49 protein-coding genes, 7 tRNA genes, 1 other RNA gene and 1 pseudogene (1 of these 58 only partly in view) are annotated in these 48,608 nt (G+C 56.1%); 32 read left to right on the top strand and 26 right to left on the bottom strand.

What is annotated here, in order from left to right; all coding sequences use genetic code 11:
* Nucleotides 1-782 precede the first annotated feature (782 nt).
* Nucleotides 783-1,178, top strand: coding sequence for a helix-turn-helix domain-containing protein (locus tag H8S45_RS01970; protein ID WP_107630582.1), 396 nt, complete (start codon nucleotides 783-785; stop codon nucleotides 1,176-1,178).
* 50 nt (nucleotides 1,179-1,228) lie between these two features.
* Here the strand turns inward: H8S45_RS01970 and H8S45_RS01965 are convergent, their stop codons facing one another.
* The 4 genes from H8S45_RS01965 to uxaC are packed head-to-tail and all read right to left on the bottom strand — an operon-like array spanning nucleotide 1,229 to nucleotide 5,524.
* Nucleotides 1,229-2,530 carry a TRAP transporter large permease gene (locus H8S45_RS01965; protein WP_054326063.1) on the bottom strand — a complete coding sequence of 434 codons (1,302 nt, stop codon included), beginning with the start codon at nucleotides 2,528-2,530 and terminating at the stop codon, nucleotides 1,229-1,231.
* Nucleotides 2,531-2,533: 3 nt separating this feature from the next.
* Nucleotides 2,534-3,025, bottom strand: coding sequence for a TRAP transporter small permease (locus H8S45_RS01960; RefSeq protein WP_054326062.1), 492 nt, complete (start codon nucleotides 3,023-3,025; stop codon nucleotides 2,534-2,536).
* 16 nt (nucleotides 3,026-3,041) lie between these two features.
* Entirely contained in the window at nucleotides 3,042-4,076 is a 1,035-nt protein-coding gene (locus tag H8S45_RS01955) for a TRAP transporter substrate-binding protein (protein ID WP_147573716.1), read from the bottom strand.
* A gap of 44 nt (nucleotides 4,077-4,120) precedes the next feature.
* Nucleotides 4,121-5,524 (bottom strand): glucuronate isomerase, encoded by a 1,404-nt coding sequence (gene uxaC / locus H8S45_RS01950; protein WP_054326061.1) that lies wholly within the window; start codon nucleotides 5,522-5,524, stop codon nucleotides 4,121-4,123.
* Nucleotides 5,525-5,695: 171 nt separating this feature from the next.
* On the opposite strand from uxaC, the gene H8S45_RS01945 reads away from it, so the two are divergent.
* Both H8S45_RS01945 and H8S45_RS01940 read left to right on the top strand, forming a co-directional pair.
* The gene (locus H8S45_RS01945) at nucleotides 5,696-6,553 is read left to right on the top strand and encodes an AraC family transcriptional regulator (RefSeq protein ID WP_242977800.1); all 858 of its coding nucleotides are present in this window, start codon (nucleotides 5,696-5,698) and stop codon (nucleotides 6,551-6,553) included.
* Nucleotides 6,550-7,191 (top strand): manganese efflux pump, encoded by a 642-nt coding sequence (locus tag H8S45_RS01940; protein WP_054326060.1) that lies wholly within the window; start codon nucleotides 6,550-6,552, stop codon nucleotides 7,189-7,191. Before H8S45_RS01945 ends, H8S45_RS01940 begins: the two co-directional genes overlap by 4 nt.
* Nucleotides 7,192-7,276: 85 nt before the next feature.
* On the opposite strand, the gene H8S45_RS01935 is transcribed toward H8S45_RS01940, so the two are convergent.
* The 4 genes from H8S45_RS01935 to H8S45_RS01920 all read right to left on the bottom strand — a co-directional run bounded on the left by H8S45_RS01935 (nucleotide 7,277) and on the right by H8S45_RS01920 (nucleotide 9,877).
* Nucleotides 7,277-8,608, bottom strand: coding sequence for an MATE family efflux transporter (locus tag H8S45_RS01935; RefSeq protein ID WP_054326059.1), 1,332 nt, complete (start codon nucleotides 8,606-8,608; stop codon nucleotides 7,277-7,279).
* Nucleotides 8,609-8,613: 5 nt separating this feature from the next.
* Nucleotides 8,614-9,084 (bottom strand): MarR family winged helix-turn-helix transcriptional regulator, encoded by a 471-nt coding sequence (locus tag H8S45_RS01930; protein ID WP_107630576.1) that lies wholly within the window; start codon nucleotides 9,082-9,084, stop codon nucleotides 8,614-8,616.
* Between the two features lie 163 nt (nucleotides 9,085-9,247).
* Nucleotides 9,248-9,574 (bottom strand): PTS lactose/cellobiose transporter subunit IIA, encoded by a 327-nt coding sequence (locus H8S45_RS01925; protein WP_054326057.1) that lies wholly within the window; start codon nucleotides 9,572-9,574, stop codon nucleotides 9,248-9,250.
* Nucleotides 9,575-9,877 (bottom strand): PTS sugar transporter subunit IIB, encoded by a 303-nt coding sequence (locus H8S45_RS01920; protein WP_054326056.1) that lies wholly within the window; start codon nucleotides 9,875-9,877, stop codon nucleotides 9,575-9,577.
* A gap of 84 nt (nucleotides 9,878-9,961) precedes the next feature.
* On the opposite strand from H8S45_RS01920, the gene H8S45_RS01915 reads away from it, so the two are divergent.
* From H8S45_RS01915 to H8S45_RS01885, 7 genes are all read left to right on the top strand, one after another.
* Entirely contained in the window at nucleotides 9,962-10,681 is a 720-nt protein-coding gene (locus H8S45_RS01915) for a MurR/RpiR family transcriptional regulator (protein ID WP_159068025.1), read from the top strand.
* A 211-nt stretch (nucleotides 10,682-10,892) separates the two neighbouring features.
* Nucleotides 10,893-12,296: a family 4 glycosyl hydrolase gene (locus H8S45_RS01910; protein ID WP_054326054.1), complete on the top strand. Its 1,404-nt coding sequence runs from the start codon at nucleotides 10,893-10,895 to the stop codon at nucleotides 12,294-12,296.
* A gap of 31 nt (nucleotides 12,297-12,327) precedes the next feature.
* Complete coding sequence (locus H8S45_RS01905) at nucleotides 12,328-13,626, top strand: PTS sugar transporter subunit IIC (RefSeq protein WP_107630575.1); 1,299 nt, start codon at nucleotides 12,328-12,330, stop codon at nucleotides 13,624-13,626.
* Nucleotide 13,627: 1 nt separating this feature from the next.
* Nucleotides 13,628-14,413: an HAD family hydrolase gene (locus H8S45_RS01900; RefSeq protein WP_186949468.1), complete on the top strand. Its 786-nt coding sequence runs from the start codon at nucleotides 13,628-13,630 to the stop codon at nucleotides 14,411-14,413.
* Complete coding sequence (locus H8S45_RS01895; RefSeq protein ID WP_054326052.1) at nucleotides 14,410-14,952, top strand: RDD family protein; 543 nt, start codon at nucleotides 14,410-14,412, stop codon at nucleotides 14,950-14,952. The genes H8S45_RS01900 and H8S45_RS01895 overlap by 4 nt, the downstream gene beginning before the upstream one ends.
* Before the next feature lie 126 nt (nucleotides 14,953-15,078).
* The gene (locus H8S45_RS01890) at nucleotides 15,079-16,731 is read left to right on the top strand and encodes a glutamate--tRNA ligase (protein WP_186949466.1); all 1,653 of its coding nucleotides are present in this window, start codon (nucleotides 15,079-15,081) and stop codon (nucleotides 16,729-16,731) included.
* 30 nt (nucleotides 16,732-16,761) lie between these two features.
* Nucleotides 16,762-18,420 (top strand): glutamine--tRNA ligase/YqeY domain fusion protein, encoded by a 1,659-nt coding sequence (locus tag H8S45_RS01885; RefSeq protein WP_054326082.1) that lies wholly within the window; start codon nucleotides 16,762-16,764, stop codon nucleotides 18,418-18,420.
* A 46-nt stretch (nucleotides 18,421-18,466) separates the two neighbouring features.
* Here the strand turns inward: H8S45_RS01885 and H8S45_RS01880 are convergent, their stop codons facing one another.
* From H8S45_RS01880 to H8S45_RS01850, 7 genes are all read right to left on the bottom strand, one after another.
* Nucleotides 18,467-18,844, bottom strand: a complete 378-nt coding sequence (locus H8S45_RS01880) for a hypothetical protein (RefSeq protein WP_054326051.1) — start codon at nucleotides 18,842-18,844, stop codon at nucleotides 18,467-18,469.
* A gap of 13 nt (nucleotides 18,845-18,857) precedes the next feature.
* On the bottom strand, nucleotides 18,858-20,180 hold the full coding sequence (locus H8S45_RS01875) for a replication-associated recombination protein A (RefSeq protein WP_054326050.1): 1,323 nt from the start codon (nucleotides 20,178-20,180) through the stop codon (nucleotides 18,858-18,860).
* A gap of 161 nt (nucleotides 20,181-20,341) precedes the next feature.
* A complete protein-coding gene (locus H8S45_RS01870; protein WP_054326049.1) occupies nucleotides 20,342-21,637 on the bottom strand; it encodes a hypothetical protein in 1,296 nt (431 codons plus the stop codon).
* 25 nt (nucleotides 21,638-21,662) lie between these two features.
* The gene (locus tag H8S45_RS01865) at nucleotides 21,663-22,187 is read right to left on the bottom strand and encodes an RNA polymerase sigma factor (protein WP_054326048.1); all 525 of its coding nucleotides are present in this window, start codon (nucleotides 22,185-22,187) and stop codon (nucleotides 21,663-21,665) included.
* Nucleotides 22,188-22,297: 110 nt separating this feature from the next.
* Nucleotides 22,298-22,957 carry a hypothetical protein gene (locus H8S45_RS01860; RefSeq protein ID WP_147573714.1) on the bottom strand — a complete coding sequence of 220 codons (660 nt, stop codon included), beginning with the start codon at nucleotides 22,955-22,957 and terminating at the stop codon, nucleotides 22,298-22,300.
* A 7-nt stretch (nucleotides 22,958-22,964) separates the two neighbouring features.
* Nucleotides 22,965-23,645, bottom strand: coding sequence for a hypothetical protein (locus H8S45_RS01855; protein WP_054326046.1), 681 nt, complete (start codon nucleotides 23,643-23,645; stop codon nucleotides 22,965-22,967).
* A gap of 95 nt (nucleotides 23,646-23,740) precedes the next feature.
* Nucleotides 23,741-24,982 (bottom strand): 6-phosphofructokinase, encoded by a 1,242-nt coding sequence (locus H8S45_RS01850; RefSeq protein ID WP_054326045.1) that lies wholly within the window; start codon nucleotides 24,980-24,982, stop codon nucleotides 23,741-23,743.
* Between the two features lie 254 nt (nucleotides 24,983-25,236).
* Between H8S45_RS01850 and fba the strand changes: the two genes are divergently transcribed.
* From fba to H8S45_RS01770, 16 genes are all read left to right on the top strand, one after another.
* Nucleotides 25,237-26,205, top strand: coding sequence for a class II fructose-1,6-bisphosphate aldolase (fba, locus tag H8S45_RS01845; RefSeq protein WP_054326044.1), 969 nt, complete (start codon nucleotides 25,237-25,239; stop codon nucleotides 26,203-26,205).
* A 181-nt stretch (nucleotides 26,206-26,386) separates the two neighbouring features.
* The gene (locus H8S45_RS01840) at nucleotides 26,387-26,683 is read left to right on the top strand and encodes a YerC/YecD family TrpR-related protein (protein WP_054326081.1); all 297 of its coding nucleotides are present in this window, start codon (nucleotides 26,387-26,389) and stop codon (nucleotides 26,681-26,683) included.
* The gene (locus H8S45_RS01835) at nucleotides 26,676-27,416 is read left to right on the top strand and encodes a class I SAM-dependent DNA methyltransferase (RefSeq protein WP_147573713.1); all 741 of its coding nucleotides are present in this window, start codon (nucleotides 26,676-26,678) and stop codon (nucleotides 27,414-27,416) included. The genes H8S45_RS01840 and H8S45_RS01835 overlap by 8 nt, the downstream gene beginning before the upstream one ends.
* Nucleotides 27,417-27,422: 6 nt before the next feature.
* Complete coding sequence (hslO, locus tag H8S45_RS01830) at nucleotides 27,423-28,304, top strand: Hsp33 family molecular chaperone HslO (protein ID WP_147573712.1); 882 nt, start codon at nucleotides 27,423-27,425, stop codon at nucleotides 28,302-28,304.
* Nucleotides 28,305-28,388: 84 nt separating this feature from the next.
* Nucleotides 28,389-28,465: transfer RNA gene (locus tag H8S45_RS01825), tRNA-Asp, on the top strand.
* 32 nt (nucleotides 28,466-28,497) lie between these two features.
* Nucleotides 28,498-28,573, top strand: a tRNA-Phe gene (locus H8S45_RS01820).
* A 7-nt stretch (nucleotides 28,574-28,580) separates the two neighbouring features.
* A tRNA-Gly gene (locus H8S45_RS01815) sits at nucleotides 28,581-28,656 on the top strand.
* Between the two features lie 21 nt (nucleotides 28,657-28,677).
* Nucleotides 28,678-28,751: transfer RNA gene (locus tag H8S45_RS01810), tRNA-Cys, on the top strand.
* 146 nt (nucleotides 28,752-28,897) lie between these two features.
* Entirely contained in the window at nucleotides 28,898-29,590 is a 693-nt protein-coding gene (locus tag H8S45_RS01805) for a response regulator transcription factor (RefSeq protein WP_107632109.1), read from the top strand.
* Complete coding sequence (locus H8S45_RS01800) at nucleotides 29,587-31,653, top strand: sensor histidine kinase (RefSeq protein ID WP_147573711.1); 2,067 nt, start codon at nucleotides 29,587-29,589, stop codon at nucleotides 31,651-31,653. The genes H8S45_RS01805 and H8S45_RS01800 overlap by 4 nt, the downstream gene beginning before the upstream one ends.
* 294 nt (nucleotides 31,654-31,947) lie before the next feature.
* Nucleotides 31,948-32,325, top strand: a complete 378-nt coding sequence (locus H8S45_RS01795; protein ID WP_054326038.1) for a GntR family transcriptional regulator — start codon at nucleotides 31,948-31,950, stop codon at nucleotides 32,323-32,325.
* Nucleotides 32,322-33,176 carry an ABC transporter ATP-binding protein gene (locus H8S45_RS01790; RefSeq protein WP_242977799.1) on the top strand — a complete coding sequence of 285 codons (855 nt, stop codon included), beginning with the start codon at nucleotides 32,322-32,324 and terminating at the stop codon, nucleotides 33,174-33,176. The genes H8S45_RS01795 and H8S45_RS01790 overlap by 4 nt, the downstream gene beginning before the upstream one ends.
* Nucleotides 33,173-33,835 carry an ABC-2 transporter permease gene (locus H8S45_RS01785; protein WP_147573710.1) on the top strand — a complete coding sequence of 221 codons (663 nt, stop codon included), beginning with the start codon at nucleotides 33,173-33,175 and terminating at the stop codon, nucleotides 33,833-33,835. The genes H8S45_RS01790 and H8S45_RS01785 overlap by 4 nt, the downstream gene beginning before the upstream one ends.
* A gap of 15 nt (nucleotides 33,836-33,850) precedes the next feature.
* Complete coding sequence (locus H8S45_RS01780; protein ID WP_054326035.1) at nucleotides 33,851-34,513, top strand: ABC-2 transporter permease; 663 nt, start codon at nucleotides 33,851-33,853, stop codon at nucleotides 34,511-34,513.
* Between the two features lie 157 nt (nucleotides 34,514-34,670).
* The gene (locus H8S45_RS01775; protein WP_054326034.1) at nucleotides 34,671-34,892 is read left to right on the top strand and encodes a hypothetical protein; all 222 of its coding nucleotides are present in this window, start codon (nucleotides 34,671-34,673) and stop codon (nucleotides 34,890-34,892) included.
* A 67-nt stretch (nucleotides 34,893-34,959) separates the two neighbouring features.
* On the top strand, nucleotides 34,960-35,412 hold the full coding sequence (locus H8S45_RS01770; RefSeq protein ID WP_054326033.1) for a TspO/MBR family protein: 453 nt from the start codon (nucleotides 34,960-34,962) through the stop codon (nucleotides 35,410-35,412).
* Between the two features lie 48 nt (nucleotides 35,413-35,460).
* Here the strand turns inward: H8S45_RS01770 and rnpB are convergent.
* Nucleotides 35,461-35,801, bottom strand: an RNA gene (rnpB, locus tag H8S45_RS01765) — RNase P RNA component class A.
* A 107-nt stretch (nucleotides 35,802-35,908) separates the two neighbouring features.
* Between rnpB and murD the strand changes: the two genes are divergently transcribed.
* Nucleotides 35,909-37,270, top strand: coding sequence for a UDP-N-acetylmuramoyl-L-alanine--D-glutamate ligase (gene murD / locus H8S45_RS01760; protein WP_054326032.1), 1,362 nt, complete (start codon nucleotides 35,909-35,911; stop codon nucleotides 37,268-37,270).
* A 55-nt stretch (nucleotides 37,271-37,325) separates the two neighbouring features.
* On the opposite strand, the gene H8S45_RS01755 is transcribed toward murD, so the two are convergent.
* Nucleotides 37,326-38,639 (bottom strand): MATE family efflux transporter, encoded by a 1,314-nt coding sequence (locus H8S45_RS01755; RefSeq protein ID WP_054326031.1) that lies wholly within the window; start codon nucleotides 38,637-38,639, stop codon nucleotides 37,326-37,328.
* Nucleotides 38,640-38,794: 155 nt separating this feature from the next.
* Nucleotides 38,795-39,412: a TetR/AcrR family transcriptional regulator gene (locus H8S45_RS01750; protein WP_147573709.1), complete on the bottom strand. Its 618-nt coding sequence runs from the start codon at nucleotides 39,410-39,412 to the stop codon at nucleotides 38,795-38,797.
* Nucleotides 39,413-39,635: 223 nt separating this feature from the next.
* Here H8S45_RS01750 and H8S45_RS01745 point away from each other — a divergent pair.
* From H8S45_RS01745 to H8S45_RS01725, 5 genes and pseudogenes are all read left to right on the top strand, one after another.
* Nucleotides 39,636-39,720: transfer RNA gene (locus H8S45_RS01745), tRNA-Leu, on the top strand.
* 28 nt (nucleotides 39,721-39,748) lie between these two features.
* Nucleotides 39,749-39,834, top strand: a tRNA-Leu gene (locus tag H8S45_RS01740).
* Nucleotides 39,835-40,071: 237 nt separating this feature from the next.
* Nucleotides 40,072-40,359 (top strand): annotated as a pseudogene (locus tag H8S45_RS01735) (sigma-70 family RNA polymerase sigma factor); the annotation flags it as partial.
* 152 nt (nucleotides 40,360-40,511) lie between these two features.
* Nucleotides 40,512-41,720 carry an amidohydrolase gene (locus H8S45_RS01730; protein WP_243182340.1) on the top strand — a complete coding sequence of 403 codons (1,209 nt, stop codon included), beginning with the start codon at nucleotides 40,512-40,514 and terminating at the stop codon, nucleotides 41,718-41,720.
* A gap of 13 nt (nucleotides 41,721-41,733) precedes the next feature.
* Nucleotides 41,734-42,549 (top strand): purine-nucleoside phosphorylase, encoded by an 816-nt coding sequence (locus H8S45_RS01725; protein WP_186949462.1) that lies wholly within the window; start codon nucleotides 41,734-41,736, stop codon nucleotides 42,547-42,549.
* Nucleotides 42,550-42,640: 91 nt separating this feature from the next.
* Here the strand turns inward: H8S45_RS01725 and H8S45_RS01720 are convergent.
* The 8 genes from H8S45_RS01720 to moaA form a co-directional block, all read right to left on the bottom strand.
* A tRNA-Pro gene (locus H8S45_RS01720) sits at nucleotides 42,641-42,717 on the bottom strand.
* A 156-nt stretch (nucleotides 42,718-42,873) separates the two neighbouring features.
* The gene (locus H8S45_RS01715) at nucleotides 42,874-43,842 is read right to left on the bottom strand and encodes an XdhC family protein (protein ID WP_186949460.1); all 969 of its coding nucleotides are present in this window, start codon (nucleotides 43,840-43,842) and stop codon (nucleotides 42,874-42,876) included.
* 18 nt (nucleotides 43,843-43,860) lie between these two features.
* A complete protein-coding gene (locus H8S45_RS01710; protein ID WP_054326027.1) occupies nucleotides 43,861-44,901 on the bottom strand; it encodes a sulfate/molybdate ABC transporter ATP-binding protein in 1,041 nt (346 codons plus the stop codon).
* Nucleotides 44,898-45,569, bottom strand: coding sequence for a molybdate ABC transporter permease subunit (gene modB, locus H8S45_RS01705; protein WP_054326026.1), 672 nt, complete (start codon nucleotides 45,567-45,569; stop codon nucleotides 44,898-44,900). The genes H8S45_RS01710 and modB overlap by 4 nt, the downstream gene beginning before the upstream one ends.
* Before the next feature lie 68 nt (nucleotides 45,570-45,637).
* Complete coding sequence (modA, locus tag H8S45_RS01700; protein ID WP_107630554.1) at nucleotides 45,638-46,477, bottom strand: molybdate ABC transporter substrate-binding protein; 840 nt, start codon at nucleotides 46,475-46,477, stop codon at nucleotides 45,638-45,640.
* Nucleotides 46,478-46,535: 58 nt separating this feature from the next.
* Entirely contained in the window at nucleotides 46,536-47,108 is a 573-nt protein-coding gene (locus H8S45_RS01695) for a GNAT family N-acetyltransferase (protein WP_107630553.1), read from the bottom strand.
* 28 nt (nucleotides 47,109-47,136) lie between these two features.
* Nucleotides 47,137-48,069, bottom strand: a complete 933-nt coding sequence (locus H8S45_RS01690; RefSeq protein WP_054326023.1) for an MOSC domain-containing protein — start codon at nucleotides 48,067-48,069, stop codon at nucleotides 47,137-47,139.
* Nucleotides 48,070-48,072: 3 nt separating this feature from the next.
* Nucleotides 48,073-48,608: the 3' portion of a GTP 3',8-cyclase MoaA gene (gene moaA, locus H8S45_RS01685; protein ID WP_242977797.1), read on the bottom strand. Its footprint extends 445 nt past the window's final position; the window shows 536 of its 981 coding nt (coding positions 446-981); its start codon lies off the right edge, out of view; the stop codon is at nucleotides 48,073-48,075.

Genomic DNA, 48,608 nt, shown 5'->3' with positions numbered 1-48,608 from the left:
CGATGTGATCACCAGCCCATCCACCGCTACCGCCTGTGCATACGGCCCGATCGCCGCCGGCGCCCGTTCCGTATTTATCTCCTTTTTCATCTTTCACCCTCCTCCTTCGTTTTTTCTGAGATTATTTTATTATGAGGAGAATTATTTGTCAAGGTGTTTTATGCAATTTGTATAAATATATAAATTTTTTTTGTTTATTTAGTGATATATTGCACGTAATTGGTGATCTGCGATAAAAAAAATTTGTTTGTTTGCGCAAAACTGTAAAAGGTTGGGCAGCCAAGTGGTGCTTGCAGGAAAGGGAAGGCGTTTACTCTTTCACAGCGCGATGAAAAAAGAGGGAAAAACGGTCGTTAAGATACCGTATAGAAATGCGGCTAACCTGCCAATTTCCTTAAGGTCGCTTGACTTGCTGTTTTATTGATGCTATTTTTGTACCGCTGGGATAAGCGGTGGAGTCTGTCATAGAACCCCTTTGCGGTTTCTATTTATTCGCAGCAGTTTAGATGATTGGGGAGGGTGCGCCGCCTTTCCTGATAGAATGAGCAGGCCCTCCCACCTTGAGGTCCTGCTCATTTTTTGCAACTGGATAGAGCGGTGCAAATGCGGCCGCATACTTCAAACCAGTGTTGTGTCAGGAAGCGGATATCCGCAGTCTGTTCGGAATATTAGAGAAGCGGCTGCCGGTGTTAAGACGGCGTTTGTGGAATCAGCCCCTCTTTTGTGCGGCTGCGTGCAACTATCTGTATTAAGAAGAAAAGCTAAGTCGAAAGGGTGGTCGTATGGAAAAGGGAAGAAAAACCACGTTGGAAGAGCGGATAGAAATTGTAAGCTACTGCATCGCGCATGGAAAAGACTATGCACTGACAATAAAAGAATACCATGTTTCCTATTATCAGATTTATGGATGGCTGCGGAAGTTTGAGGCCGAGGGTCCAAAAGGCTTGCTTGACCGACGCGGCAGGCGGAAGGATATGCTGCCGGTAAGCGAAATCGCGCAGCTCTCCGAGCGTCGCCTGAACACAGGAACGGGAAAAACACGGGGCAGTGCGGAGGCGTCTGCCGCCGATGGAACGGCAGCAGGCGGCGAGGAACTCTCCCAGGAAAAGCGCGGCGAGATAATCGATATCCGGCTGCGCATCCAGTCCGAGCTTTTGGAAAAGCTCTCGGAGGTATAAAATAAAAAACAGAAAACCACGGTTTTCCGCGGTTTTCTGTTTTTTTCCGTTTATAGCAAGCCGGCGGCCATAGGCAGTCCCAAACTGATGAAAGGAACATAAGTGACCAGCAACAGGCCGACCAAAATAGCGACGTAATACCATAGCATATAGGGCATGACGCCGGATAGCGTCGATCGTCCTACCTTGATTGCGACGAAAAGCGTGTTGCCGACTGGCGGAGTGATATTGCCGATGCACAGGTTGTAGACCAAAATCAGGCCGAACTGTACAGGATCCATACCAAAGGTCTTGACAACCGGCAGGAACAGCGGCGTGAAAATCAGGATCGCCGGCGTAACGTCCATGAACGTACCGGCAATGAGCAGGATGACGTTCATGATCAGCAGGATGATGATGGGGTTCTGCGTCAGGCCGAGCAGGGCCTCGGAGATTGCCTGCGGGATCTGGGTGAATGCCATGACCCAGCCGAGAATGTTGGATACGCCGATCAGGAAGACGACCATGCCGCTCATTTTCGCACTGTCCACAACAATGTTCCAGAAGGATTTTAAGGTGATGTTGCGGTAACAGATGCCCAGGATCAGTGCGTAGACGACCGCGATGGCCGAGCCTTCGGTTGCGGTGAAGATGCCGCCGACGATACCGCCGATGACAACAACGATCAGAGAAAGCGAAGGAATGGCGCGTAATGTCGCAACGCCAAGGTTTTTCCAGTCAAATTTTCCTGGGATGCCTTTATAACCTTTTTTGGTAGCGATGATTACGGCAACAACCATACAGCAGAGCGCCCAAATGATGCCGGGGATATAGCCCGCCAGGAACAGAGCGGCTACAGAGGTGCCGCCCGCGGCAAGAGAATAGGTAATCAGTGCGTTGGACGGGGGAATCAAAAGGCCGGACGGGGCGGAAGCGCCGTTCGTGGCGGCGCAGAGCGCCTTGTCGTAGCCCTGCTCCTCTTCGCCTTTTTCCACCATGCTGCCGACCGCAGCGGCCGCCGCGGAAGCGGAACCCGAGATCGCGCCGAACAGCGCGTTGGCGCCGATATTGGTCACGAGCAACGCGCCGGGTAGCTTGCCCAGTATCGCCATAACAAAATCCACCAGGCGTTTAGCGATGCCGCCCTGGTTCATCAGGTTGCCGGCGAGGATAAAGAAAGGAATTGCGGTCAGGCTGAATTTACTCATGCCGACAAAGATACGCTGTGCGCCGGTAACGACCGATACGTCAAGCGAAACGGTCTGCAAAATCGCGACTAGGGACGCGATACCAATGGAATACGAGATCGGTACGCCGACGATTAGCAGTACTGCCAGCACGCCGATGATAATCAGCAAGGATTCAATAGCCATAGTTTATGCCCCCTCCTGTTTTGTTTCTGTGCCGTTTTTGCAGATATCGGCAATATTCAACACGGTATAGATCATGTTCAACACGCCGCAAAGGGGAAGCACGACATAGAATACGCCGACAGCGATGCCGAGCGACGAGGTCATCTGTCCCAAGGCAAGCTGGGAGATCTGCACGCCGCCATAAACCAGAATGATGGCGGAGAAAGCAAAGGCGACCAGCTCGCCGAGGATACCGAGCGTTTTCTGCATGCCCGCGCCCACGCGCTCTACGACGATCGGGATATTCATATGGCCGCGCTCGCCCGTAATTAGGGACGCGCCCAAAAGGCTGGCCCAAGCAAACAGGTAGGAAACCAGCTCCTCAGACCAGGGAGAGGGATCCTGCAGCACATAGCGGGTGAAGACCTGCCAGCAGGTCAGGACGACCATTGCGATAAAGCTTACGCCGGCAAGCACATTGAGCAGTTTGGTGAGTACATTTCTCAGCGCTTTCATTTTTCTGACACCTCCCTCAGGACTCAGTCGACGGGTACTGCTTGTTATAAGCCTGTATTGCGTCATAAATAGGCTTCAGGTCAGGGTATTGCTCGAGCATGGCGTCGTGCATCGGCGCGCAGGCCACCTGGAATGGCGCCGTGTCGGGATAGATGAAATGGACACCCTGCTCGTTTTCCGCGCGGTCCTTAGCGTTTTCGACCGCGGTTACCCACTCTTCCCGCTGAACCTGGTTGACCAGCTCGAAGCCCTCGTCGAAGACCGCGCGCTCCTCCTCGCTCAGCCCGTCAAGGAATGCGATATTGCCGATCAGGATATCCGGTATCATCTGGTGCATGTCGTAGGAATAATATTTGCACACGTCGCCGTGACCGTTGTCGGTCAGGGCCATTTCGTTATTTTCCGCCCCGTCGATGATCTTGGACTGGAGCGCGGTGTAAACATCGCCGAAGCCCATCGGGGTGGCGGAGCCACCCAGCAGGCTCATCATCTGCACGTTGGTGGGGGATTGCTGCACGCGGATCTTCAGGCCTTTCAGGTCGGCGGGGGTCTCGATCGGCTTATCGACCGTATAGAAGTTGCGCGTACCCGCATCCAGCCAGGTCACGGCCTCAAAGCCCGCCTGTTTGGTGGATTCGAAAATCGGGCCGGTAATGGCTTCGTCGTCCATAGAGGCGTGGTACGCTTCGCTGGAGGCGAACAGGTAAGGTAGGTTGAACAGTGTGTAGTTATCGCTGAAGGTTTCCAGCAAGGAATTGCTGGCCACACAGAAGTTGATGGCGCCCGTCTGGGTCAACTGCACCATTTCGTTCTGCGAGCCGAGCAGCTCGCTGGGGAAAACCTCGACGTCATACTTGTCGCCGAGCTTGCTTTCGATGAACTCCTCAAAAGCAACAAGCGCAAGATGCGTCGGATGGTTGGTGGATTGGTTGTGACCAATTCGGATGATTTCCCGCTGGTCTGCGGCCGAACTGTTACCGCAGCCTGCGAGCGCGCCGAGCATCAGCGTTGCAGACAATGCCAGCGCCGCCGCACGAAATCTTTTTTTCATAAGCGTCTCCCTTTTATTCTTTCAGTTGCCGCAAGATAATGCACTTATTCCAGCCCGATATACTGCCAGATATTATTGAAGCAGATATCCTCAATGATTTTGCCGATACCGTCGTAATCCGCGGGCGCCATGCCGGAGGCAATCCATCCGCCGACCAGCTCGCACAGCACGCGGCGGAAATATTCGTGGCGCGGATAGGAAAGGAACGAACGGCTGTCCGTGAGCATGCCGACAAAGCGGCTGAGCACGCCAATATTGGCTAGGCTCTTGAGTTGGGCGGTCATACCGTCGAAATGATCGTTGAACCACCAGGCGGAACCGAACTGGATTTTGCCCGCCGTGCTTTCGTCCTGGAAGCAGCCCGCTGCGGCAATGAGCTTGTCGTTGTCCGCTGCGTTGAGCGTGTAGAGGATGGTGCGGGGCAGCTTGCCGCGTACCGCCATACGGTCGAGTAGGGCGGCGAGCGAAGCGGCGGGGATGGTATCGCCAATCGAGTCGCAGCCGATATCCACGCCGATCGAGCGGAAGCGCTGCGTGTTCAGATTGCGGATCGCGCCGATATGGAGCTGCATAGCAAAGCCCTTGTCCGCATACAGGCCGCCCAGGAAGTCCATGATAGCCGACTGATAGGCCGCGACCTCGTAATCGAGCAGCTGCTCGCCGGCCAGCGCCTTGGACATGGCCTCCTCCGCCGCGCCTTCATCCCAGACGGTGAAATCGGGCGCGCCGAACGAATGGTCGGATAGGCGGCAGCCGCATGAGGCAAAATACTCTACACGGGCGGCCAGCGCCTGCTTGACGTCGTCAAGCGTGCGGACGTAAATTCCGGACGCGGCGCCCAGCTTCTGCAGATAGGCGGGATAGCCAGCGGAAAGGATATCCAGCGCTTTTTCCGGACGGAAGGTAGGCAGCACCTTGGTTGTAAAGCTGTTGTCCTCCGCCAGCAGACGATGGTAGCGCAGGTCATCAACCGGATCGTCCGTCGTACAAAGGGCGCGTACATTACTTTCAGAGATCAGGGACCGTGCCGCGCCATCCGGACTTTTCAGCTTGCTGTTCGCGCGCTCCCACACCGAATCGGCGGTTTGGCTGCTCAGCAGCTCGTCAATGCCGAAGAAGCGCTTGAGCTCCAGATGGGACCAGTGATAAATGGGGTTCCCAATGAGGCAGGGCATAATCGCAGCGAAGCGGTCGAACTTGTCCCGATAGCTGGCGTTTCCGGTGACGTATTTCTCCGGCACGGCGTTTGCGCGCAGGACACGCCACTTGTAGTGGTCCCCCGCAAGCCAGGCCTCGCCGATATCCGAGAACTGCTTGTTTTCGTAGATCTCTGCCGGGCTGAGGTGGCAGTGATAATCGAAAATCGGCATGCGCTCCGCATGCTCGTGATACAGCCTGCGTGCGGGCTCTGTGGTCAGGAGGAAATCGTCGTGAATGAAACCTTGCATCTGTAAAACCTCTCTTTCTGAATATAATATCGGGGAAATGATTTCTTTTTCCCTCTTTTTGTACTCTTATTATACCGTTTTGCAAAAGTCGATTCTCGGGATATCCTGCTTGAAATATGGTGAATATTGCTATATAATATAAACACATACAAAAGAGGGGAGGAGAAATTGTTGGATTTGCATAAAGATATTTTTACTCAAAGACAAACGATGGAGCGGACGGATTTTGAATGCTATCACTATCTGGACGTTGTTCCTCCCGAGGTGGATTTCCATGAGCATGCGTTCTATGAGATTTTCTTTTTCCTGTCCGGCGAGGTGTCCTACAGCATCGAAGGCCGCACCTATCAGCTGCGGCCGGGGGATATCCTGCTCACGGATAATCGGGATATTCACAAGCCGGACATTCGAAAAGGCAGGCCGTATGAACGCTTTGTGATCTGGATCCATCCGGATTTCCTGGCGCAGACTGCGGGGAAAGGCGCGGACCTGACCGCTTGCTTTACGGATGCGAGCCAGAAAAAGTACAAGCTGATCCGGCCGGAGAGCAATGTGCTTTCGCGGCTGAAAGGGATCTGCGAAAAAATGCTGCACAGTCGGGACGAGGAGGAGTTCGGAAGCGGCACGCTTTCGGCAATCTACCTGCTGGAATTTCTGGTTTACCTCAATCGCGCCTATTTTGCCACGCCGGACGCTATTCGAAAGGATGTCACGGAAAATGAAAAAATAAACGAGGTCGTGGCCTATATTAACGATTATTTTTCGGATAATTTGACACTTGACCGTTTGGCGGACGTGTTTTTTATCAGCAAATCCTATCTGGCGCATCAATTTAAGCTCTATACGGGGCTGACGCTCTATCAATTCATTATAAAGAAGCGCCTGACGGTTGCGCGCAACATGCTGTGCGAGGGGGTGCCGGTCATGACCGCCTGCATGCAGTGCGGGTTTAACGATTACTCCAATTTTATCAAGGCGTTCAAACGGGAATTTGGGCGCAATCCTAAGGAGTTTATCCGGAAAAAGTGAGGAAGGAACCGATCGGTTCGTTCCGCAATAAAATGCCTTACGGAAGCGTATTGCGTTTTTCGGGAAAGGGTGTTTTTGTGCGGATACAGATGCTTTCGGTTTTGGCTTTTTCCGCAGCGGCAAGCGCGGACAGCCTGGTCGTGGGGTTATCCTATGGGTTGCGGAAAATAAAGGTCGACTGGAAATCCAATCTTGTGGTGGCTCTGCTGTCACTCGCGGGGACAGTCTGCTCCATGATTTTAGGGCGGATGCTCCTGCCGGTGCTGCCTGACCGGTTTGAAAATGTATTGGGTGGCGGTATTATCATGGGCATCGGACTGTTCAGCCTACTGCGGCCCTGGTTTTCCCAAAAGGGAAAGGATGGCAGGGAGCGTGTTCCGCGTGCATTGACGCTGAAAAGCACCCTGCTTTTGGGCGCGGCGCTGGCGGTAAACAACATTGGGCTTGGCGTGGGCGCCAGCATTACCGGCATGCGGCTCGTTCCAACGGCGGCCTGCGCCTTTTTATGCAGCCTGCTGTTCTTTTTCGGCGGGAATTGGATCGGCGGCCTGCGGGAAGGCGGCACAATCGGATGGTTAGCCGAACCCGTGGCTAATCTGCTGATGGTCGGGCTGGGGATATTTGAAATTCTGGTGTGAACGGACATATGGGCGCATATTACCATGAAGAAGCAGAACAGAGGGGACTTTCGTCCCCTCTGTTCTGCTGTATGGAAATGCTGCCTTACAGGTAATGGTATTTGTGCCGCTGCATCATGAAAAAGCACACGGCAATGCAGGCGCCGAGCGCCTCAGCGGCGATGACCGAGGTCCATACGCCGTCCAGGCCGAGCCAGATCGGCATGAGAAGAACCAAGCCGCCGCGCAGCACCAGGGAGCGCATGAACGAGATAAATGCGGAAATGATGCCGTTGGAGAGCGCGGTAAAAAACGCGGAGGCGTAGATGTTGATGCCGCAGAAAAAGTAACAGAGTGCAAACAAGCGGAAGCCATGTACCGTCATATCAAGCAGGTCGGCGTCGTACCCCACAAAGGCAAAGGACAGGGGGCGGCTGAGCAGTTCGGAAATCAGCACCATGACGACCGAGGTGACCGCGATGATGGTGATGCTTTTGCGGAAAACATTTTTCAGCTCGCTGTGGTTGGCAGCGCCGTAATGATAGCTGACGATTGGCGCGCTGCCGACCGAAAAGCCGAGGAACGCAGCAATAAAGACGAAATCCACATACATCATGACCGAATGCGCCGCTACGCCCGCCTCGCCGATGATCCGCATGAGCTGGATATTGAACAGGATACCCACGATGGAGGCGGAGATATTGCTCATCAGCTCGGAGGAGCCGTTGGTGCAGGTGTGTAGGAACTCCTTGGGATAAAACTGCGTTTTGGACAGACACAGACGGTCGGGAGACGCACGGAAAAAGTAGACCAGCGGGATCAGACCGCCGACACAGTATCCTGCCACCGTGGCCAGCGCCGCGCCTACAACGCCCATCTCAAAAACGGCGATAAACACATAGTCGAGCACCATGTTGGTCAGGCCGGCCGAGATGGACAGCACAAGCCCCATGTGCGGCTTTTCCGCAACGACCAAAAAGCTTTGGAACGAAACCTGCAGCATAAACGCTGCACTGCCGAGCATCATGATGCGGCCGTATGCAATACAATCGTCCATCAGCAGGTCGCTGGCGCCGGACAGCCTCGCGATCGGCTCAATAAAAATCGCGCAGGCGACGGACAGGATTACGCCTAAGATGATTACGCTGTAAATAATCATGGAGAAATAGCGGTTGGCCAGCTCATGGTCGCCCTCGCCCAGCGTGCGCGCGACGATCGCGCTGCCGCCCGTGCCGAGCATGAATCCGGCCGCGCCGATGATCATGGTGGCGGGGAAAATAATATTGACCGCTGAAAGCGCCAGATCCCCTACAAGATTGGAGACAAAGAGCCCGTCGACCACGCTGTAAATGGAAGCGACGATCATCATGACGATGGATGGAAGGGTGAAGCGCAGCAGCTTTCGGTAACTGAAGTGATCGGAAAGTCTGATTTGCATAAAAGTTATCCTCCAAAAGATTTTCCGGATAAAAGCCTGCATGCCTCCTCGCGCAGCAGGTTCAGGTGTTTTTGCCCAAGGGAAAGGATCGCGGCGCGCTCTGATGCCGAAAGACGAAGAAAAGCCCGTTCCTCCATCTTGAACACATTATCGACCGTGCGCATGGCAAGCGCAAGACCGGCTTCGGTCAAGTGGATATTTTTGCTCCGGCGGTTGCCGGACGCACATTCCAGACGGATATAACCATCCGCTTCCAGAGATTTGAGCGCGGAGTTGACGGTCTGCTTGCTGAGATAGAGGGTATTACATAACTCGGTCTGGGTAAGGGGGCGGCCCTCTTCCCGCAGCACATAAAGGATCCAGCACTCACTGTCGGAAATACCGTAATGCTTGGAAAGCAGACGGTAAAGCTGGTTGCTTTCCTTTTGCAGGCCATTATAGATTCGGCTGAATTCCGGATAAGAAATCGAGTCCATAGGGCAAGCTCCTTTCATGTCCGAAACCGGACTGTTTGTTATTGTAGTCCGATTTCGGATAATTGTCAAGGAAATTTTTCAAGTTTTTGCAGGCGAAAATAAAAAGCAGCCTTTCCGCACTTGTTTGTGTGGAAAGGCTGCTTTTCTGTTTAACGGGTGGGCCTTATTTCTGCAGGCGCCGGTACAGTTCGATCAACTGCTCGGCAAGGATGCGAGTGGATTCCGCCATGGCAAGTTGATCCTCTGCGTGGACCAGCGTCAGACGGGTCAGCAGGCCGTTTTCGCTGTTGACCTCTTCCTGGATCAGATCAAAATGGGCGTTGTGCGCCTGCAGGTATTCTTCGTTTCCCCGTTCGACAGCGGCCTCAGCCTGGGGGAAATCGCCGCTTTTTGCGTACTCAACCGCTTCGAGGAAATCGCTTTTCGCCGCGCCGCTGAATGAGATGAGCTGGAAACAGGCCTGCTCAAGCTGCTCCTGTGTAATTGCCATTTACTTGTCTCCCATGTGCTTTTTGATATCGTTATAAACTTTTTTGCCGTCCATCGTGCCGTAAGCCATCATATCGATGACCTCGACCGGCTTGCCCTCCGCCATTTCCTCGATGCGGCTCTTGAGATAGCGGACCTGCGGCCCGAGCAGGATGATGTCGGCCTTGCCGACATGCTCGCGCGCCTTGATTTCGCTGGCGGCCCATACGGTCATTTCGCAGCCATCCTCCTTGGCAGCGGCCGCAATCCGGTCGCATAGCATGCCGGTCGACATGCCCTGCGAGCAAAGCAGTAATACGTTCATAAATGAAAAGCCTCCTCTGTTATTTTTCGACACAATATGTTATACTGATAAGAACAGCAGAATAATGAAATGGGGGTGCTGTTGGTGAATTTGATCGATCTGTCCAAACGGCATTTGCTCAACGAAACTGAGCATAGGGTGCTGGAGCAGATACTTGACGCGGTGGAACATGATACGAAAATCAATATCCGTTCGGTCGCGCAGCAGTCCTATGTGTCCACGACCACGGTTATCAAGCTTTCCAAAAAGCTGGGATACCAAGGCTACAGCGATATGATCTATTCGCTCCGCCGTCATGCGGAGGAGGAGCGGAATGCCGCGGCCGGAATCGACCTGACAAGCATTTTGGAAACCGTGGATGAAGCGCGCATTGAAGCCTTTGCAAATGAGATTCTGCGGTGTCGGGACAACTGCATTTTTATCGTGGGGCTTGGCTTTTCAACGATCGCCTCGTCATACTTTATGCGTCGGCTGGCGACACTGGGCATTCTTGCGTACGACGGCGCGCCGGTTGATATGATGCGGGGCGGAGACCAGCCCAGCCTGACGCTGATTCTGTCTAAGAGCGGGGAAACGCGCGACCTGGTGGACGTAGCCCTGCATGCGCAGACCTTGCGGCACAAGCTGTATACCATCACGGCGCATGGGGATTCCACGCTGGGACGCATGAGCGACAACTGCCTGGTGATACGGACCGGAGGGTCGGTAGCGTATAACGTTCCTGATTTCTTTATCGGGCGGACGATCATCCTGTTCGAATATATCCTGTCCCGTCTGGTGGATCGGCTGCAGCAGGAAAGCTGACCGATATGACTGCTATTTCTATTTTAACAGGCGGGAACGCGGGCTGCAACCGCGGCGGAAAAATCGGAAACATGTTTTTTATACAGTTGACAAATTTTTTATTCATTTGAAATGCTTGAAAAAAAGCCCGTATTCTTTATGCTTAAAGACATGAAAGGAATACGGGCTTTTTGTGCCCTAATATAAGGATATAAAAGGAGGAGTGGCTGTCATGAAGCAATTTTCGATTGTGATCGCAGGCGGCGGCAGCACCTATACGCCGGATATGCTGGAGATGCTTTGTCTGGTGCGGGAGCATTTTCCGCTTCGCCGGGTCGTGCTGTATGACAACGACGCGGAAAGGCAGGAGCATATCGGCCGTTTTGGCGAAATACTTTACCGCGAATACTATCCGGAGGCTGAATTCGTCTATACAACAGATGAGGAAACCGCGTTTACGGATATTGACTTTGCGCTTGTGCAGATTCGGCCGGGCGGCTTGAAAATGCGCGAAATGGATGAGAAAATCCCGCTGAAATACGGCGTGATCGGCCAGGAGACCTGCGGCCCCGGCGGTTTTGCCTACGGGATGCGCTCGGTCCCTGCGATGATCGAGCTGGTGCGTGCGATCCGCCGCTGGTCGCCGGAGGCATGGATCCTCAATTACTCCAATCCGGCCGCTATTGTCGCGGAGGCGACCAAGCGCGTTTTTCCGGATGATTTCCGCCTGATCAACATTTGCGATATGCCGATCTCGATCATGGATATTTTTTGTCCGCTGGCCGGCGGGCGCAAGCGGACCGATGTGGAACCGCGTTATTATGGGCTTAACCATTTCGGCTGGTTTACCGCTATGTATGATAAAAAAACGGGCGAGGATGTACTGCCGGAGATACTGGAAAAGCTCAAGCGCGGCAACTGCGACGATGAGCTTGGCTTTTCCGGCAAAAACGACGCCTACTGGAATTTCACGTTCAAGCATCTGGAAAAAATGGTGCAGGATTTTCCGCACTCCCTGCCGAATACCTATCTGCAATACTATTTGTACCCGCAGACCATGGTTTCGCATACCGATCCCAATTATACCCGTGCGAACACCGTTATTGACGGGCGGGAAAAGCGCGTAAAGGCGTACTGTGACGAGATTATGTCCCTGGGGAAGATACGCGGTACAAAATTTGACCTGGATCGGAAATACAGCGCGGGTTCGCATAAAAATGCAGACGGCGAATTTGAATCCGCGACGATCGCGCACAATGACGCGCATGCGACCTACATTGTGGAACTGGCAATGAGCATTGCCTATAACCAAAACGAAGTATTCCTGCTGATGGTTGAGAACAACGGCATTGTCCCCAACCTGTCGGATGGGATGATGTTGGAGGTCGCCTGCCGCGTGGGGGCGCGGGGCGGCGAGCCGCTGCGGATACAGCCTGCAGGGACTTTCGAAAAGGGCCTGCTGGAAGGGCAGTACGCCTATGAAAAGCTGACGGTGGACGCGGCGCTCGAAGGCTCTTACCAAAAGGCGTTACAGGCGCTTGTCGTCAACCGCACGGTGGTGGATACCGACTTGGCGCGCAGGATTTTGGACGAATATATCGCGGTCAACGGGGAGCATTTCCCTGTTTTGAAATAGATATAAACCAGAAAACCGAGGGGGAACAAAAATGAGTAAAATGACGGGATTTATGGAGACGCATCTGATGCCGCTGTCGCAGAAGCTCTCCAGCAATAAGTATCTGGTCGCGCTGCGCGACGGCCTGATGCTTTCCATGCCGCTGTTGATTATTGGATCGATCGCCGTTGTCATCGGCGACTTCCCAGTGCAGGCTTTCCATGATTTCATGGCCTCTATCGTGGGTGACGTATGGTATTCCTGGTGCTGGGATATGGTCAATCCGGCGACGATGGGCCTGGTAGCCCTGTTTGCGGTGGTCGGCGTATCGCACAGCCTCGCGTCGGAGGAGGAGGTCGAGCCGCTGCCCGCAGTCGCGATCTCGATCTCGGCCTACTTCCTGCTGCTGCAGCAAATGGAGGAGGGCGGCTATGCCGCGTCGAGCTTTGAATCGGGCGGGCTGTTTACCGCCATGCTCACCGCGTTGCTGGCGACCAAGCTGTATGCGGTGCTGCTGAAAAAGAATGTGAAAATTAAGATGCCCTCCACGGTGCCGAGCTTTGTGTCCCGGCAGTTTGAGGCGCTTATTCCGGCAACGGTGATCGTTGTCCTGTTCCTGTTTATCCGCCTGGTCTTTGCAGCGACGCCGTTCGGCACTGTGACGAACTTCATCGTGACCATGATCCAGATGCCGCTGACCGATATCGGTACGACGCTGATTGGCACGCTGTTTATCACCATACTGAACTCTATCCTGTGGTTTTTCGGCATCCATGGCACGGCGGTCATCGACTCGTTCATGGGACCGCTGTGGTATGCGGCGCGTTTTGCCAACTTTGATATGTTTCAGGCTTCTGTTACTGCGGCGCGCCAGTATATCGTGACGCAGGATTTCGCCAACCACATCATCTTCCTAGGCGGCACGGGCAACACGGTGTCGCTGGCGGCGATCATGGCGTTCAAATGCCGCTCCAAGCGCATCAAGTCGTTGGGCAAGCTCAGCTTGTTGCCGGGCATCTTTAACGTCAACGAGCCGGTTATCTTTGGTCTGCCGATGGTACTCAACCCGATGATGGCCCTCCCGTTTTTCATTGTGCCGCCTGTCACTGTGCTGATTTCCTTCTGCGCCATGTATTTCGGCCTGGTGCCGTATCCGACGGGCGTGACCGTGCCGTGGACGCTGCCCGCGCCGTTCGGAGGCTGGATGATGTGCAACGACTGGCGCGGCGGCGTGCTGCAGTTGGTGGTGCTGCTGATCGGCGGTCTGATCTATTACCCGTTCATTACGGCGCTGGATAAGCAGTATCTGAAGGAAGAACAGGCTGCGCCGGCCGAAGAGATCGGGGGATAAGATGCACGCGGTGCTGTTTGCCAGCGATTTTGACGGTACTCTGTCCCATGGACAGGAGATCGACGCGCAGACCTTGGCTGCGGTCAGCCGGTTCCGTCAAAAAGGCGGACGCTTCGGCGTATGTAGCGGGCGGGACCCGGGAACCCTGAAAGACGAGCTTTCCCAGCATGGGTTGGCCTGTGATTTCCTCATCCTGATGAACGGCGCGCGGATAGAGGCGGGCGCGGACTGCCTGCAAGAAAAGCTGCTTTCCGGCTGGGAGAAAGCTTTGCCTCTGCTGCGGGCGCGGTGTCTGTTCTTCACGATGCTCAGCAGGGAAGAAGCGTATATGTTCCGCAGCGGCAAAGTGCGCACCGCAGAGGTGTCCGCAGGGGAGCAGGCTTACATAGATGCGATCGGGCGGATGTACGCCATGCGCCGGTGTGCGGAGGAGCTGGCGGCGGTCTATCAGATTAGCTGCCGCACACAGGACGGCCGCGCAGCGGTCACGCTGGCGGATGAGCTACACAGGTTCGGCCTGTCCGCCTGGCCGAACTGCGAATATGTGGATGTGGTGCCGAAGGGCGTAGGCAAAGCGCCGGCTGTTGCGGCGGTTGCCGCGCATTTCGGGGTTGCGTCCGGGCGGGTTTATACAGCGGGGGACGGACGGAACGATATGGAGATGCTGTCCCGCTTCCGCGGCTTTGCCATGTCCCGCGCGGAGGAATGCGTCCGGCGGGCTGCCTCATGGACGGTGAAAACAGTAGGGGAAGCGCTGGAACAGGTTTGCGGGGAGGCGTTTGCATGAAAACCAATGCAGTCGGGCCGTTTCGGCGGCTGGCCGCTTACGCGGTGGACTGGTATCTGGCGACGATGGCATGCGGCGCGCCGCTCCTGCTCGTCAATTCCATGCGTACCGGCTCCACAGCAATCGACACCTCTATCCCAGACGGCGCTGCCGGCTGGCTTTGGGGAACGGTCGCGCTCCTGCTGGGCATGTTGTATTATTGGCTGATCCCGCTCCTCTGGGATGGACGGACGCCGGGAAAACGGCTGTTCCGCCTGCGCATTGTTCGCGCAGAGGGTGCGGGTAGAGTGGGGGCGGGCGCGCTCGCCCTGCGGCAGATCGTCGGAATTTTGCTGGTGGAGGGCGCGATCGCGTTCCCCAGTCAACTGCTGCGGGAACTGATCGCCCGCGCGGCGGGCGACAGCGCCGCGAACGCGTTGCGGATCGTGATGGTGGCGGTGACGATCGTTTCGATCATGCTGGGCATGTATACGCCGAGCAGGCGTATGCTGCATGACCGGCTTTCCGGCACCAGCGAAATCTTCGAGGAAAAGAAATAAGGAAAAGCAGCCGGCATGTTCCGGCTGCTTTTTATATGGTTTTTGCATTGCATGAGAACGTCCGGTGTGATAAAATAATCATAATCTGGGCAATTATACCCTTGCAGGAATATTGGAGTGAATATCATGGACTATCATCTGTTGGCGGAACGTCTGTTTCCGCATATCCATACCACGCCGGAGGAGATCGAGGCGCGCTACCCGAAGCGCCAGCTTCCGGAGGGCGCGAAGGTGACCCGCATGGGGCCAAGCCCCACGGGCTTCATGCACCTGGGCAACCTGTACGGCGCGCTGGTGGACGAGCGTCTGGCGCATCAGTCGGGCGGCGTGTTCTACCTGCGTATTGAGGATACGGACAAAAAGCGCGAGGTAGAGGGCGGCGTGCAGACCATCATCGAGGCGTTCTCCTCGTTTGGCCTGCCGTTCGACGAGGGCGCGTCGCTCGATGGCGACAACGGTGTTTACGGCCCCTACCGCCAGTCCCAGCGCGCGGAGATATACCAGACCTTTGTCAAGTCGCTCGTGCAGCGCGGCATGGCCTATCCGTGCTTCTGCACCGAGGAGGAGCTGGCCGCGGCGCACGCCGCACAGGAAGCGAACAAGGAGAACTTCGGCTACTACGGCAAATATGCCGTGTGGCGCGACCGGCCGATGGAGGAGATCGAGGCCGAACTGAACAAGGGTACGCCCTATGTGGTGCGTTTCCGTTCGGAGGGCAGCATTGAAAACAAGGTTCGTCATGAGGATCTGGTCAAGGGTAAGATGGAGGTCACGGAGAATGATCAGGACGTGGTCATCCTCAAGTCGGACGGTATCCCGACCTATCATTTCGCGCATGTGGTGGATGACCACCTGATGGGTACGACGGTCGTTGTGCGCGGCGAGGAGTGGCTCGCAACCCTGCCAGTACACCTGCAGTTGTTTCGTGCTATGGGCTGGAAAGCGCCCAAGTACGCGCACACCGCACAGTTGATGAAGATCGATCCGGAGACTGGCGGAAAGCGCAAGCTGTCGAAGCGCAAGGACCCAGAGCTCGCGCTCACGTTCTACGCGCAGGAGGGGTATCCGGTACCTGCGGTGCTGGAATACCTGATGACGCTTTTAAATTCCAACTTTGAGGAGTGGCGGCGCGCCAATCCGGACGCGCCGATGAACGACTTCCCGTTCTCGACCAAGAAGATGAGCGGTTCGGGCGCGCTGTTCGATATCGAAAAACTGCGCGACGTGTCCAAAAACGTTATCTCCCGCATGGATGCGGATACCGTATACAGCTATATCGCGGACTGGAGCGCGGCAAACGATCCCGCGTTCCACGCACTGCTCACGCGCGATCCGGCGCGCTCCAAGGCGTACCTCGCGATCGGCCGCGGCGGCAAAAAGCCGCGCAAGGACCTGGCGCTTTGGTCGGATGCCAAGGGCTATATGGACTTTATGTTTGACGAGCTGTTCCGGCCGGACTACACTATGCCCGAGCGCGTGCCTGCGGAGGATGCCAGGATCATCCTGACTGACTTCGCGGCCGTGTTTGACGAAGACGACACGCCGGACAGCTTTTTTGAAAAAATGAAGCAGATCGCGTCCCAGCACGGTTATGCAACGGACACCAAAGCGTATAAGGCCGACCCGTCCGCCTACAAGGGCGCGGTGGGCGACGTGTCCATGGTGGTGCGCGTGGCGGTCGCCGGACGGCAGAACGCGCCCGACCTACAGACGGTCATGAGCATTATGGGGCGCGAAAAGGTACTCGAGCGCCTGAAAAAATGTGCGGATGTGCTTTGATCCGCTTTTGGGGGAATTAATAACGCTATGATGGAAAACGTAAGTAACTTTCTGACCGAGATCATTGACGCAGACCTGGAGGCGGGGCTGAACGAGCAGATCCATACCCGCTTCCCACCCGAGCCGAACGGCTATCTGCATATCGGTTCAGCCAAGGCGATCTTTATTAACTGGTCGATCTCGAAAAAGTATAACGGAAAATTCAACCTCCGTTATGACGACACCAATCCGGTTAAGGAGGACACAGAGTATGTGGACTCCATCTGGGAGGATATCAAATGGCTGACCGGCGAGGAACCCACGGGCGGTGTGTTCTATGGATCGGATTATTTTGAAACCTGCTACGACTGCGCGGTGGCGCTCATCAAGGCTGGCAAGGCTTATGTGGACGACCTGACGCAGGAGGAGATGCGCAGCTACCGCGGCTCGCTGACCGTGCAGGGCAAGCCCAGCCCCTACCGCGACCGTCCGGTGGAGGAGAACCTGCAGCTGTTCGCGGATATGCGCGCGGGCAAGTTTGCGGATGGTTCCAAAACGCTGCGCGCCAAAATCGATATGGCCAGCCCGAACATGAACCTGCGCGATCCGGCGATTTACCGTATCGTGCGGGCGCACCACCACCGTCAGGGGGATAAGTGGTGTATCTATCCGCTGTATGACTTTGCCCACCCGATTCAGGATGCGATCGAGGGTATCACGCATTCGCTCTGCTCGATCGAGTTTGAAAACCACCGCCCGCTGTACGAGTGGGTCGTGGACAACTGCCCGCTGCCGCATCATCCCAAGCAGCGCGAGTTCGCCCGTCTGAACATGACGCATACGGTCATGAGCAAGCGTTACCTGCGCCAGCTCGTGTTCGAGCACCATGTGGAGGGCTGGGACGACCCGCGTATGCCCACACTGTGCGCGCTACGCCGCCGCGGCTACACGCCGAGCGCCATCCTGGATTTCGTCCAGCGCGCGGGCGTGGCCAAGGCGGATTCGTTGGTGGATATCAAGCTGCTTGAGCACTGTATCCGTGAGGAGCTGAACGACACCGCGCTGCGCCGCATGGCGGTCACCGAGCCGGTCAAGCTGGTTATTACCAACTATCCGGCGAACCAGTGCGAGGAATTTGAGGTGCCGAACAACCCGCGCGACGAGGCCGCTGGTACACGCAAGGCGCCGTTCACGCACGAGTTGTATATCGAAAAGAGCGACTTTGCCGAGGTGCCGCCCCCGAAGTTCCAGCGCTTAAAGCCGGACGGCGAGGTGCGCCTGATGGGCGCGTATATTGTGAGATGCAACGAGGTTATCAAGGACGGGAACGGCGAGATCGTCGAGATCCGCTGCACCGCCGACCTTGAGACAGGGAACGGGATGCCCGCGGACGGCCGCAAGGTCAAGGGTACGATCCATTGGGTGTCGGCCGCGCATGCGGTCGATGCGGACCTGTACCTGTACGATAACCTGCTGACGATTGAGAACGCGAACGATTTGCCTGAGGGGAAAGACTATTTGGATTACCTCAATCCGGACTCCCTCAAAAAGCTGACCGGCTGCAAACTCGAGCCCGCTCTCGCGGACGCGAAAGCGGGCGAGCGCTTTCAGTTCGTCCGTATGGGCTATTATGTCAAGGATCGGGAGTCAGGGCGGTTTAACCGCATTGTCACTCTCAAGGACAGCTTCGCCAAGACGCTGCAAAAGTAAAAAACAAGCAGGCGGCGGGAAATTCCCGCCGCCTGCTTGTTGTGATTCAGACCTGCTGCCATTCCTCGGCTTCAGTATGCTTTTGATAGACAGGATAATAGCTGTGGCCGCCGCCGTAGGTGAAAATTCTATCGCATTCTGCGGGCAGGGAAATGGTAAAAGTATCCCGTGCTCCATTTGGATTGTTCAGACCATAGGTAGAGTAAAAGGTCAGATACAGCCCGTCGTCACGCGTATCAATGCGGCAGTCGCGTACATAGCCCACACTGGAAACCACCGATACGCGGACGGTTGCCGTGCCGTCGGGCGACACGGTAAATTCTGTCGGGATTGCGCTGGAAAGCGGGTAGCTGGTAGAGGGGAGCGCGACGCAGAGCAGCGTCGCAGCCAGCAGGAAAACACAGGGGAATAGGCGTTTTCTCATTAGGGGGCTCCTTTCATTTCGCGCGGTGCTGTCGCTTCCATTCCTTGATTTGTTCCAGACGGGCCTTGTATTTGGCTTCCAGTCCCTGTTCGGTCGGGCGGTAGTATTCCCGCCCTGCAAGAGAGTCCGGAAGGCATTGCATATTGGTCAGCTTATCGGCGGCGTCATGGGCGTATTGGTAGCCTTTGCCGTAATCCAGCTCTTTCATCAGGCGGGTGGGCGCGTTGCGGATGACCAACGGAACTGGTTCGCTGAGCTGGGTAAGCGCGTCCTTTTTCGCGCTTTCATAGGCCATATACAATGCGTTTGACTTGGGCGCGAGCGACAGATACACCACCGCATGCGTCAGGTGGACCGAGCATTCCGGCATGCCGATAAAATGGCACGCCTGATAAGCCGCGACCGCGACCTCGAGTGCGCGGGAATCCGCTAGGCCGATATCCTCACTGGCAAAGCGGGTCACGCGGCGCGCGATATAGAGCGGGTCCTCGCCCGCTTCGAGCATGCGCGCAAGCCAGTAGACCGCCGCGTCCGGATCGGAGTTGCGCATGGACTTATGCAGCGCGGAGATCAGGTTATAATGCTCCTCGCCGGTTTTGTCGTACAGCAACGATTTTTTGGAAATGCACTGCGCAAGCGTTTCGGGCGTTACCGTGACCGTGCCGTCCGCCTCGTCGCCGTTCAGCACAACCATTTCGAGTGTGGAAAGCGCGCTGCGCGCGTCGCCGTTGGCAAAATTCGCGATCGCCTCCAGCATATCGGGCGCAATGTGGATTTTCTGTCCGCCAAAGCCGCGCGGGTCAGTGAGCGCGCGGGAGAGCAGGGAAGTAAGATCGTCCGTACCCAACGCCTGCAAAACGAACACCTTGCAGCGGGATAAAAGCGCGCCGTTGACCTCAAAGGAGGGGTTTTCGGTCGTCGCCCCGATCAGGATGATGCTGCCTTTTTCGACAAAGGGCAGGAACGCATCCTGCTGTGCTTTGTTGAAGCGGTGTATCTCGTCCACGAATACGATCGTACGCTCTCCGAAACGGCGATTGTCTTCCGCCTGCTGCATGACCTGCTTGATTTCCTTGATGCCGCTGGTGACTGCGGAAAAGTCGATGAACGACGCTCGAGTATGGTTCGCGATGATGCGCGCGAGCGTGGTTTTGCCCACGCCGGGCGGCCCCCAGAAGATCATCGAGCTGATGCGGTCGCTTTCAATCAGGCGGCGCAGCACCTTGCCCGGCCCAAGCAGGTGGGATTGCCCAGCGAATTCGGAGAGCTCCTGCGGCCGCAGCCGCGCCGCGAGCGGACGGGTATCGTCCCCGCCGAAAAGTGTCTGCTGCTCCATAGCGCGTCTCCTTTCCGTTTGGTGATGATTCTGTGGTACTGCCGATGCCTGGCGTGCAGCGGTGCCGGACGTTCTGTGGCTATTATACCACCGAACAAATGTTCCTGCAAGGAGGACGTAAAAAATCCCCTCTGAAAAGAGGGGATTTTTTTACAACAGGCTTACTGCAGGGGAACGGTCACTCCGTCAAAATTGAGGGAAGCGATGCTTGCAGGGTCGATCGGCTCGTCAAACAGCCATTGGTCGATCGCGTGGCCGGCTCCACTGCTGCCATTCCAATCGTCAATGCACCAGCCGCTTTCAATACAATTATTCGTCAGATAGAGCTTTTTGCCGTCCTTGGTCATGGCAAAGGTTGGACGATACCCTAAAATCGTACCTTGGCTGGAGGAGAGCGCGTAGAAGCCGATTTCAGAGACGCGAATCTCCTTCACCAAAGCGCCGCCTACCTGAACGTTGGGATAGTAGGTGATCTCTTCAACCGGCCGGATGGTGATATCCGTGGACCATTCGCCGGTGACCGGGGGCAGGACAAGCAATGTGCCAGCTAAATCGTCAAAGGTAACGTCGCCCAAATCCGAGGGAGACACGCTGAAAGACATATCCTGATACCAGATCCCGTTTTCCTCAAACATACTGTTGCCAAGCTCCTGGTTGTAGACGGCATCGTCTTTCCCCCCTGAAATGCTGCGCGCGGTCGTGATCAGATAGCTGTCTTCCCTGTTCGCAGCGTTGAGGAAAGCCAACTGCAAATGGAGTCGTCCATCGTTGGCAAAGCCGAAAGAGGACAAACGAACAGAATCGGTATGCTCCAGCGCGACAGGCGTTTGCTCAGGGACCAGGACGACCGAACCGTCAGGGGCGGTGGTGCTGGCCAACGTCTGCGCCGTTACCAGCTCGATCGGAACCGAAACGTCGGAAATCTTCTGCCGGGGCTGGAACCGATCAAAGCAAATAGAGACAGGGACGTTTTCCGTAACGCCATAGCCGGTGCTGGAAAATTCGATCAATGCGGTGTGGGTTTCTTCATCATACGAGATGACCTGCGGCAGACTGAACTGCGATACGCCCAAAGTGGGGACATCGGCGACATACCCGTCAATATCCATATCCGCGCGCAACCGGTCGCCCGTCTTGTCCTGCACCTCGGCCCAGATGCGGACATAGGTGCTGCTGGAGAGTGCGGACACCGGCCGCACCTCGATGCCGTCGTATTCCATAGCGATGCCAGTAAGGCTTTGGCTTTGTCCGGCGAAGCTGCCAAGCGCGTTCTGTAGCGCTGTGCGGAGCGCAGGGACAGCGGCGGCGAACGCCGAGAAGGTCAGCAGCACCGCCAGAACAGCGGCCACCAGGATGCGGCCGGTCGTCCAACACAGGGCCTTTCCGCGGCGTGGCCGGACGCCGCGCAGGATTTGGGCGCGCCGTTCGGGTGAAAGTGTGATATTTGCCATGGTCATATCGAGATCCCTCCTCATATTGCGCTTATTCATCATAGTACCACCCTTTCAGGCTCTCGCGCAGCTTGTTGCGGGCACGGGACAGGCGGGCGGTGACGGTCGAGATATCCACATGGAGGATATCGGCGATCTCGCGCGCTTTGAGTTCCTGATAATAGTGCAGGATGATGACTTCGCGGTAAGGGCGGGAAAGCGCCAGAATGGCGCGGGGCAGGGTATCGTCCACATGAGGGTCATCTGCGGGGGCAAGCAGCGCGTCCAGTTCTTCGGCGGGTGCGCGGCGGCGCTTCCAAGGGGAGCGCAGATAGCTTTTGCATACGTTGATGGCGATGCGGGTGATCCAGGTCGTTTCGCTGCCCCCGCCGTGGAATTGTCCGGCGCTGCGCCACGCCTTGAGCATTGTCTCTTGTACTGCGTCCTCGGCTAAATGCACGTCTTTCAGATAAAGCGTACATAGGCGCAGCAGCTGGTCGCCCCAGTCGTCGAGCAGGCGCGCAAAACCGTCCTCGTCCTGTAGGTATGAGGGGGCGTTGCTTTCGACAGCTTCCACAGCGGCTCCACATCCTTTCCAATCATTTGACGCGTGAAAGGAGCGGATTACTGCAAGAAAAAAGAGACTTTTTTGAAAAGCCTCCTGAAAGCGGAAAAACGGTAACGCGGTCATAGCAGGCAAGTCTCGACCGCCGCATCGGGGGCGAGCGTGCGGATGTAGCCGGAAAGCCGGTTCAGCGCGTCCCGCAGCAGCTCCCGCGGCGTGTCCGGCGTGCCGAAAACAGGGTAAAACACATGAAAGCTTTCCGGACAAACACAGGTGCGCGTATCCGCGCCCGCGATCATGCTGAAGATGATCCCGCTGTGGTCGCGGCCGCACAGGTCGCCGGGATAGGTGTGCGTGCTGTCGCTGCGCATGCCGGCAAACGGTAGCCTGGCGTCAGGAGAGAACAGGGTGAGGGGGCCGTCCATACGGTCGATATCATGCGTGCCGGACAGGACAAACGTACACAGTTCGAGCAGGAATGGTACCTCAGTGATCGGGTTGACCTCCGGAAATGGGCGTCCCTTGAACAGGACGGATTCAAACTGCTGCATAACCGGATAGGTTTTCCGAAATTTCCGGAAAAAACGGAAATAAGGGTTTTCCCCAAAGACTGCCTTGCGGTTGTAATCTGCATAACAGGCCTTGCATGCGGAAAGCTCTTTTTCGGCAAGCGCACGGAACGCGGCTTCCTCCCATTCGCGCCGCGCGGGATAAACGACCTCGGCGATGCCGAAAGGAATGCCGCGAGCGGAAAAGGAGGTGTCTTGTATAATGTCTATCATACTTAGATCACCTTGATGGATGAAGATGTGCAGGGGAGTCGTAGCTGACAGGCGCGCCGGTCAAAACGTCGTAATAGTACCAGCGGTCGCCGTCCGCGAAAAAGTAAACGCCGAGCGGATTCTGTGACCGGTCGCCGGTGATGCGGCCTATAAAGCGCCCGCCCTCCGCTTCGCCGATGGGCGTGATTTGCTCCACGCTGACGGGATGCAGCACGGCAAGATAGAGCGCAGTGACAAGCGCTATGGAGAGATACAGCAGCAGCACCACGATGGCTGCCCCATGCAGAGGAGTCTGTGTTCGCTGCTTCTTTTGGGGATGGCGGCATGGGATGTGCCAGTACAGTGCCGCAAGCAGCAGCAAAAGGAGCAGCAAGGCAAGCCACCAGACATACAGCAGATAGGGCAGCCGCCGCATCCCGCCCGGCTGATAAAAAAGCAGGAAAGCAAGCCCTGTGAAAACAAAAAAGATCAGCACATCGCCCGCGCGGGATGGTTTTCGCGGCGCGGCTTTGCTGCTGTTCAGGCAGCCTGCGATCAGCGCCGCCGGCGCGTAAAACCAAAAATAGTAGGAATTGGAAAGGACGGCGTCGTCATACTGGACGGAAACTTCAGTCAGATACAGGCTGGCAGCCAGCCATACAACCACTGATAAGGAGACAAGCAGAGGTGTAACATAGCGTTTGGTCATATAGGTTCCCTCCCCTTGAAAATAAAAACAGGCAGAGCCTGGCGGCTCTGCCTGTTTTCGGCATTGTTTCGCGCAGCAGAGCGCGTATTTTTGTTTTACGCTTCCGCCTTGATCTTCTTGAGGTTGGCAAAGCGCGGCAGGCCGTTCACTTTGGGGCCTACGTTTTCGCCGTTGATCAGCGGCATTGCGTACTCGATAAACTTTTCGTTTACGCCGTTGCCTTCTTCGTTGATCCAGTCGCGCGGCACCTTTTTCTCGGTGTTGGCAACCTGGCTCAGCGGCAGCAGCTCGATTTCGCACTTGTAGCCGTTCTCGTCGCGGGTACACTGGAAGCCCGGCATATAGTCGGTCTTGCCTGCTACCGCGTTTTCAACCGCAGCCTTGCCCGCCATATAGGACTCGTCCACGTCGGTCTTGGAAGCGCAGTGCGCCGCGCAACGCTGCAGCAGGGACAGCTCGATGCCGCGGACCTTGCAGCCAAGCTCGTTCTTGACCGTATCGGCCAGCATGGAGGCCAGACCGCCAAGCTGGGCGTGGCCAAAGCCGTCGGTCGCGGAGGTCTTTGCCTCGGATACGAAAGAACCGTCCGCATAGTGGATGCCTTCGGAAACCGCGACCAAGCAGTTGCCCTTCTCTTCATAAATGCGCTTGACGTCGGCCAGGAACTTCTTCATGTCGAAGTCGGTCTCCGGCAGGTAGACCAGATCCGGACCCGCGCCCATAGCGGTAGCCAGACCGGCCGCACCGGCCAGCCAGCCGGCGTGGCGGCCCATGATCTCGACGATGCAGACCATGCCGGTGTCATACACGCGCGCATCCTGGTAGATTTCCATGCAAGAGGTGGCGATATATTTGGCGGCGGAAGCGAAGCCCGGGCAGTGGTCGGTGCCGAACAGGTCGTTGTCGATCGTCTTCGGGATACCCATGACGCGGCACTCATAGCCGGACTTCATCATATACTTGGAAACCTTGTTGCAGGTATCCATCGAATCGTTGCCGCCGTTATAGAAGAAATAACGGATGTCGTACTTTTTGAAGATTTCAAGAATGCGCTTGTAATCGGTGTCGTCCACATCGGGATCGGCCAGCTTGTAGCGGCAGGAGCCGAGGGCAGAGGACGGGGTGTAACGCAGGAGCGCCAGCTCCTCGCGGTCTTCCTTATCGATATCGTACAGTTCGTCGTTCAGCAAGCCCTTGATGCCGTGCGCCATGCCGAAGACACGGGTGATGGACGGGTTGTCCAGCGCGGTTTCCAGCGCACCCAGAACAGAAGAGTTGATGACCGAAGTCGGGCCACCCGACTGGCCGATGACGCAAGCGCCTTTCAGTTCACTCATAATGATATACCTCCTAACAAAGTTGAGAATCAGGGCGCAATACTCTGCATTCTCTTTCATTCTAAAGGGTATCATAAAAACGCAATAAAATCAATGCAAATCCGAATTTTTTGGACAGGCTGCCGGACACGGGAACAGCAAGCAATTTTTGGTTGGTTTTTTGTGCGCTGGACTTGATTTTATGAATGTACCCTGCTAAAATAAAGGGAGAATTCAGCTTAGGCTAATTTGTTTGTTAGGAAAGGAAGTTTACCATGCCATTAGTTACTACTGCTGAGATGTTTAAGAAGGCCTATGACGGCGGCTACGCTGTCGGCGCTTTCAACGTGAACAACATGGAAATTGTTCAGGGCATCACCGAGGCCTGCCAGGAGCAGAAAGCCCCTGTTGTTCTGCAGGTTTCCAAGGGCGCGCGCGCTTATGCGAACCACACCTACCTCGTCAAGATGGTAGAGGCTGCAGTTATTGAGTGTCCGGATGTCCCGATCGCGCTGCATCTTGATCATGGTCCGGACTTTGAGACCTGCAAGGCCTGCATCGACGGCGGCTTTACCTCAGTTATGATCGACGCCAGCAGCAAGCCGTTTGATGAGAACGTTGAGATCACCAAAAAGGTCGTTGAGTATGCGCATGCGCACGGCGTTGTCGTAGAGGCTGAGCTGGGAACGCTGGCCGGCGTTGAGGACGACGTTAAGGTGTCCGCGGAGGATTCCTCCTACACCCATCCGGAAGAGGTTGAGGAGTTCGTCACCCGCACTGGATGCGACTCGCTGGCAATTGCGATCGGCACCAGCCACGGCGCTTATAAGTTCACGCCCGACCAGTGTACCCGCAACGAGCAGGGCATTCTGGTTCCGCCTCCGCTGCGCTTCGACGTTCTGGAAGAGGTATCTAAGCGCCTGCCGGGCTTCCCGATCGTACTCCACGGTTCCTCCTCGGTTCCGCAGGATTTCGTCCAGATGATCAACGCGCATGGCGGCAAGATGCCGGATGCGATCGGTATTCCGGAAGAGGAACTGCGCCATGCCGCACAGCTTTCCGTCTGCAAGATCAATATCGATTCTGATATCCGTCTGGCGATTACCGCTACCATTCGCGAGTACTTTGACGCGCATCCGGATCACTTCGATCCCCGCCAGTACCTCAAGCCTGCGCGCCAGGCTGTCAAGGACATGGTCACCCACAAGCTGATCAACGTTCTGGGCTGCAACGGCAAGGCGTAAGCTGTAAATTGCAATAAGAACAGGCCGTATCCGTCAAGGATGCGGCCTGTTTTTCTCTTGAGGCAGCCTGTGCAGCGGTCAGGAGGGGCGGTTCGCTTTTTTCATACTTTACACTATGAAAGCGCTGTGCTATAATAAATACATCATAATGAGAAAGATTTTTCGAAAGGAGGAAATGGGGTTGAACCGGAAATTGAAAGACGAGGATATGGATATCCTTTTTCGAGGGATTTTGAAGCTCAAAACGGTAGAGGAATGCTACGACTTCTTTGAGGACCTGTGTACGATCGCTGAATTGCGCGCGATGGTGCAGCGCTTCCAGGTGGCGCGCATGCTGGATGAGGGGCGCATTTACAGCGACATTGTGCAGGAAACCGGCGCATCCACGGCGACGATTAGCCGCGTCAATAAATGCCTGGTGTATGGCTCGGATGGCTACCGCAGAATGCTGGACCGCCTGAAAGAAGACCATGAATAGTTATCAAACCCTGTCGGCATACTACGACCGGTTTACCGATGACGTGGGCTATGCGCGCTGGGCGGATTTTTTTGAGCGCCTGTTCGCGCGCGAAGGGATGCAGCCGAAGCTGGTGCTCGACCTGGCCTGCGGCACGGGAAGCCTGACCGGCATACTCGCCCAGCGCGGCTATGAGATGATCGGGGTGGATGCGTCGCCCGATATGCTGATGCAGGCCATGCAGAATACGATGAACTGCGATCCCAGGCCGCTGTTTCTCAATCAACGGATGGAGGCGCTCGACCTGTATGGTACGGTGGACGTATGCCTGTGCTGCTTGGACAGCGTTAATTATGTGACCGAGCCGGAAACATTACAGCAGGCGTTCGATCGGGTGCATCTTTTTCTCGAGCCGGGGAGCGGCCTTTTTGTGTTCGATATCAATACACCGGAAAAGTTCGCGCGCATGGACGGAAATTGCTATGTGCGGGAGGACGAGGATGTGTTCTGCGCATGGCAGGCCGCGGTGGAGGACGGATTGTGCGCCTATCAGTTCGATATCTTCGAGCGCAGCGGGGAAAACTGGACACGTGCGCAGGAAACGCATGAGGAGCGAATCTATACGGCTGAAATGCTGACCGCGATGCTGGAACGAGCCGGTTTCAGCGAAATCAAAATCTATGGGGATCAGGAATTTGCGCCGGTTCGTGGCGGCGAAGACCGGATTTATTTTACAGCACGAAAGAGAGATTAAAAATTTATGAGCGATTTATTACTCCGCGCGCTTGCCCGCGACGCAGGCATTCAAATTTCCGCAGCCAGAACGACCGGTCTGGTCGAACGCGCGCGGCAGATTCACAGCGCAACGCCGCTGGCGACCGCCGCGCTTGGGCGCACGCTGACTGCGACTGCGATCATGGGCAGCCAGCTTAAGACGCCGGACGGCTCCGTGACCGTACAGGTCAAGGGAAACGGCCCGCTGGGCGCGATCGTCTGTGTGGGCGATGCGGATGGGTATGTGCGCGGCTACCTGCAGGACCCGTCGGCCGACCTGCCGCTGCGGGCGGATGGCAAACTGGATGTGGGCGGCGGCGTGGGTCGCGGCTACCTGATGGTTATTAAAGATATTGGACTGAAGGATCCGGTTACAGGGACAGTCGCGCTGGTAAACGGCGAGATAGCCGAGGATCTGACGCGTTATTTCGCGGAGAGTGAGCAGATTCCTTCCGCTTGCGCGCTGGGCGTGCTGGTGGATACCGACCGGACAGTAAAGTGTGCGGGCGGCTGGCTGGTGCAGCTAATGCCGGGCGTGCAGGACAAGGATATCGACCGGCTGGAGGCCAACCTTGCCAAGCTCCAGCCCATGACTGCCATGCTCGAACAGGGGATGACCCTGGAGGAGATTATACAGGCGGTACTCGATGGGTTTGATGTGGATTTTTTGCAGACCGATGAGATCGGCTACCGCTGTGCCTGTAGCAGGGAAAAGGTCGAGCGTGCGCTGATCAGCATGGGGAAAAAGGAACTGTCTCAAATGGCGGCGGAGCAGGAAAAAAGCGAAGTGACCTGCCAGTTCTGCGATAAGATATATACCTTCAGCCGCGGGGAATTGCAGCAGCTTTTGGCGCACGCGGAAAAATGAAAAAATAGCAAAAAAACTGTTGACATTTTGCGTAATCTTCGATATAATAAATCTCGCCGCTGGTGAGTACGGCGGCGGCGATCCGGCCCGGTAGCTCAGTTGGTTAGAGCGCCAGCCTGTCACGCTGGAGGCCGTGGGTTCAAGTCCCATCCGGGTCGCCATTTCTTTGGTCGGAATCGGCTGAAGAAGATTTGCCTCTGTAGCTCAGTCGGTAGAGCAGGGGACTGAAAATCCCCGTGTCGGTGGTTCGATTCCGCCCGGAGGCACCATTTATATGCGGCTGTAGCTCATCTGGTAGAGCGCCACCTTGCCAAGGTGGAGGTAGCGAGTTCGAGCCTCGTCAGCCGCTCCATTACAATCCTTATACTGGAATGGTACCATAGCCAAGCGGTAAGGCGTGGGACTGCAACTCCCTGATCCCCAGTTCGATTCTGGGTGGTACCTCCAACTGAAAGAAGAGACGCCTTGGGGCGTCTCTTTTTTTGTATCCGGAAGAAAGCAAAATCTTAATAAAATCTCAAGAATTTTATAACGGAAATCAACAGAAAGCTCTGATAAGATAAAACGCAGAGGAGGGGGAAAGCATGGAGCAATTGAAAATACTGGTGGTGGACGACGATAGGGAGATCGTGGACAGTATCGGGATATTTCTGAAAGCAGAAGGCTATGCGGTGGAAAAGGCATATAACGGCTTGGAAGCGCTCGATATCCTGATGAGCCGCACGGTGCATCTGCTGCTGCTTGACATTATGATGCCGGAAATGGATGGGATCAAGACGCTGCTCAAGGTGCGGGAGAGCAAAAATATACCAATCATTTTAATATCCGCAAAAAGTGAGGACGCGGACAAGATACTTGGCCTCACGGCGGGCGCGGACGATTATATCACAAAACCGTTCAATCCTTCCGAGATGGTTGCCCGCGTAAAAAGCCAGCTTCGGCGGTACACCCAGCTGGGCGCGATGCAGGTAACGGAAAAGCAGATTGCGATTCGCGGCTTGGTGCTGGATATCGAGAGCAAGATTGTGACGGTAGATGGGGAAAGCGTCCGGCTCACGCCGCTGGAATATAAAATACTGGAGCTGCTCTGCCGCCACCCGGGCAAGGTGTTCTCAACCGAGGAAATATACCGGCAAGTGTGGAACGACGAGATCGTGTCGGACAATGCAATTGCGGTACACATCCGTCATATTAGGGAAAAAATCGAGATCAACCCGAAAGAGCCGCGATACCTCAAGGTTGTATGGGGCGTGGGCTATAAGATAGAGAGGAGCGAAGGAGCATGACGGTGAAAAAGATATTCCGCAGCACAGCGGCAAAGCTGGTCGCGTTTCTGGTTGTTGTTGGCTGCGTGGCGGGCGCGGTCACGCAGGCCGAATATGGGATAATGAATATGCTTCGCTGGTCGAACGACAGCGAGCTGGTATACCGGCTGGAAGACCGGTTTGAGGATTCCCAATTGGTGAATGGTTTGGTCAGTACCACGGTAGCGGATTTAGACTACGCGCTGCACGAGGGGCTGGATCAGGAGACTTTCGACCGGCGGTTCAGTGGGGCGAATTTTATCGGCGACTATTATGGACGCATGGGCGACCGTGTACTGAAAAACAGCGATTTAACGGAGGAAGAGGCCGCGTCGTCCCTGTTTTTTGCCGTGGCGCAGGCGGACGGTACCTTGTATTTTAGTGGGGATTACATGTTTATGCCATTGCAGTATTCCTATGTCGATCCGTCGTCGGGAGTATACAGGGAAGAGGATGTGCCGGAAAACAGCGTGATCTATGTGCGCATCACAGAAGAACAGGCCGCGGAATATGCGGCGCAATGGTCGGCGCAGCGCGGCGCGTTGATGGGGATACTGCGTAACCTGGTCGTTTTGTGCCTGCTGGCGGTGATCGCGTATATCTGTCTGCTGTTTGTTACCGGACGCACAGGGGAGGACGAAGCTGTCCATCTGGTCACCATTGACCGCCTTTTTATCGAGCTTAATTTGCTGCTGCTGTTTGGACTGCCGATCGCGGCAGGGGCGTTCAATATCTATGTGATATTTGAAGGGATGCAGCAAAGGGACATGGGCGGCATGTGGTGGTTCCTGCTGCCGAGCATCATTTTGTTTATCGGCGCGTTCGCGCTGGCAGTCGAGCTGTCGCTTTCTCTGGTGCGGAATTTGAAAAACCGGAGCTTTGTACAGCACTCGTTCATTCTTAGGGCCTGCCGCTGGTGCTGGAGGACGGTTAAACGGCTCTGGTTCTGGCTGGCCGACCTGCTGCGCCGCGGCTGGCATGCCATTGGCCGCGGCGGGAACAGCGTATGGAGAAAAATCCTGAAAAATTACAAGACCCGCAATGTACTGCTGATATTTTTGGGATATTCGGTCATACTTTCCCTTCTGGCGATGATGTTCGGCCTGATGATAGATTACGGTGAGGGCGTTTTGGTCTTTATCCTCGGCGTGGTCTGGTTTGCGGCGGCGGCATGGTTCCTGCTCAGCCGTATCAATGGCTTTGAATGTGTTGTGGAAGCGTTGCGGCGTCTGCGCGGCGGCGAATTGGAATATAAGTTGGAAAACATGCCGGCCGGCGTCTTCTCCGAGATGGCGGAGGATATCAACTCCCTGGGCGACGGGATGCAGACCGCGCTGCAGAACGAGATCCGCGCGGAACGGATGAAGAGCGAGCTGATTACGAATGTCAGCCATGACCTGAAAACCCCGCTCACCTCTATCCTGAATTACGCCGACCTGCTGTGTCAGGAGCATTTGACGCCGGAGGAAGCAAACGACTATGCAAAAATCATCCATCAGAAGGGGCTGCGGCTCAAAAACCTGACGAGCGACCTGTTCGATATCTCCAAGGTACAGTCAGGCGCGGAACAGATGGAGTGCGAACGGCTGGACGCCTGCACGCTCGTCCGGCAGGCGCTTGGCGAACAGGACCAGTCGATCGTGGGAGGCAAACTGACGCTCAAGGTGGATATACCGGAGCATGAGGTGCCGGTCTGGGCGGATGGCAAAAAAATGTCCCGTGTGCTGGAAAACCTGATCGGGAACTGCGTGAAATACGCGTTGGCAGGTACGCGCGTCTTCGTTTCGGTTTACGAACGGGAGGAAACCGCAGTGATTGAAATCAAAAACACCGCAAACTATGCGATGGATTTTGACGCGAGCGAAATCACGGAGCGGTTTGTCCGCGGCGACGAAGCGCGCTCGACTGAAGGGAGCGGCCTGGGGCTTGCGATTGCGAAAAGCTATGTGGAGGCCTGCGGCGGCACGCTGTCAGTCGATGTGGACGGGGATTTGTTTAAGGTCCGCATTCAATTCCCGCTCTATGCTTTACGCGGAGGAAAATAAGAAAGAGAAAAGGCAGCCGGTTTCCGGCTGCCTTTTCCTGTAAAAAGTAAAAAAGAAAGGTAAAAGGAGATAGCAAATTGTAAAAAATGTAAGTTGTCCGGTAACGCGGACGTAATGCCTGTATCGTTTGAAATCGGGACAATCCTGTCCGCGTTAAATAGTATAACGTGCTTTTTGCACAAACACAAGAAAAAGATTTCGTCATTTCAAACAAAAAATATTTTGAAGAACCCTCTTGACATGGCGTGACTATTGTATATAATGGATATATACAAAACGGGGGGAGAGGATGGAATGGAGATAATCCTGTCCAATATGGATGGAACGCCGATTTATGAGCAGATCGTACGGCAGATCAAGGCCAAGATCGTCGGCGGGGAGCTGACTGCGGGGGAGGCTTTGCCCTCCATGCGCCTGCTGGCAAAGGAGCTGCGCATCAGCGTGATCACAACCAAGCGCGCCTATGAGGAATTGGAGCGGGAGGGTTTTATCATTACCCAGACCGGCCGCGGCAGCTTTGTCGCGCCGTGCAATACCGAGTTGCTGCGCGAGGAGCAGCTCCGCGTGGTGGAGGAACACCTGATAGCGGCGGTGCGCGCCGCCCATCTGGGCAATCTGGATAAGGCGGAGTTCCTGGGGATCGCGGAAACATTGTTTGAGGAGGAAACATGATGGAAAACGCATTGGAGATAAATGGGCTGTACAAGCATTATGATGGGTTTGCCCTGCAGGACGTGAGCTTTATGCTTCCGCGCGGCGTTGTGATGGGCTTCATCGGGGAAAACGGCGCGGGTAAGACCACCACGATCAAAGCGGTGCTCAACCTGATCCGGCGGGACGCGGGTGCGATCAAGGTGCTGGGGCTGGACAATATAGCAGAAGAGCGCGCGGTGAAGGAGCGTATCGGCGTGGTGCTCGAGGACGGCTGCTTCCTGAACACGCTGACCGCCCGGCATGTGGATGTGCTGATGGGCAAGGCCTATCAAAGCTGGCAGTCCGAGCAGTTCTTCCGCTTTATGGAACGCTTTGGGATCGACCGTAATAAAAAGATCAAGGATTATTCCAAGGGGATGCGGATGAAGGTTTCCATCGCGGCGGCGCTGTCGCACGGAGCGGAATTGCTGATTATGGACGAACCGACCAGCGGACTGGACCCTGTGGTGCGCGACGAGGTGCTCGACCTGTTCTACGATTTTATGCAGGAGGACAGCCACGCGATTTTGCTGTCCAGCCATATCACGAGCGATCTGGATAAGATCGCGGATCATATCACTTTTATCCATCAGGGGCGCGTTCTGCTGAGCGAGCCGCGTGACGAGCTGCTGGATACTTTCGGCGTGCTGCGCTGCACGGCGGAGCAGCTTTCCGCGCTGGAGCCGTCGGCCATGCGTGCGAAAAGGATTGGGGCGTTTGGCTGCGAGGCGCTGGTGCGCAGGGATAGTGTGCCGGCAAACTGGCCGGTCGAGGCCGCCAATATCGAGCAGATTATGCTGTTCCTGACCAGAGGGGAGGAGCAGCGATGAAAGCGATGCTGTATGCGGACTGGATGAACTTCCGGCAGTCTATCCGCTCGATTCTGTTCGTCTTGGTGGTGTTTGCCGCGACCGCGCTGGTGTGGAACAAGCTGATGTTTTTCAACTTTATCGTAGTGATGCTCAGCATCATGATACCGACGACGCTGTTCGCCGCAGATCAGGCGTATGGATGGAACCGCCTGAGCCTGTCGCTGCCCATCCTGCGGCGCGATGTGGTCGGCAGCAAATTTTTGATCGGCGTGCTGATCAACTTGGCACTGCTGGGGATCGGTTCGGCGCTGGCGTCGGCATACTGCGTGTTTTATGACTCGTCAACCAGTCTAGCCGAGGTTTTGGCGGGCTTGCTCGTGTGCGAGGCGGTATCCCTGCTCCTGATGGGGGTGCTGATGGCGGTCACCTTTCGGTTTGGCATCGAAAAAGGCCGGTATATCGTTATGGCGTGCGTCTGGGTGCCGGTGTTGGGGATGTTTGTACTCGAAAAGCTGCCCGGCTTTGGCGAGGTGTTCGAGGCGGCCGCCCGATGGCTGGATGCGGCGGAAGAAGCGCGGCTCGGCCTGCTGATTACGGCGGCGGTAACGGTCGGCGTCGCCGTATACCTTATCTGCTATCTGATCAGCCTGAAAATCTATCAAAGGACTGAGCTGTAAAGGAGAGAGCGCTCGATGAAAGCGATATTATATGCGGACTGGATGAATTTTCGCCTTTCCATCAAGTCTATGCTGCTTGCGCCGGTGATTTTTCTGGTATGGGCGGTCATAGCCGAGCAGCCGATCTTTTTCTTTTCCATGCTTGTCGTTATGGGGTATATGTTCCCCAGTACAGCTTTTTCGGCGGAGCAGTCCGCCGGCTGGGACCGTCTGAGCCTGTCGCTGCCCATCCTGCGGCACGAGGTGGTGGCAAGCCGTTTTTTGCTGGCGCTGGCCGTCAATCTGACGCTGTTTGCGTGCAGTCTGGTATTTGCCACGTTTTACTGTCTGGCGCATGGGCAGCCGCAGGCGTTGATGGAAAATTATGTGTCCGTGCTGGCCTGTGAAGCGGTCGCGGTTATTATGATCGGTGTGGAGATGGCGGTAGCGTTTAAATGGGGCATCCAAAAGGCGGGGTATATCATGCTGGCTGCATTTTTTCTTCCGCTGGCGCTGGTGTTTGCCGCAGTAAGCCTGGAAATCCGGATACCGTTGCTGGCGGCAGCGGGACGCTGGCTTGCCGGAGTGGATGAAAGGCGCTTTGTCTTTTTGCTGTTGGGCTGTCTGGCGGTCGCGCTGATGGTATACCTGTTGTGTTATCGGGTCAGCGTGCGGCTTTACCGGAAAAAGGAGCTTTGAAATGAAGTTTTGCGAATACTGTGGAAAAGCCTGCGACACGGATGCGGAAACCTGTCCGGTTGCGGAGTACGAGGAGGATAGGAAGGTTACGGACGACGCGCTGTAGGTAACGAAAATGCTGCTGCTTGGCCTGCTCTGAGGGAAGGAGGGAACCGGTATGAAAAACGGCGCAAAATGCCCGAAGTGCGGCGGGACCCACAGCATCCGCATCTCTGATAATCCGTACCGCTATGCCAGCGGAAACAATATTTACACGACAAGGGCGACGCTGCTCGGCAAGGTACCGGTGATCCGCTATGTCTGCTATGACTGCGGCTATGTTGAGAACTGGGTGGAAAAACCGGAGGAGCGGGAAAAACTGCGGCGCACCTTTGGATAGAGAAAAATACATAAACGCCGGAAAAGCTCCATACCCTGAAACAGCAGGGGAAAGGAGCTGATGCAAATTGCTGGTTGCCAGTATTTTGCTGCCGCTTGCGGTCGGCGGGCTGTCCGCATGGCTCACCATGGGCAGCATGGACCAGTATGGGGCTTTGATACAGCCGCCGCTTGCGCCGCCGGCATGGGTGTTTCCAGCGGTATGGACGGTGCTATATATTCTGATGGGGGTCGCGTGCTGGTTGGTCTGGAAATCGGACGCGGCGCGTCAGGACAAGAAGCGCGCGCTGACACTGTACGGTGGACAGCTTGCGGTAAATTTTGTCTGGCCGTTACTCTTCTTTGGCCGCGGCTGGTATGGGGTGTCGTTCCTGTGGCTGCTGCTTCTGCTTGCGCTGGTACTGGCTGCCGTGGCGGCGTTTGGCAGGATACGGAAGTTGGCGGCATGGCTGCTCGCACCCTACATCCTGTGGCTGTTGTTTGCCGGATATCTGAATTGCGCCATCTGGCTGCTGAACTGATAGGGAAGAAAAGGAAAAAGCGCTCCGTATGGAGCGCTTTTTTGACGTGTCATGACTGGTGCTGTAAGCCGGGTTCTGTATTGGACGGTCATCTATCTGGGACGCGCGTCGCCGCGCGCCTCAAGCCGCCAGTCGGGACGGACGGGCCGCCCATAGTCCCTGTCGGCGTTGCTGCGGATAGAGTTTACAGGCCCCCCATGTTGCCATGGGGCGCGGTGAGCCCTTACCTCGCCTTTCCACCCTTACCGAGTCTTCATTACGGAGACGCGGCGGTATTTCTCTGTTGCACTATTCCTGGGGTCGCCCCCGGCGGACGTTATCCGTTATCCTTGCCCTGCGCAGCCCGGACTTTCCTCATGCATAACGCACGCGACCGTCTGCACCAGTCACGGTATCCAGTATACCCCAAAAAAGCGTTCCCGTCAAACCTGTACTTGCAAAATTGGATGAAATCGGTTATACTGTACATCGAGAAAAAGGCGGTGGACGCATTATTATGACAGCTTTGGAACAATATCTCGGCGGCCTGTCGGATAAACGGGTCGGCGTAATCGGCGCGGGCGTTAGCAATATGCCGCTCATCCGCATGTTGCGCGCGGCGGGAGTCTGTGTGACGGTACATGATAAAAAGACCCCGACAGAGCTTGGCGACGGCTATGCAACGCTGGCGACGCTGGGCGTGGACTTCGTGCTGGGCGAGCATTACCTGGAAGCGCTGGACGAGGACGTGATCTTCCGCACGCCGGGCGTGCATCCGCGTTTTCTGGAAAATGCGCGGCAGAATGGCTCGGAGATCACAAGCGAAATGGAGCTTTTCTTCGCGGTCTGCCCGTGTCCGATCATCGGTATCACAGGCTCGGACGGCAAAACGACCACGACAACATTGGTGAGCGAAATGTTAAAGCATGCGGGCTACACCGTGCATCTGGGCGGCAACATCGGCACACCGCTGTTGCCGCGCGTAAATGAGATGCAGGAAAGGGATCTTGCTGTTGTCGAGCTTTCGTCGTTCCAGCTCATGGGGATGCGGCATTCGCCGCACATTGCGGCGATTACCAATCTGACGCCCAACCACCTGGATTACCACAAGGATTTTGACGAGTATGTGCAGGCGAAAACGGCTATTTACCTTAACCAGAAAGCGGATGACCGTTTGGTGCTCAATCTGGATGACGAGGTTACCCGTTCGCTGCACGCTTCCGGCAACCTGTTCTGCACCAGCAAAACGCAGGAGCTTGCGAACGGTGTGTTTCTGAAAGATGATATGCTGTATATTTCGGAGGACGGTACGCGCCGTGCGCTGATGTCGGCGGCGGATATCCGTATTCCCGGCGCGCACAACGTATACAACATGATGATGGCTGCGGCCGTTGTGCAGGGGTATGTGCCGGACGACGATATCCGCGCGGTTGCGACGACCTTTGGCGGGGTGGAGCACCGGATCGAATTCGTGCGGGAAAAGGACGGCGTCAAATATTATAACGATTCGATTGCTTCCAGCCCAACGCGCACGATCGCTGGCCTGGAATCCTTTCAGCAGAAAGTGATCCTGATTGCGGGCGGCTATGATAAACACATCCCTTATGATGTGCTGGGCGGGCCGATCTGCACCCATGTCAAGACCCTGATCCTGACCGGCGCGACCGCACCAAAGATACGCGACTGCGTGCTGGCGGCCGAAGGGGAACACCCGCCGATCATTGAGGTTCCGGACCTCGAAACCGCCGTGCGCGAAGCACAGGCGCAGGCGCAGTCGGGCGATATGGTCATCATGAGTCCAGCCAGCGCGTCATTTGACCGGTTCAAAAATTTTATGGAGCGCGGCAAGCTGTTCAAATCACTGGTGGAAGCGCTTTAAAACCGTATGTGAGCAAAATGAAAAGACAGCCTCCGGATAACCGGAGGCTGTCTTTTTACGCAGTGCGACGGAACGCTTTCGCAGCGCATACGGCGGTGAACAGGAAAGTGAACAGCTCGGTTGCCGGAAAGGCGACCCAAACGCCCGTGATACCGAACCATGCGGTCAAAAGGAAGAGGAACGGCACAATTGCAATTACGCCGCGGAGCATGGAGAGCAGGAATCCCTGTGCGGAACGCCCTGACGCGCTGAAAAAGATAGAAGAGACGATATTGCAGCCGGCGAACCAAAAGCCGCAGAAATAGATGCGCAGTCCGGTGACCGCGTAGCCGGCGAGGACCGCGTTGTTTTCGCTGTTGAACACTGCGGTAATGGGGGCGGCAAATACGAAAACCAGCACATAAAGCAGCGTGGCAATCGCGAGCGATGACGTGATGCCGTACCGGTAGAAACGGCGAAGCGCGCCGTGGTCGTTCAGGCCGCTGCTGTGGCTGACAAGGGGCTGCATGCCGGTCGACAGGCCTTGAAAGATCGCGATGGCCACCAGAGCCAGATTGGCGACGATACCGTATGCCGCAACGCCGGTATTGCCGGAAATCCGCAGCAGGACGAAATTGAATAAAAACAGCACGACGGCGGAGGAAAGCTCCCCGACGAAAGAAGAGATGCCGGACGCGCAGATCGAAGCGAGCAGGCGGCCCTGCGGCCGCACTCGGCACAGATGAAAGCCGCGGACAGGGCTGCGCAGATGGCCGGAAAGGATCAGCAGACTGATAATTGGGGAAAGCCCAGTGGCGAAAGCCGCGCCAAACATGCCCCAGTCGCAGGGGAAAATGAATACATAGTCCAAAACAACATTGGACAAGCTGCCGACTATCATACCGCACATAGCGCGCCCAGGCGCGCCGTCATTGCGGACAAAGGCAAGTAATACATTGTTCATCACAAAAAAAGGCGCGAAACTGAGCAGGGTGCGCAGATAAACGCTGGTCAGGGGAAAGGTGTCGGCATCTGCGCCTAAAAGACGAGAAACCGGTGCCGCGCCAGCCAGCCCGATCAGCATAAAAAGCAAGCCTACTGCAAGGCCGAGTCCGACGGCATGCGTAAACGCGCGATCCGCGGATATGTTGTCGCATTGGGCGCAGCTGACGGTATAGCGGGTCGCGCCACCGACACCAATCATCAACCCCAGGCCGTTGAGTAGATTGTAGGCGGGGATAGCGATGTTGAGAGCGGCAAGCCCGTTCGCGCCCATCCCGCAGGAGACGAAAAAGGTATCCGCAAGGATATAGCAGGAAAGCCCCAGCATGCCAAGCACGTTCAGTGAGGCGTAGCGCCCGAAGGAGCGTAGATCAGCAGTATGTTCCATTTTGATGTTCTCCTTTAACCAATAAAAAACGCCAGCGCTTTCTATCTTCTAAGGCCTACGATAGAAAGTCTGGCGCAGCAATTTTTATCCGGCGATAAAAACGCGAGCATATTTGGTTTGCAGCTTTTTTAATATAGCACCCTGCGAAAAGCTTGTCAAGATAAATTGAGAACCCCAGCGCCAGGGCGAAGGAAAAGCGGTGAAATACCGCTCATGCCATGCGTAATCAGCGTATGGAGCAGTTCCACGGTTTGCTCGGCTGTCATATCAGGCGCGTCGCCGCGCAACCAAGATGACAGCAGGGATATGACGCCGGGGAGAGTATAGGAATAAATCAAAAACTTATAGCTGCGGGAGCTCTCCGGCATGAGCAAGTCCCATCCCTGCTGGAAAGCGTTGAAGAGCAACTGCTGCAGGCGGCGGATAAAGCGGGGATCACCCTGCTCGCCGGTAAGCGCATACAACAGCTTGGGAATGCGCGGTGTTTGCTGTAGAAGCTTTAGAAAGGCTACCAGCTCCTCGAACACATGCTCATGAGGCGCACGGGAAAACTCCTGCTCGATATGGTCGATGATATTATTTTCAATTTCGACCAGAAGCGCATCGACATCCCGATAGTGAAGGTAGAACGTGCTGCGGTTGATATCGGCCCGCGCGCAGATATCGGTCACGGTGATATCGGATAACGGCTGTTCGGTAATCAAATCAATAAAGGCGTCGCGCAGCGCGTTGCGCGTATAGAGCACACGGCGGCTGACTTTCTTTTCTGGCATGATGCGGTTCCTCCTGACTGTTGCTATTCTATCAGGATGAATAGGAAAAGTCAACGCTGTGTTGAAAAGAAGACGTAGCGTGGATGAAATTTAACGGATTTTTAGCAGACAGAATTCTTTGTTGTCTGGGAAAATTTTTGAAAAAAGCTGTTGACAAACTTCGTTCTATTCGATATAATACATATTGTCGCTGACAGTGAGGCGACTCGATGAGAAAGCAAATGCGAGTGTGCTGGAACTGGTAGACAGGCACGTTTGAGGGGCGTGTGTCAATCGACGTACGGGTTCAAGTCCCGTCACTCGCACCACTCTCTCAGGTGCGAGACAAGAGAATATGCGGATGTGGCGGAATGGCAGACGCGCTAGCTTCAGGTGCTAGTGTTCGCAAGGACGTGGGGGTTCAAGTCCCCCCATCCGCACCAAAAGACCACCGACGGCTGTCGGTGGTCTTTTTCCTTTGCTGCCTTGCGAATACGGATGAAATAAGGTAAAATAAAAGTGGAAGCGGCTGAGAAATATTTTCCGGCCAAGCATATCCGGACGGAAAATCCGGTCGAAGCATGTCGGCTGGCAAAAAATTTCGTCGGTATATTCTTTCCGAACCGCGGGGAAAATCCTGATAGAACGCACAACCTGTGCATGAGGCAGGAGGATTTTCCATGCAAACCAAAGTAGAGATCTGCGGGGTAAATACATCAGGGCTGCCGGTGCTGTCGGCCAAAAAGACCGACCAACTGCTGCTGCGCGTGAAGCAGGGAGACAAGCAGGCGAGGGACGAGTTGATCCAAGGTAACCTGCGGCTGGTTTTGTCAGTCGTGCAGCGCTTTCAGGGCCGCGGTGAATCGCCGGATGATTTGTTTCAGGTGGGCTGTATCGGGCTGATGAAATCGATCGATCATTTTAACACCGATCTCGGCGTGCGTTTTTCCACCTATGCCGTGCCGATGAACGTTGTTTGGGGAAACCTCCAACCAAATGAAAAAAGACCGCGCCATACATACCCAAGGTAAAGGAGAAAACAATGCTGTTCTGTAACATTGATGTACTGGATGAAGGCTTCATTTTGAAAAGGGGGCAATATGTAGGAACAAGGGATGGTATGATAGATTATATCGGGCCGGCCGCGCCGGACGCGGATTATGGTGAGCGGTACGATGGGCGTCACCGTTTGCTGCTGCCCGGCTTCTACAATGTACACAGCCATGCGCCCATGACCCTGCTGCGCGGCTATGCGGAGAACCTCCCGCTGCAGCGCTGGCTGAATGAAAAGGTCTTTCCATTTGAGGATAAGCTGGATGATGAGGCCGCTTACCACGGCACACAACTTGCGATTGCTGAAATGCTGGCCTGCGGCACGGTGTCATTCACGGATATGTATTTCTTTCTGGATGGGATGACTAGGGCGATTCTGGAGAGCGGCATCAAATGTAATTTGAGCAGGGGGCTTACCGTGTTTGACGACAGTTCTTACGAAGCGCTGCCGGCATATCAGGATAACCTGCGGCTGCTGGGCGAGTGGAACGGCGCGAATCAGGGTCGGCTGCGGGGCGACCTGTGCATCCACGGAGAGTACACCTCGACCCCCAAGGTTGTGGAGGCGGTTGCCGCGCAGGCCGGGGCATGCGGCGCGCAGATGCATATTCATCTTTCGGAAACACAGGAGGAGCATGAGGCGTGCAAGCAGCGGCACGGCATGACGCCGGCGGCCTATATGCAGGCACACGGCATATTCGACGTGCCGACCACAGCGGCGCACTGTGTTTGGCTGGAGGGGGAAGACTTCGACATCCTCAAGAAGCATGGCGTTACCGTTGCCTGCTGTCCGGCCAGCAATCTCAAACTCGCGTCAGGCTATGCCAATGTACCCAGGATGCTCGATATGGGTATTAACGTCGCGTTGGGTACGGATGGCGCGGCCTCCAACAATAATCTTAATATCCTGCAGGATTTGTACCTGTTTGCTGTGGCATATAAAGGGTATTATCGCGATGCGACGTTAATTACTCCCGCGCAGGCGCTGTATGCGGCGACACGCGCAGGCGCTTTGTCACAGGGACGGACGGACAGCGGCCTTCTCAAAGTTGGCTGCAAGGCCGACCTGTGCGTCATCAATACGGATACGCCGCAGTTCACACCCATGACGGATGCGGCCTGCAACGTGGTATATGCGGCGCAGGGGGCGGATATCCGGCTGACGATGGTGGATGGCGAGGTATTATACCGCGACGGTTCGTATACCACGATCGATCTGGAAAAGGTTAAGGCAGAGGTACGGTTACGTACCAGCCGGATTTTGTCCGCACTGTAAGGGGGCATATCGTATGAAAAAAACAAAAGTGGATGAATCGACGGATTATTTGAAAAGCAGGCTGCCGTTTGTGCCGGAAATCGGATTGGTTCTTGGATCCGGACTCGGCCCGATGGCGGAGGAGCTGGAAGCTGCGGTGTGTATCCCGTACGGAGAGATACCGCATTTTCGGGTATCCACCGCGCCGGACCATACCGGACGTTTGATCTGCGGTATGCTGGAGGGGAAAAAGGTTCTTTGTATGCAGGGGCGCCTGCACGGCTACGAGGGCTATGCGCCCGAGGAGATCGCGTATCCGGTCTATGTAATGAAAGCGCTTGGCGTGCGCGCGCTGGTGCTGACGAATGCGTCGGGGGGGATCAATACATCGTTTTCGGTCGGCGATCTTATGCTGATTGAGGATCACATCAATATGACGGGAAAAAGCCCGCTCACCGGACCGAATGACGACAGCTTGGGCGTGCGCTTTCCGGATATGACGTTTGCGTATGCACCTGCTTTGCGGGATACCGCACGAAAGGCCGCATTATCCTGTGGTGTGACGCTCCGGTCCGGCGTTTACTGCGGCGTGAATGGGCCGCAGTTTGAAACACCTGCGGAAATCCGGATGTTTCGCGCGATGGGAGCCGATGCGGTTGGGATGTCCACGGTATTTGAAGTGGTCGCAGCGGCGCACTGCGGCTTGCCGGTAGCTGCGGTTGCAATGATCACCAATATGGCGGCGGGGGTTTTGATGCAGCCGCTTTCTGGCGCGGAGGTCAATCAGATTGCGGAACAACGCGGGGGAGAATTCCAGCGCTTTATGCACTGTCTGATAGCGGGATTATGACCGAAGCACCGTGTGAAAAAAGCGGGTCCATTCTGGACCCGCTTTTTCCTGCGTAAAACAAAAAGGTTTTGCAAGATGCAAAACCTTTTTATGGTCGAGGTGACAGGATTTGAACCTGCGGCCTCTTCGTCCCGAACGAAGCGCTCTACCAAGCTGAGCCACACCTCGAATTATATCCGTCGCAATGTTTTCCAACCGTGACAGCTTTTATATTATATCTCGGATAAGCAGATATGTCAAGACTTTTTCCACAAGTTTTAAAAAACAGGAAGAGCGGGACAGAGCGAGGAACTAAGCGGGAGAAAATACGGCGGCCGCTGCCGCTCACAGCTTGGCGGCGGCGGTCTTTGAGCTGCGCCATGCGATGAGTTGCGCGGCAATCGATACCGCAATCTCTGCGGGGGTCTGCGCGCCGATAGCAAGTCCGATCGGCGTGATGACACGCTGCCGCACATGGAGGAAGCCCTCGCTTTCCAATAGGGAAAAGACTGACTCCCGCTTGCGACGGCTGCCCATTACGCCGATGTAGGAAGCGGGGGTGGAGAGGGCGAAACGGAGCGCGTCCGTATCCCCTTCGTGGCCGCGCGTCATGATACAGAAAGCATCGTCGGCGGCAGGGGAAATCGGACCGGCCAATGTTTGGGTGAGTAGGGAAAATGGGATGCAAAGGGTATGCTCGGCATGGGGGAAACGTTCCGGCGAGCAGAACACCGCGCGGTCGTCAATAACAATATGGCGAAATTCCAGATGATACAGGAGCCGGGAAAGGGCGAGTGACACATGCCCGCCGCCCAGCACAAACACCCGACCGGTATCAGATAAGGGGAGCGCCAGGACTGGACGCTCTTCCAGAAGGACGACAGCGGGGCAGGAGCGGATGGACTGCTCCTGCGAGAGTAGAGGCGCGGAGCCGTCCAGCGGCAGGCAGAATCGGACAGGCGGGACAGCACGGAAACTGTCCACGGCCTGCTGCAGCGGCGCAGCGTCGGTAAGCGGGGTAAAAAGAACCTCGGCAGTACCGCCGCATACCATGCCCAAGCTACCCGCCTGCCGGTTGTCCAGCACAAAGGCTTCACAGCGCGGTACGGTAAGGGCGGACGAGGCGATCGCAAGGCAGCGATGCTCAAGCAGTCCGCCGCCGATTGTGCCGCACAGCAGGCCGTTTTCTCCAACGAGCATCAGGGCGCCGGCCTTACGCGGCGTGGAACCGGTGGAGCGGACGATGGATACCAGCATCGCGGGCCGGCCGGCCTGTATTTCACACAGCGCGGTTTGCAGCAGTCGTTCGATCATGCGGGATACCCTCCGTTTTCAAGTCAGCAGCAATACATGCTCAGGCGCGATGCCGAGCGAATCAGGGAGCGCGGCCGGCTTCCTGTCCTTGGGGAAGCGCCACCAGAGCGCAGGCGCGCTTGCGGCTTGGCTCTGGTAGCGGAACAGCAGGATCCATTCAAACGGCTCTTCCAACGCGTCTGCCCATAACACGGGCAAGCGGTTGGACGGAACCTGCGGGTGGAAAGCATGCGCGCGCAGGCCGACCGCTTTCAGGTTGTCCGGCACAGGCTGCGCGGCAGTCAGACAGACGCCCCAGTCGAGCGCCTCGACGGTATATGCGCCCGCTTTGACCGCGCGGGAGATATTTTTGCAACCGGTCAGACGTGCGGCGGCCTCGCTGCCAGGGGCGGCAAAAACCTCTTTAGTGCCGCCCGCGCGCAGGATACGGCCATCCTCCATAATGCACAGACGGGTGCAGAGGTGATAGGCTTCGTCACGGCTGTGCGTCACCATCACCGCCTGCCGCCCGTAGGAGCGCAGCAGGGACATGAACTGGGGCTGGAGCTGGTCGCGTAAATGGCTGTCCAGCGCGGAGAACGGCTCGTCCAGCAGCAGCAGGCGCGGCTGGCTGACCAGCATGCGGGCAAGCGCTGCCCGCTGCGCCTGTCCGCCCGAAAGCTGGGCTGGGCGGTGTTTTTCCAAACCGGTGAGCTGCAGCATTTCGAGCGTTTCCCGCAGGCACCGCTGGCGGGTGGCCTTATCCTTTTCCGCGTGCAGGCCGCACAGGATGTTTTTTTCCACCGTCATATGGGGAAACAGGGCATAGTGCTGGAACAGATAGCCAACCTGCCGTTTTTGCGGCGGCAGGTTGATGCCGCGAGCGGAATCGAACAGCGTTTCACCGTCCAGCACGATCCAGCCTTCGTCCGGCTTTTCCACGCCGGCGATACATTTGAGCGTCATGCTTTTGCCGCAGCCGGAGGCGCCCAGCAGGCCGGTAACAGCGTCCGCAGTCTCAAACGAAGCGTTTAATGTGAAAGAGCCCAGCCGCTTGCGGATATCGACAAATAAGTTCACCCGACATGTCCTCCTTTCCGCTGGCGACGCTCAAGCAGGCTCACGGTCAGCAGCACCGCTGCCGAGATCGCAAGGTTGACCAGTACCCAGTAAAATGCGTGCAGCTCGTCGCCGGTGCGCCACAGCTGATAGACGGTGGTGGAGATGGTCGCGGTACGGCCGGGCGTATAGCCGATCAGCATACTGGTCGCGCCATACTCGCCCAGCGCGCGGGCGAACGCCAATACGACGCCCGCGAAAATCCCCTGCCTGCAGGCAGGCAGCCGGATACGCCAGAATATGTAACAATTGGAGAGACCAAGCGTCTGCCCAGCCTGCGCTAAGGTCTCGTCGAACGCTTCAAACGCGCCGCGCGCGGTGCGGTACAGTAGGGGAAACGCGACGACCGCCGCCGTGATTACACCGCCGTACCAGGTCATCACGAATTTTATTCCGACGCTTTCCAGCGCCATGCCCAGTGGCCGCCGGCTGCCGAACAACAGCAGCAGAAAATATCCGACGACCGTAGGCGGCAATACGAGCGGCAAGGTCAGTATCATGTCCAAAACGCCTTTGAGCGCACGGGGCAGGCGCACGGCGTAGTATGCCGCCGCGATGCCTGTAAAGCATACCAGCACGATGCTGATCGCCGCGATGCGCAGCGAGTTCCAAAGCGGATACCAGTCCACCCGCGTTACCTCCTCAGATACCAGTGTGGGACTGGATCCCTTTCTCTGTCCGAACCCAGCCTGCGCCGTTAGGCGACTTTAGAGAATCCCACCGCTTCGAACACTGACATGGCCTCGTCTGCGGCAAGGTAGTCCAGAAAAGACCGCGCCGCATCCTGATGCGCGGAGGTTTGCAGCACGGCCGCCGGATAAATGACCTGTCCGCACATTTCGGGTGTCGCCTCATCGACAACGGTCAGGCCCGCGCTGTAAGCGTCCGTGCAGTAAATAACGCCCGCATCCACGCTGCCCTCTCTGACCTGAGTGGTGACCTCTTTGACGTTGCTGCCGTAGGTGATACACTGTGCATTGGTGAGCGCTGATTCATCCAGGCCATAGTAGGCAAGGATTTTTTGCGTATATTGACCGACCGGCACATCGCTGTTGCCCATGGCGAGCAGGATATCCCCCGCTTCCAGATGCGCGGCCAGCATGTCAAAGCTGTCGATGCCCTTGGGGTTATTTTCCGGCACGGCGAGCGTCACCTTGTTTTCCAACAGGTCGACACGGCTGCCCGCCAGCAAGAAATCCAGCCCGTCGGTGTTGACCGATGGGTCAGCCGTCGCATCCAATTGATCCATCTGCTTTTGGCCGGCGGAAATAAACAGGTCGCACATCGCGCCTTCCTCGATCTGGGTCTTGAGTGTACCGGAGGAGTCAAAGTTAAAGGTCAGCGTCACGTCCGGCGCGACGGTTTTGTAGTCCTCGGCGATCTGGTCCAGGGTTTCGGTAAGGCTGGCCGCTGCGAAAACGACCAGTTCAGTTTCCTGCCCTGCTGCGACGTCGCCGGATGCGGCTTCCGTGCCGTCGCAGGCAGTCAGGCTGAGCGCCGTTGCTGCCGTGAGCAACCATACAATGTGTTTTTCCATAGGGGATTCTCTTTTCTTTTTCATGGATTTCTTGGTGGAATATAGCATACGGACAAGATTACAGATGCTTTTCAACATAGTGCGCATCATAAAGGTTCCAGTATTTCCGGTATACGCGGTCGTCCTGTCCGTCAAAATTCAATTGATACATTCTGAATACGACCCGAATATTTTTAGGCTGCCACTGCTCCTCGTAAGAATAGCAATATCGCATGCCGATCTGTCGCATCACTTTTCCGCTTCTGGGGTTGTTTTTATCGTGCGTTGCCGTGATGTAAGGAACACCGTCCTTTCGCAGATACGCGACAAGCGTCTTGCCTGCCTCGGTCGCGATCCCTCTGTGCCAGAACTCACGGCGGAGCGCATAGCCGAAATCATGGCTGTCGTCCGTATCTGCTTTTACATAGCCGATCGGAATGTTATCACTTTGTAGACAAATTGCGAAATGATATGCCTTGCCTGCAAAATGCGTTTCGTAAAATGTCCTGGTATCCTCCAGACTTTTGACGGGGAACCAGGGTAAGAACGTGTTTACCGTTTCATCCATCAAAAGAAGATGCAGAGGCTGCATATCTTTGTCTTCAAATTTGCGCAGGATTAGCCGGTCTGTTTCAAGAGGTATGGTATGCATCAAAGCCTCCTTTTTTGATGTAGAGAACTCAGCGCCCACAGTCCTGCGGCATGCCACGCAGGAGGTCAAGCGCATGGGGGAGCTGGTCCAGAAATACGTCCATGCCCTCCATACACGCCCTGGGGCTGCCGGGCAGATTAATAATCAGCGTCTTGCCGCGGATGACCGCCGCCGCGCGGCTGAGCATGGCGCGCGGCGTGATGCGCATGCTCGCGGCGCGGATCGCTTCCGCGATGCCGGGCGCGTCGCGTTCCGCGACAGCGCGTGTCGCCTCAGGTGTGATATCGCGCGGGGCAAAGCCTGTGCCGCCCGTGGTCAGAATCAGGTCGAGCTGCCGCTGGTCGCACAGGCGGATAAGGCTGCGCTCAAGCAGTTCGCGTTCGTCCGGCCGGACAAGCTGCTCGACAACCACGAATCCGGCCGCGGCCAGCCGTGCGGCGACCAAAGGACCGCTTTTATCCTCTCGCTCGCCTGAAGCGCAGCGGTCGGACAGGGTGACGACCGCCGCCTGATATGGTAAGGGCGCGGTGCGCGGCTCGACTGTCATTTCATCGCCTGCGGAGATTTGCCCGCCTGCGAGCACGCGGGCGAACACACCTTCACGCGGCATAATGCAATCCCCCATTTTTTCGTAAATCGCACAGTGGTGATGGCATTCCTTGCCGATTTGTGTCAGCTCAAGTAGCACATCCCCGCAGCGCAGCAATGTGCCGACCGGCAGGCTGCGGAAGTCGATGCCCTCCACCACGAGATTTTCCCCAAACGCGCCGGAGCGCACATCCGCGCCTTTTGCGTTAAAAGCAGCAACCTCCTCTGCGGAAAGCAGACTGACCTGCCGGTGCCAGTGTCCGGCGTGTGCGTCACCGCGGATACCCCAATCCTTTTCCAGCAGAGCTTCCTTTCGGCTTTGCTTTTGTACGCCGCGCGTTTCGCTCGTACATACGGCGATTATCTTTCCCATTGACTATCCTCCGATCTGGTTCATGCTTCTTTGCTCGGCGGGGTACTGCGTTCGGGTAAAACAATGGGCGGCAGGTTTTGCCCAAACTGCCTGTTCGATGGCCGTACTCAACGCGTTTTCCGCCGCGCCGCCGCGCAGGAGCGGCTTCAGGTCCGTACCTTGCGGATAGCAAAGGCAGGGCTTCAATATGCCCGTACTGGTCAGGCGCACGCGGTTGCAGTCTGCGCAAAACGAATGGCTGACCGCTTGGATGAGTCCGATGTAGCCCTGAAGAGCGGGCGTGGAATAATAGCGTGCAGGTCCGTTGCCGCGCCGCTCCCCAAAAGGCGCAAGCGTCGGCCAGACTGTGCGCAGGCGGTCAAGAACGGAAGAAGACGCGGCGGAAAGCGCTTTCCTGCCGCCAATCGGCATATGTTCGATAAAACGCACGTCTACAGGGAGCTGCTCCGCCAGCCGCGCGAGTGAGATGAGTTGATCTGCTGTTTCCGGCAGAAGCACAGCGTTTATGCGGGTAGGGAGCCGCCCCGCGCATTGGCGTA

Origin of the sequence: Agathobaculum faecis (assembly GCF_014287995.1) — a bacterium.
GTDB classification, from domain to species: domain Bacteria; phylum Bacillota; class Clostridia; order Oscillospirales; family Butyricicoccaceae; genus Agathobaculum; species Agathobaculum ammoniilyticum.
Note: the sequence above shows the minus strand (reverse complement) of the source record. Positions and strands in the feature narration are given on the sequence as shown.

Bases quoted from the DNA above. Each gene is read 5' to 3' on its own strand.
- H8S45_RS01800 (WP_147573711.1), top strand. From the start codon at position 29,587: ATGACGGTGAAAAAGATATTCCGCAGCACAGCGGCAAAGCTGGTCGCG.
- H8S45_RS01970 (WP_107630582.1), top strand. From the start codon at position 783: ATGGAAAAGGGAAGAAAAACCACGTTGGAAGAGCGGATAGAAATTGTA.
- fba (WP_054326044.1), top strand. From the start codon at position 25,237: ATGCCATTAGTTACTACTGCTGAGATGTTTAAGAAGGCCTATGACGGC.
- H8S45_RS01750 (WP_147573709.1), bottom strand. From the start codon at position 39,412: ATGCCAGAAAAGAAAGTCAGCCGCCGTGTGCTCTATACGCGCAACGCG.
- murD (WP_054326032.1), top strand. From the start codon at position 35,909: ATGACAGCTTTGGAACAATATCTCGGCGGCCTGTCGGATAAACGGGTC.
- H8S45_RS01730 (WP_243182340.1), top strand. From the start codon at position 40,512: ATGATAGATTATATCGGGCCGGCCGCGCCGGACGCGGATTATGGTGAG.
- H8S45_RS01755 (WP_054326031.1), bottom strand. From the start codon at position 38,639: ATGGAACATACTGCTGATCTACGCTCCTTCGGGCGCTACGCCTCACTG.
- H8S45_RS01860 (WP_147573714.1), bottom strand. From the start codon at position 22,957: ATGATAGACATTATACAAGACACCTCCTTTTCCGCTCGCGGCATTCCT.
- modA (WP_107630554.1), bottom strand. From the start codon at position 46,477: ATGGAAAAACACATTGTATGGTTGCTCACGGCAGCAACGGCGCTCAGC.
- H8S45_RS01695 (WP_107630553.1), bottom strand. From the start codon at position 47,108: ATGCATACCATACCTCTTGAAACAGACCGGCTAATCCTGCGCAAATTT.
- H8S45_RS01900 (WP_186949468.1), top strand. From the start codon at position 13,628: ATGCACGCGGTGCTGTTTGCCAGCGATTTTGACGGTACTCTGTCCCAT.
- H8S45_RS01785 (WP_147573710.1), top strand. From the start codon at position 33,173: ATGAAAGCGATGCTGTATGCGGACTGGATGAACTTCCGGCAGTCTATC.
- hslO (WP_147573712.1), top strand. From the start codon at position 27,423: ATGAGCGATTTATTACTCCGCGCGCTTGCCCGCGACGCAGGCATTCAA.
- H8S45_RS01930 (WP_107630576.1), bottom strand. From the start codon at position 9,084: ATGGACTCGATTTCTTATCCGGAATTCAGCCGAATCTATAATGGCCTG.
- H8S45_RS01925 (WP_054326057.1), bottom strand. From the start codon at position 9,574: ATGGCAATTACACAGGAGCAGCTTGAGCAGGCCTGTTTCCAGCTCATC.
- H8S45_RS01935 (WP_054326059.1), bottom strand. From the start codon at position 8,608: ATGCAAATCAGACTTTCCGATCACTTCAGTTACCGAAAGCTGCTGCGC.
- H8S45_RS01690 (WP_054326023.1), bottom strand. From the start codon at position 48,069: ATGGGAAAGATAATCGCCGTATGTACGAGCGAAACGCGCGGCGTACAA.
- H8S45_RS01880 (WP_054326051.1), bottom strand. From the start codon at position 18,844: ATGAGAAAACGCCTATTCCCCTGTGTTTTCCTGCTGGCTGCGACGCTG.
- H8S45_RS01715 (WP_186949460.1), bottom strand. From the start codon at position 43,842: ATGATCGAACGACTGCTGCAAACCGCGCTGTGTGAAATACAGGCCGGC.
- H8S45_RS01725 (WP_186949462.1), top strand. From the start codon at position 41,734: ATGAAAAAAACAAAAGTGGATGAATCGACGGATTATTTGAAAAGCAGG.
- uxaC (WP_054326061.1), bottom strand. From the start codon at position 5,524: ATGCAAGGTTTCATTCACGACGATTTCCTCCTGACCACAGAGCCCGCA.
- H8S45_RS01870 (WP_054326049.1), bottom strand. From the start codon at position 21,637: ATGACCATGGCAAATATCACACTTTCACCCGAACGGCGCGCCCAAATC.
- H8S45_RS01885 (WP_054326082.1), top strand. From the start codon at position 16,762: ATGGAAAACGTAAGTAACTTTCTGACCGAGATCATTGACGCAGACCTG.
- H8S45_RS01875 (WP_054326050.1), bottom strand. From the start codon at position 20,180: ATGGAGCAGCAGACACTTTTCGGCGGGGACGATACCCGTCCGCTCGCG.
- H8S45_RS01850 (WP_054326045.1), bottom strand. From the start codon at position 24,982: ATGAGTGAACTGAAAGGCGCTTGCGTCATCGGCCAGTCGGGTGGCCCG.
- H8S45_RS01910 (WP_054326054.1), top strand. From the start codon at position 10,893: ATGAAGCAATTTTCGATTGTGATCGCAGGCGGCGGCAGCACCTATACG.
- H8S45_RS01795 (WP_054326038.1), top strand. From the start codon at position 31,948: ATGGAGATAATCCTGTCCAATATGGATGGAACGCCGATTTATGAGCAG.
- H8S45_RS01835 (WP_147573713.1), top strand. From the start codon at position 26,676: ATGAATAGTTATCAAACCCTGTCGGCATACTACGACCGGTTTACCGAT.
- H8S45_RS01905 (WP_107630575.1), top strand. From the start codon at position 12,328: ATGAGTAAAATGACGGGATTTATGGAGACGCATCTGATGCCGCTGTCG.
- H8S45_RS01895 (WP_054326052.1), top strand. From the start codon at position 14,410: ATGAAAACCAATGCAGTCGGGCCGTTTCGGCGGCTGGCCGCTTACGCG.
- H8S45_RS01855 (WP_054326046.1), bottom strand. From the start codon at position 23,645: ATGACCAAACGCTATGTTACACCTCTGCTTGTCTCCTTATCAGTGGTT.
- H8S45_RS01960 (WP_054326062.1), bottom strand. From the start codon at position 3,025: ATGAAAGCGCTGAGAAATGTACTCACCAAACTGCTCAATGTGCTTGCC.
- H8S45_RS01780 (WP_054326035.1), top strand. From the start codon at position 33,851: ATGAAAGCGATATTATATGCGGACTGGATGAATTTTCGCCTTTCCATC.
- H8S45_RS01920 (WP_054326056.1), bottom strand. From the start codon at position 9,877: ATGAACGTATTACTGCTTTGCTCGCAGGGCATGTCGACCGGCATGCTA.
- H8S45_RS01955 (WP_147573716.1), bottom strand. From the start codon at position 4,076: ATGAAAAAAAGATTTCGTGCGGCGGCGCTGGCATTGTCTGCAACGCTG.
- H8S45_RS01965 (WP_054326063.1), bottom strand. From the start codon at position 2,530: ATGGCTATTGAATCCTTGCTGATTATCATCGGCGTGCTGGCAGTACTG.
- H8S45_RS01790 (WP_242977799.1), top strand. From the start codon at position 32,322: ATGATGGAAAACGCATTGGAGATAAATGGGCTGTACAAGCATTATGAT.
- H8S45_RS01890 (WP_186949466.1), top strand. From the start codon at position 15,079: ATGGACTATCATCTGTTGGCGGAACGTCTGTTTCCGCATATCCATACC.
- H8S45_RS01775 (WP_054326034.1), top strand. From the start codon at position 34,671: ATGAAAAACGGCGCAAAATGCCCGAAGTGCGGCGGGACCCACAGCATC.